This window comes from Pseudomonadota bacterium (genome assembly GCA_036141575.1).
GTDB lineage: Bacteria > Pseudomonadota > Alphaproteobacteria > UBA2136 > JAPKEQ01 > JAPKEQ01.
In genome coordinates this window covers 57,672-115,342 of the sequence record JAYZXF010000002.1, presented here as the reverse complement: position 1 = coordinate 115,342, position 57,671 = coordinate 57,672, and the positions used below count along the sequence as shown (strand labels likewise).

The following is a 57,671-nucleotide window of genomic DNA, read 5'->3' as shown; positions in this document are numbered from 1 at the left end:
CATTCATATCACTGGTGTCGATATAGACCACTTTGTCGTCCATGTCAAGTAAAGCCTTGATTCTAGACTCATCTACACTGTCACGTTTATGGACCTCCGCAAGGCAATTTTCAAGGGTTTCATCAAAACCTTTACTCGCCAGTTCCTTTTGCCTGCGCTCTGCGCGCACTTTAGGGCTGGCATCAAGGCACAGCTTCACCTCTGCATGTGGGCAAATCACTGAGCCAATATCACGGCCATCCATAATCACACCAATGCGCTCACTCCAAAGCTCTGCAAAGCTTACCTGAAACATTTTAAGCGCCGCACGCACCGTTGGGTAGTCCGCAATCATCGCAACAATCTCATTCACCGCTGGACGACGAATATCACGGCTCACGTTCTCATCGTTAATGAAGGTTGCAAACTCATTGTTACCAATATGCTTAAAGTCAAACGCTTCCATGCCCTGCTCAGCCATACGCACACAGTCAGGCTCATGGTAAGGGTCTAGCTTATTTTCAAGCACAAGATGCGCCACAGTACGGTATAGCGTGCCCGTATCGAGGTATTTCATGCGGTAGAGCCTCGCAAGTTCTTTTGCAAGAGTTCCTTTTCCTGTGCCTGCTAGGCCATCAATTGAAACAATCATACCTGTCCTGTGTCCTTTTGTTCTTGTGCGAGACGTTCTGCCTCTCTCTCGGCGAGACTTTTAAAACGTGTCGGTGTAAAGCAGAGTAACGTGGTTATCACAAAGAAAGCAAGCCCCAGAAGCGCGCTTATAATACCAAATGAAACGCCGCTGAGTAGGGCCACAATACCAAGTGCGGCGTGGGCCCCAATTACATAGGCCATCCACTCTGGGTAAACCGCGTCTCTGGCACGCATCATAAACAGAGGTACCAGAAGGGTAAACACCACACTCTTTAAAAACTTATCCCATGGAAACGGCGCATCTTCAGCACTCATACCCTGTAACATATCCATTAGCCCCATTGGGTTACTACTCATAGAGCTCGCGAGCTTATCCGCCATATCCATGGCACCATAAAAGCTCATAAACAAAAACGGCAACAAAGCGAGAGAAATACTCATATTGAAGACTTTACGTCCCACCCGTGAAAACGGCGAGAGATACCAATTTAGAAATGCGTTCACATCATCCATGCGGCTAGCATACGTGAGAAAAGCATTTTTAACTACTGTTTCTTACGTTGTTGCCGTTTTGAAAGCTGGTAAGTAGCAATAGTATCTAATATATGCGTTAAACAAATACAAAATAGTAATGGCATTAAAAACACTAAAAAAACCATTATCATTCCTACAGGCACATTTCGTCTCCCATACTCAAAAGACATATCAAACATTATTACCAAACAAATTGCAGTATTTGCTATTGAGAAGATTTTAATAAAAATCTTAAAAGGGATATTCATATCTTTGAACTTTTTGCCAGAAGCTCTCACAACAGCCATCCGTTTATCATGCCTCACCCTAACACGAAAAAATGAACCTAAAATGCCTATACACAGCAGCACTAAAAACACAAATACTATTACGCTTTCTGAGCCTTCCAATTTTGTCTTCATCAAAACATAAATAGATTCTAATAACATGTTACTACCTCTCAATACAGGCAACCTAACATAAAAAAGGAGGCTTTTGCCTCCTTTTCTTGATCGTTTAAACCTGCCTGAAGGACGGTTGATTGTCCATTTCAGATTCAGGGCAGTATGCCACACGCATGCTGAGAATTCTAAGAGGCGCAAGCGCCCTATTGTGGCGCCCAGCAAGCATCACATTACTTTTAAATGCGCCAACACCTTCCTTGGTAAACAAGGTCAGGTGCAAAGGCGGATTTCCAAGCTGCTGTACTTCACTGGTGCGTTTCACAAAACGCAAAATGCGATCCGGCACTTTCACCTCATAAGCTTGCACGCCAATGCTATCAGACCATGTGTCTTCCACAATCTGGGCAACAAATTCCATACCAAGGGCGCGTTCCCACAGTGGGGTTAAGGGCCCCATACCTAGGGTAATGTGGTGACAGCGCTCTTTGATATTTCCTCCATGCAAACGGCAGGAGGCAGGGAACAGCTCTGTCGGCACAGCCCACAAGATTCCATTATTTTGAGCCATGCTCTTCTCCATTTGGGGAAACGTTTAAGTTTAGAATACCCTATATATAGCGCATTCCTCTGAATTTACAAGAGATAAGAAAAGGAGGCCGCAGCCCCCTTCTCTTCAATAGACAGATGCCTTACGCCGCCATCTGTGTTCCCTGTCTGGTAATCAGAGCGTCACGCTCTGGGCCAACACTCACGTAATCAATGCTGACGCCCATCAGTTCTTCAATACGCAGAACATAGTCCTGAGCCGCCTTTGGTAGCTCGTCCCATGTACGCATCGTGCTGACATCTTCGCTCCACCCTTGCATGGTTTCATACACGGGTGTCGCCACGTCTAGCTCTGCCCCCATTGGGAACTGCTCTGTCTCTTTGCCGTTCACCATATAGGCCGTACAAATTTTCAGCTCTTTTTCCCCACTCAGGTTATCAAGCTTTGTCAGTGCAAGAGAGGTTGCCCCTTGGATTTTACATCCGTAACGGCTGGCAACGGCGTCAAATGGGCCAATACGTCTCGGACGACCTGTTGTTGCTCCAAACTCACCAGATTTCACACGGAAGGCATCGGCTTCTTCACCAAACCACTCTGTCACAAATGGCCCTGCCCCTACACATGTAGAGAAGGCTTTCATCACCCCAACGGTTTCAGTGATAGGATGCCCCAGCAACCCGCCCCCAATTGGTGCATGGGCAGCCAGTGTGCTTGATGACGTTGTCATTGGGTAAATGCCGTAATAGATATCACGCAGCGCCCCAAGCTGAGCTTCAAACAGAATGGTTTTGCCTTCTGCCGCCATGCCATCTAGCAGTGTGTTTGTATCTGTTACATGAGGCATAAGCGGTGCGCTCCACTTTTCAAGCCATGTCATCATGTCTTCTACATCTACCGCATTCTTTTTACCGTACACGCCTTCAGCCATCACGTTTTTCCACTCAAGAATGTGAGAGAGCCTTTTTCTCAAAGAATCCATATCTCTCAGCTCACCCATAAGCAGACCTTTTTTCAAGTAACGGTCTCCATAAGCAGGGGCAATCCCTTGGCGTGTTGAGCCATAGGCTTTTTTACCTAAACGCTCCTCTTCCCATACGTCTTCCCACTGCTGGTAAGGCAGAACAATCATGGCACGCTCACTAATACGCAGGTTATCTAGTGGAATATTCGCCTCTTTCAGTTCCTGCATTTCAGCCACAAGCGCTTCAAGGTTAATGACTGTACCTGGCCCAAGAATATTGAGTGTCTTCGGGTTAAAGATACCTGATGGAATAAGGTGAAGTTTAAACTCCCCAAGCGGGTTCACCACAGTATGGCCGGCATTGTTACCACCTTGGTAACGCACAACAGCATCTGCGGTTTCCGCAAACAGATCAATCATACGCCCCTTTCCTTCATCACCCCAGTTAATACCCACAACAGCACGAACGCTCATAGCGCTTCTCCTTCTACGTTTGGTTGGTTTATGGTTCTAGAAAATGTTTGTGTCCCTTGATCTTTGATGTTGTTGAACACCTTAGGCACAAGCAGAACTCCTATTAGAGATGCCGATGGCGGCTTTTGTTCTTTCAAACAACGCCTCCACATGACGGCTATGCTTTGTATCATCAAAGCATGGTTCTAAATCTTTTTCAGTGAGATTAAGATCTGTATCTGCAAGTAGCTTCTCTTTAAGCGTACCGCCAGAGTTCCACACAGACATCGCATGGGCTTGGACCGCTCTATACGCATCCTCACGGCTCATGCCTTTTTCCTGCGCCAGCATCAGCATCACAGATTGTGCATTATGCAAACCGCCAAGTAGCTCTACGTTCTTTTGCATATGCTCTGGATGAACAACCAAGTTCTCCATCACACCGTTTAAACGCATCAGAGCAAAATCAAGCGTACAAAAGGCATCTGGCCACACAAAACGCTCAACGCTTGAATGGCTCATATCTCTTTCGTGCCACAGGCAGGCGCTTTCCATCATTGGCACAGCGTAGCTTCTCACCATACGGGCAAGACCAGAAAGGTTTTCACTGAGGATTGGGTTTTTCTTATGCGGCATCGCAGACGAGCCTTTTTGCCCTTTGGCGAACCCTTCTTCAACTTCTCTCACTTCGCTTCTTTGCAAGTGACGAATCTCTGTTGAAAGACGCTCAACCCCACCAGCAACAAGAGCCAGCACAGAGGCCACTTCTGCGTGACGGTCTCTTGGAATAATTTGTGTGGCCACAGGTTCAGCAGTAAGGCCCAAAGCTTTTGCAGCTTTTGCTTCAACGTCTAATGGCATATGCGCAGCCGTACCCATTGCACCGGAGAACGTACAAACGCTTACCGTGTCATAAGCTTGCATAGCACGCTCTTTGTGACGGGCAAACTCACTGGCAAAGCCTAGAAGCTTCAAACCAAATGTTGTTGGCTCACCATGCACACCGTGGCTTCTGCCCATACACAGAGTGGTTTTAAATTCTTCTGCACGGCTCATCAACGTAGAAATAAGCGTATCTAAATCGCTAGCAATATGAAGCAGCGCTTCTCTCAATGTGAGACTCAGCGCACTATCAATGACATCTGATGATGTTAGACCGTAGTGTAGAGACTTCCCTGCATCACCCAACTGTTCTGAAATATGTGTTGTGAAAGCAATAAAGTCATGACGAACTTCCGCTTCAATTTCCTCAATACGTTCAGGGTTAATGGCACTGTGTGCGCTAATAGCTTTTGCATCTGTTTCTGGAATCAAACCCAAATCAGCCTGTGCAGTTGCAACAGCTTGTTCTACTTTTAACCACGTTTTGTATTTGTGAGAAAGAGACCAAAGAGCGGTCATTTCAGGAAGTGCGTAACGGCTTATCATGGCAATCCTTTCTGCCTTGTTCATCCGTTTATAATTTTATACAGGTTTTCATACCCTGCATCAAGCATTTAAATTTTTATACAATTGATATCTGTCAAATCCCCTCCCTCAAACACCTGATATATTGCCCTTATGATGACAAAAGAGACATTAGATTTACTCACACAAAGGTTGCCTCGTTACACGAGTTACCCTACGGCGCCGCACTTTAAAGCCATCGATAAGCAAGGCCTCCTTGAAACATGGCAAAGCAAGCTGGATGACACACAGCCTATTTCTCTTTATCTCCATATTCCATTCTGTGCAGAGATGTGCTGGTACTGTGGTTGCCACACAAAAATCACAAAGAAGTATGAACCTATTGAAGGTTATGTCTCTGCTCTTATTTCAGAAATTGAACAAACGGCACTGCGCCTAAACACGAAGCGCACTGTGAGCCATATTCATTTTGGTGGAGGGTCTCCAACCCTACTAGAGCCAACCGAGTTTGAGCGCATCATGGATGCGCTCAAAGCCGCTTTCACCTTCCTCGACAATGCTGAGATTGCCATTGAAATGGACCCTCGCACCTTAACGGAAGAGAAGATTAAATCTTACGCAGAAAAAGGCGTTAATCGTGCAAGCCTCGGTGTGCAAGACATCCATGACCACATTATGGAAGCTGTTGGTCGTCCGCAAACATTGCAAAAAACACAAGATGCCTGCCGCATGCTGAGAGCGCATGGCATCACCGATATTAACTTTGATGTGATGTATGGCTTCCCACATCAAACAGCAAAAACCATTCAAGACACCATGAACACGCTGGCGGATTTAAGCCCAAGCCGCATTGCCTTCTTTGGGTATGCTCATGTGCCTTGGATGAAAAAACATATGCGCCTGATTCCAGAAGAATCACTCCCTGATACAGAAGCCCGCATGATCCTAATGAACACAGGTCGTGACACACTCATGGAGCGTGGCTACACCGCTGTCGGGATTGACCACTACGCAAAACCTGAAGATGAAATGGTTAAGGCTCTCAACGCCGGTACACTTAAACGAAACTTCCAAGGCTACACCACAGACGTGGCTGATACTCTCATTGGATTTGGCGCTTCATCGATTTCAAAATACCCACAGGGCTTCATGCAAAACCAACCCAACATAGGCCTCTATAAAAACACTGTTGGCTCTGTTGAACCTACTGCTGTGAAGTACTGTCCAACAGGTGCAGACGACCATGCCCGTAGCGATATCATTGAAGCGCTTATGTGCAATTTTGAGTCTTACATTCCTGAAGCTTATGAAGCAGAAAAAGAAGCCATTATGAATAAGCTTGGTGGCGATATTCTGGAATGGGATAGCATGACACGTACGCTCTGTATTCTAAAAGATGGTTACTTATGGGCCCGTGTTGTGGCCAGCGCATTTGATGCGTATCTAGCGCCATCACCAGAAGAGAAACACTCGAAAGCTATTTAAATTTCTACTTTACAGTTCTGCAAATTGCTTTTGCCTGCGATCCCCTGCTCATGTACCCATAAGTACACTGCACTGCGGTTCTCGCTAAAACACAATTTTCGATGGCTGTGATGCGAAATTATTTGTTTTGATTTTCTTCTACATCATCATCTAAAAGAATGCGCTGAGACGCACCATCAAGGTCATCATACTGGCCGCTTTTCAATGCCCATGAAAATGCAAGTAGAGCAATAAAGCCCAACAGAAGTGCAATCGGAATCAAATACAATAAAACGTCCATAACCTTACCTTAACCTAAGTGCATTCAGTGTCACAACTAAAGAAGATGCCGACATAGAAAGTGCTGCAATAAGTGGTGTAATAAATCCTGCAAAAGCTATAGGCACAGCAACCACATTATAAACAATAGAGAGGCCTATATTTTGACGAATCAACTTTTGTGAACCACCCGCAATACGCAATGTTTCTGAAACAGCAGCAATGCCTTCTGATACATACACGCCATCTGCCTGGGTACGTGCCAGATCACTTGCTGTTGCTGGTGCAAGTGAGGCATGGGCATGGCTCAAAATTGCGGCATCATTTAACCCATCACCCACCATAAGCACGTGCGCCCCCTCTTCCTGATAACGCTTCAGTACGTCTACTTTATCTGTTGGCGTTTGTTGGCTATGCACATCATCAAGACCCAGCTCTCCCGCAACCTTTTCTGCTGGTTCCACACCGTCTCCAGTTACAAGAGCAAGCTTGTAACCTTTCTCTTTCAGGGCTTCAACCTGCTCTTTCACATCAGGGAGCAACCCTTCACTAAACTTTAATTGGAACGGCACATCATCCCCAACCTTAGCCCACATACCTGAGGCTGGTGCCACCGAACCAACAAAACCGGCTTGACCAAGTTTAACGGCCGTGCCATTCACTCGGCCCTCAACACCTTGCCCTGCGGTTTCACTTACACTCTCCACCTCTAATACATCACCACTAAAGGCACGTACAACGGCATTTGAAAGCGGATGACGCGAATGAGAAGCCACCGAGGCAAGCATGCTCAAAACACCATCAGAAAGCTCTGTGTGAAGCGTTGGCATAGTCAGCGTCCCTGTCTTATCAAACAGGATCGTATCAACATGTGAAAGACGCTCAAGCGCATCCCCCTGCTTCATGAAGATTCCTTTCTTCATGAGTCGCCCAATAGCACGCACATGCACCACAGGAACACTTAAACCAAGAGCACATGGGCACGTAATAATCAGAACTGTTACACCAATGAGAAGAGCGTCCTGCCAAATAGCACCAACACCCATCCAAAATACAAAAGCAAGCAGAGCTAAAAAGTGAACAACGGGCGTATAAGCACGAGAGACCTTATCTGCGAGGCGCGTATAACGAGAGCGCACCGTCGAGCTACTTGAAACCAGTTCCGCCATATGATGAAGCACCCCTTCATCATGGGCATGACTAATTTTGTATGTCACGCTATCACCAAGGTTTAGCATCCCACCATAAACCTTTTCACCAGCCTTAAAGAGTTGTGGCAAGCTCTCCCCTGTCACCACAGAGGTATCGACTTGCATAGCATCACATAGGAGCTCACCATCCAACGGGAAACGCTCTCCCATAGGCACGCGTACAGTGGCGCCTTTTTCCACCTGAGTAAGTGGCACTGATTTCACTTTGCCTTTCTCCAAAACACGCGCAAAGCCATCGAGCAGACCTTGCAAACTTCTCGCACTTTCGCTGGCAGAAGATTTCGTTTTCATATCGAGTACACGGCCAACAAGCAGGAAGAACATCAGCATAACCGCACTATCAAAATACACATGCTCTCCATGCGTCAGTGTTTCAAAGAAACTCATAGCAACCGTCAGCACAAGACCAACTGTAATCGGGATATCCATATTGGTACGTCCATGGGATATAGCACTCCACGCACTCTGATAAAATGGACGGCCTGAAAACAGCAGTGTTGGTACCGCAATCAGCGCACTCACCCAATGCAGGAATGTACGCATAGATTCACCCATGGTTTCCGCATCTGTAATCCATAAGCCAACTGAGATGAGCATGACATTCCCCATGGCAAACCCTGCCACACCCATGCAAAGGATTAGGAACTTGAGCTCTTTATTTTCATTCTCTTGAATAACCGGACGAATTCTGTACCCCTCTGCTTCAAGGGCCTGCACGGCCTCTTCCGCAAAGCTGAGGTCACCTTGCCATTTGAGATTTAGAATAGATGTAGTGACATTGAGCCTTGCTTCTGCCTTTTCATCCAGTGCCAGCACAGCAGATTCCACCGTCGAAATACATCCAACACAGTGGATGCCTTCAACATAAACTTTGAGAGAGTGTGTCCCTGATGCGTCGCTCCCAGCAAGCGCTGCGTACCCTTCTAGTGAAGAGAGAGTTCCTCGTTCAGGTGATACGTTGTCTGTGCTTCGTTGTTCCATGTCAGTTCCAAAATCATATGCCAGTTACCTTTTGGCAAAAGCTCTGTTGATACGTATGTGCGCTCACTTACAGCTTGCAAGTTTAGGCGCATATCCTGACCATCTTGCACAGGATGCTTCAAGTGCGCAACCACAGAACGAAAATCTTCTTCGTCCTTCAGGTGGATGTTAAGTTTACCACCTTCATAACTGATGCGATCTACTGGAGACTCTTTTGCATCTTCTGCAGCTTTTTTCAGTGTTTCATTAAAAGCGAGGCCTTTCTCATACGCATTTTCTGTCACCACACCACGGTGTGACCCCGCCGCAAGATAAATAAACAAAGCATCTACACTGGCAAATGTTGCAAAAAACGCAATCAAGCTAAACAGGACAATGCGCCCCATGCGTTTTGATTCTTCTTTTTGTGTGCGCTGTTTGGTCATAAATTTAGTCTCTCTGTGTTACGAAGATACTCTCATAGCTATCTTCAATGTCACTTGCATAATCTTCAAGTTTTAATGTTACAGGACGTCTTGGCCCAGCATCCACATCTGCTTTAATCAGGATATGATAGCTGCCAACTGAGTCAGCTGGCACAAATAGTTTCTCAGCTTTTACATCACCGGCAGATTTCACAATCACTTCAGCGCCCTCAATCCCATGAACCGTCAGTGCATATGTTTTATCTTCATGGGTTTTATTGAGAATCTTCACATCGTAGCCGTTTCTGAAACTGCCATCAGAGAGTTTTACAAACAGTGGATTTCTATCATGCAGAACCGACATATCAAGTGGTGCACGGCTCAGTAAAGCAAGAAGCATTAAACTTCCTACTACAGTAAGAATACATGTGTAATAAATTGTACGAGGACGCATGATATGCAGCTTGCTAGGCTCTTTACCGACACGCAGTTCATCCATACGATTTTCTGTATCGTAACGAATCAGCCCCTGCGGGAGATCAAGCTTATCCATAATGTTGTTACAAGCATCTACACATAAGCCACACGCAATACATTCCATCTGTAAACCGTCACGAATATCAATACCCATTGGGCAAACTTGTACGCAAGCGGTGCAATCTACACAATGACCACGCCCTTCCCATGTATCACCTTTTTTATGCTTGCCACGCTCCTCACCGCGGGTTTCATCGTAGGCAATAATCAGCGTATCTTTATCAAACATTGCAGATTGGAATCGCGCATATGGGCACATAAACGTACACACCTGCTCACGGGCAAAACCAGCCATGAGGTAAGTCGAGAATGTGAGTCCAAACATAAAGCCAAGTACTGTTGGTGAGACATCAAATTTAAAGAAGCTCATCACCAGTGTTGGGGCGTCATTAAAGTAGAGTACAAATGAACCTGCAGTCCACCAAGCAATAGCGAGCCAGATAAGATGCGTAATCGCAAGCTTATACGTCTTTTCAAATGTCCAAGGCCCTTCACGAAGTCTCTTACGCTTCACACGGTCACCCTGCACAATACGCTCTACCCAAACAAACAAGTCTGTCCATACGGTTTGAAAACAAAAGTACCCACACCACACACGACCAAACAAGCTCGTCACAAAGAACAGCGCAATAGCTGCTAGAATCAAAATCCCTGTAAGGATATAAACTTCTTGAGGCCAGATCTCAATCCAGAACCAATAAGCACGGGCGCGCTCAAGGTCAATCAGAACCGCTTGATCAGGGGCATTTGGCCCCCGATCCCAGCGAATAAACGGCGTGAGATAATAAATCCCCAGCGTGATAATCATAATGATCCATTTCAGGTTCCTAAATTTACCCGTCACACGTTTTGGGTAAATGCGTTCTTGTTTTTCAAAGAACTGAATTTGATTATCAACGCTCATTTAGGATGTACTTTCTTACTCACCACCACCAAGTTCGTGCACGTACACACTAATCTGACGGAGTGTGTTTTCATCGAGGCGATGCTGCCAAGCTGGCATCACACCCGCACGTGCATAATACACAGTTTCATAAATGCTGTGCTTGTCACCACCGTAAAGCCAGATCGCATCGGCAAGGTTCGGCGCCCCCATTTCAGGGATCCCTTTCCCATCTTCACCATGGCAAGCTGCACAATTTTCCATAAAGATCGTCATGCCCGCTTCATCAGCGTGAATGCTCTTATCAGAAAGTGACATCACATACTTTACAACACTCTTGATTTCATCACGTGTCAGAACACCATCTTTACCATATGCAGGCATCATGCTTACACGTGTATCTTCGTCTTCATCCCAACGAATACCATGCTTGAGAGTTGTGTAGATATCTTCAATCGTCCCCCCCCAAATCCAGTCATCATCCTGAAGGTTTGGATAGCCTTCTGCACCTGCTGCACCTGTACCATGGCACGTTGCACAGTTATCCATAAAGGCTGTACGTCCACCCGCAGAAGCAAACTTGTAAAGCGCTTCATCTGCAAGAATCTCTTCAAATGATGCGTTTTCAAAACGCTCAAGGTACACCGCTTGGCGCTTCTCAATTTCGTTTTGAGATGCTTTTAGCTCTTTATACTGCGTATAGCCAGATGTTCCTTCTGTCGCACCTGATAGCGTTGGCCATGCAGGGTACGCCACAAAGTAAAACAGTGACCATACAATGGTTGCGAACCACACCCATAGCCACCAGCGAGGAAGAGGGTTGTTCAGTTCTTTCAGGCCGTCCCACTCGTGGCCCGTTGTTTCAATGCCAGATACCTGATCGACATCTTTTTTGTTATTTACTTTTTTCGGCTGAGTTTTATTTTTTGTCATCACCGTTCTCCTTGAGTGGAATTTCACTATAGGTTTTAAATCGCTTAGAGCTTCCAGGTAGGAACACCCACACAATCAATCCGCAAAAGAAGCCGAAGAAAAAGACCAGCCCTATAATTGTTGCGTTTTCAGTTAGAAAGTCCATGCTCTCTTACTCCTCAATCATGTGTAGGTTTTTAGCTGCTTTGAAGTCCACCATCGTACCTAGTACTTGTAGGTAAGCCACAAGAGCATCCATTTCTGTCACCGTATGTTCTTGGCCGTCAAAGTCGCGTGCGTTTACTTTTTCACCGTAACGCGCAACCAGACCAGAAATATCCATACGCTCTTCACCTGTTGCTTGTGCAATCGCATCCTTTTCAGCGTTTACAATCATCTCTTCTGTGTAAGGCACACCAATGCGGCTCAGCGCTTTGAGGTGCTTATCTAGGTCAGAGATTTTTGCTGCACGCTTCATGAGGAAGCTGTATGACGGCATGATGGACTCAGGCACAACACTTGTTGGCTTGATCATGTGCGCCACATGCCACTCATCAGAGTACTTACCGCCAACACGGGCAAGGTCAGGGCCAGTACGCTTACTTCCCCACTGGAATGGGTGGTCGTACATGCTCTCTGCTGCCAGTGAGTAGTGGCCGTAACGTGTCACTTCATCACGCAGTGGACGAATGTGCTGAGAGTGACAGTTATAGCACCCCTCACGCAGGTAGATGTTGTAACCCGCTAGCTCAAGAGGCGTGTAAGGACGCATCCCCTCTACTGGCTCAATCACTGTTTCTTTTCTGAATAGTGGAATAATTTCCACGATGCCACCAATCAGTACTGCCACGATGATAAAGATCAACAGAAGGACTGAGTTTTTTTCTAACGTTTCGTGTTTTTTCATTAAGCTCATTTTTTATGTCCTCCTTACGCTGCTGCCAGCACTTTGCCGTTCAGCATCGCTTCACGTGGGTTACCTTCTTTGTCCACTTCTCCGGCACGCACATCACCTTTAATTGTACGGTAGATGTTGTAGCACATGATCAGAGCACCAACGAGGAACAGTAGACCACCAAGCGCGCGGATAACATAGAATGGATGCATCGCAACAACGGTCTCAACAAATGAGTATGTGAGGAAGCCCATTTCATCGTAAGAGCGCCACATAAGGCCTTGCATGATACCAGACACCCACATCGCTGCAATGTAAAGTACGATACCAAACGTACCAAGCCATAGGTGCACACTCACCAGTTTCAGTGAGTACATTTCTTTACGGTTCCATAGCAGTGGTACAAGCATGTATAGAGCACCAAAGCTAATAAAGCCGTTCCAACCTAGGGCACCAGAGTGTACGTGACCAACAGTCCAGTCTGTGTAGTGAGACAATGCGTTCACAACACGTACAGACAGAAGCGGCCCTTCAAATGTGCTCATACCGTAGAACGCCAACGACACGATCATAAACTGAAGAACCGGGTCTTTACGAAGCTTATCCCAAGCTCCAGAAAGGGTCATCATACCGTTAATCATACCACCCCAACTTGGCATCCAAAGCATCACAGAGAATGTCATCCCGAGTGTTTGTGCCCAGTCTGGTAGAGCAGTGTAATGCAGGTGGTGTGGACCTGCCCAAATGTAGATAAAAATAAGAGACCAAAAGTGCACGATAGAGAGTCTGTATGAGTACACAGGACGCTCCGCACGCTTTGGAATGAAGTAGTACATCATACCGAGGAAACCAGCTGTTAGGAAGAACCCAACCGCGTTATGACCGTACCACCACTGAATCATCGCACTCTGTACACCGCTTGGTACGCTGTAACTTTTCAGACCGCGAATATCCACAGGAATACTAATGTTGTTACCAAGGTGAAGCACAGCCACCGTAATAATAAACGCAAGGAAGAACCAGTTCGCCACATAAAGATGAGGCTCTTTACGCTTGATGATTGTCATCATAAAGACAAGCAAGTAAGCCACCCAAACAATTGTCAACCACAGGTCAGCGTACCACTCAGGTTCCGCGTATTCCTTTGCTTGCGTTACCCCAGTAAGGTAACCAAAAGCAGCCATCACAATAAAGAGCTGGTAGCCCCAGAACGTGAAGAACGACAGCTTATCACTCCATAGTCTCACACGACAGGTTCGCTGGACAATGTAGTAGCTGGTTGCAAATAGAGCGTTACCACCAAAGGCAAATACTACACCCGATGTATGAATCGGACGGAGGCGACCAAAGGTTAGGTAAGGTTCAATGTTAAGAATTGGAAAAGCAAGCTGCAGAGCGATCACCACGCCGACCAGCATCCCCACAACAGCCCAAAAGCATGTTGCAAGAGTAAAGAGCTTCACCAAATCCATATTGTAGTCTGGATGAGTTTGTGCGTTCATTCTTTTATCCTTATTCACATTTTCTAAGCAAAGCTTAGGATCATCTTACCGCTCATCAGGATCAGCCAGAGGCCTGTCCATGTATAAGCAGTTTGTTTCATTACGCGGGCTGCTTTTGGTGAGAGTTTGCTCACCTTACCAGCACCGAGCGCAACAAGCATAAGGGCTGGCATTGTGCCCATCCCAAATGCAAACATAGCAAGCATGCTATGTGTAAAACTATCTGTTGTTGCAGCAGCCATAACCGCCGCAAATACCATTCCGCAAGGAATAAACCCAAGCATAACACCGTAAATGTAAAGCTTAAGCATGTTTGGTTTTTCACCCATAGATTGCGCAAAGCCTTGTGGCATAACAGCCTGCACACCTCGGCTTAAAAAGGCTGCCCAAGGGAAAGCCACCATAAGTTTTGGAAAGGCTGAAAGCAAAAAGAGTAGACCCGACATCATGAGAAGTGGCGCCACGATAAACACTTTTAGCGGCACAAGCACAGAGGCCATACTCACCACACCGTAAAACACAGCCGCAATAAACATGTATGTGGTTACACGACCCAAGTGGTATGGAATAAGAAGTGCGCCTGACGCTTTTTCAAATTTGCCAGCTTGTGACATCACAAACGGCCCACACATCAGCGTGCAGTGCCCAATGCTCCCTGCAAGACCAATGACAAAAAGCCCAGAAATCAGGCCATAAGAGAGGGGAATGTTATGAAAACATCCCATAATTTGTGTCAGTACTGTTTCTAAAAGGGTCACGTCCTTTGTCCTTTCACGCACGCATTATGCGCGCGAAGACGTTTTCCTCTCTTTGACTTTTGTCAAAATTTAGGTACATTTACACACAAGAGATTTAAAGGGTGTTATTAACGTGACAACATTGGCAGGACACGCCATCGAACACAGTATCGAAACCAACATGCTTACAAAGCATGGTAGTCCTGATTTTCTAAAAAAGCTCTACAAGCAAGCCCAAACCATCCAAGTCCATAAAAACCACATGTTCTTCCTACGTGAAGATAAAGCTGAAAGCTTTTATATTGTGCTACATGGCTGGGTTAAACTGTTCCGTGAATCTATTGATGGCAACCAAGCTGTTATTGATGTTCTCACAGCAGGGCATACCTTTGGTGAAAATGCTTTGTTTGAAAACATGGCTTACCCTTATAGCGCAGAGGCTGTTGAAACCGCTCAGCTCATTAAGCTTCCTCTACAGCTCCTTAAAGATGAAATTGAGGACAACCCTAAAATGGCCATGGCGATGCTTAAAACCATGTCAAAATACCGCACTCAACAAGACATGGAGCTCGAGCACCGCACATTACAAAATGCGCCACAGCGCATTGGTTGCTTCCTGCTAAAACTATTGCCTCACCCAGATAGCAAAGACCCACAGGACATTAACCTGCCTTACGATAAGACGCTTGTCTCTTCTCGCCTTGGCATGCAGCCAGAAACATTTTCACGCGCACTTGGAAAACTCAAAAAAGAAGCTGACCTTGAAGTGAAAGGGAGCCATATTACCATCACCAATGTAGATAAACTTGCAGAATTCTGCTGCAGCGCGTGTTCAACCATCTTCCCTTGCGGAGACTAATACGCCTGAGAGCCTGTGAGCCAGCTCATATCAAGCAGCGTTAAATTTTCTTGAAATTTTTCTGGGTTGTTTTGAATATTTTCCAAATGACTCTTTTCCACATTCCAGATGGCTTCACTTTTCCTAAAGGCCATCTCGCAAATATCAAGCACACCTTCTTTATAGCAAACACACCACGGTGACACCGCTTCTTCTCCCTTCAGCCAAATACGTGCGCAACGCTTAGGATTTCTTGCTTCTACTGCATCAAAAATTTGCTGGTACGGAAATTCATGCCGGTGCTTTTCAAGAGAAACCGTCCCTACAGAAGCGTAGGTTTTTAAGAGTTCATATACGGTTGAGTCATAAGCCATGCAAACTATACTAACCAGCCCCTTAGAGGCATGACTTGATTTTCATCAAGCCAAAGGAAAAAAATATTGTTACATTAGCATCATGAAGGTTTTTGCATTCCTAAAAAGCGCCAAGTTTTTCACTATTCTTGCACCATGCTTTATGGTGTATTTAGTCCTTGGTACGCTGGCTCAAAAATACATGGGGCTACATGAAGCCACAGAAAACTATTTCTACAGCTGGACACTCTGGATGCATGGCATTCCTCTTCCAGGTTTTCTCACCCTTGCTGTTCTCCTTCTTCTCAATTTAACCCTTTTTAGCATCACACAAAACTGGCAGAAAAAAACATATGGTCTGATGTTTATGCATGTGGGTGTTATTGGTCTTGTTCTCAGCATGATCTTCACACCTGTGTGGAGTACAGAAGGTTATATATCTTTTAAAGTTGGTGAAACTGTCGATACCCTCACCAGCTATTTTGAAAAGGAATTCATTGTTGAACATAACGGAGAAACATGGACATTTAACCATGACACTCTAACAGAGGCGACACGCCTACAAGATACAAACTGGCCCTTTGAAGTTCAGATTGTTGAACACTGCAAAAACTGTAAAATCTCAGCCCGTAAAGAGGGGCCTGTTCCCTTCCTTGGCATGGGCGCTAACATGCAGCTTTCTCCAAAAACGTTAGAGCTCAAAGCAGAAGAAAACCTATCAGGCCTCAGCTTTATTGTTTCTGAAAATGGAGCAGCATCTGGCTTCACACTCATTGATGCAGCGCCAATTCCTGCCAGCACAGAAACAGCCTTCTTTACACTTAACAAAACGCAAACCAACTTGCCATTTAGTGTCACACTCAATCAGTTTAAAAAGACAAATTACAGCGGCACAGACATGGCCAAAGCATACATGTCTGATGTTACTGTTATGAATCATGATGGCGACAAACGCACTGCAATTGAAATGAACAGTCCTCTTTCTGTTGGCGATTACACGCTCTACCAATCTTCAGTGATTAACAGCAGTTCAGATACCCCTGTTTCAGTCCTTGCAGTGGTGCATAACCCACTTAAAGAAGCCCCATATGTTGCGACAGGTCTCATCGCTTTTGGTCTGCTTGCACATGCCCTCCAAAAAGGGAGACGTCGTAAATGATGCGCCTTCTTCTTATATGCTTCCTATTCTTTTCTAGCAGCGCATGGAGCCTAGAGGTTCCAACTGCATGGAAATATATTCCTGTCGTTCATGAAGGGCGCACCTTACACCTCAAAACATTTGCAGGACTCTTAACAGAAGAACATAACATTGTTGTTCCCCATGCTTCAGATTGGCTCTTTGAAACCATCTTTTCTCCGGAAAGCTCTCTCAATATGCCTGCAATCTCCATTACAAATGCTGAAGCTGTATCCTTCCTAGGTTTAGAAGCACGTGCAAATAATCTCTATAGCGCCAAGGAGCTTCCTACTCATTTCCTTGCTGCAAAAGAGCGCATTGAGCAGCTAGAAGACGGCGACCTCAAAACAGAGATTCAAAACATTCAAAGAACCCTGAACCTCTACTACGACCTTTCTGAAAGCTTTACCCCTTTCTTTGCTTTTGCCAACTTATCATGGAACGATATTCCAGAAGTTTTTCATCCAAGAGATATCAATACATCTCCGAGCTTTTCAGACCTCCTGCGCCACCGCGCAGATATTAAACAAACGGCTCTAGACGCTGTCGCGGCCTATGGGACTGACTTTACTACCTATCCGCAGTATCTACAAAAAGTTGCCTACCTCTCTTTCGCCATGGACTCTCTGGCAGGCCAAGGCCGAAGCTCAAGGTCTCTTCGCATCGTACCAGACCTAAATGGTGACCTGATTTCACCATGGCAGAGTATTTTAAATGCTGAAGGAACACCCGCACGCCGCACGTATTTTGAAACCCTTTCTGACGCTGTTACAGCTTACGCACAAGAGGATCAAAACAAGCTCAACAGCAGCATTCAAAAACTTGCAGCTGGCGGCACAAGCCCTAAGCTCCATGCTGAATCTCTCTACCATGCAGCAAAGCCTTTAACCTTGCTTATTGCCTTGAGCATTCTTGGTATTATTCTGAGCACAGCAAGCTTGCTGAGATGCGGGGCAATTCTAAACATGCTTTCACACACAGCACTTTGGGGCATGACCAGCTTACTCACATTCACACTCCTTGCCCGCATGTATATTTTAGGCCGTCCACCTGTCGGCACACTGTTTGAGTCGATTCTCTTTGTCGCATGTGTCTGCCTTGGTTTTGCCCTCTATAAAGGCTGGCAGAACAATAAACAGGTTCAACTCACCGCTTTTGTGAGCAGTTTCCTTCTGTTTATTTTAGCAAGCGCCATGGCTGAAACCAGCGCAGCAATGCCTCTGCTTACTGCTGTGCTCAACACACAATTCTGGTTAACGGTGCATGTGCTCTGCATCACTACGGGTTATGCTGTGAGCTTGCTTACAGCTCTCGCTGCACATGGCGCCCTTCTCACAAATAACATTACACTGGTCCGTGTCCGCACCCTTGCGGTTTGGGCCGTGTTTTTCACACTTGTTGGCACTCTGCTTGGCGGTGTTTGGGCCGATCAATCTTGGGGACGTTTCTGGGGGTGGGACCCGAAAGAAAATGGTGCCCTCCTGCTTGTGCTTTGGCTCGCATGGTGCTTGCACTTGCCATACAGCATTCAGATTTCTAAAAAGGCACAGCAAGTTTGCTTTGCTGCAACCACCATTATTGTGGCGCTGTCATGGTTTGGCGTAAACTTGCTTGGGGTTGGTTTGCATAGTTATGGCTTTACCGAAGGAATCGCTGTAGGGCTTATTAGTTTCGTTGCTGTGCAAATATGCCTCCTTGCTTACCTCTACTACAGAAAGACATCTCATGAAGCTTAAACTCATCCTCATCACATGTATTGCTGTTGGTAGCCTCTTTATGTGGGCCCGTTCTCTTGAAGTGGCACCTAAGAACACACCACCTGCCCCTAACTTTGCCATTACAGAAGAGCTCACTCTCTATAACCTTCCTAAAAAAGAAACATGGATTCATTTTTGGGCCAGCTGGTGCCCACCTTGCGTGGTAGAGATGCCAAAACTGCTTGAGCATTTTAAGGGTGATGACACACGTACTCTGGTTCTCGTTTCCCTTGATAAGAAGCAAGAGGCTTTAGAGCACTTTTTGAATAAGCAAAACAGGGACGTGCTCGCACAAGGCAATGTTCTCAGCATGTGGGATCAGCATGGCGATGTGGCCGAAGATTATCAATCTTTCCAGTACCCAGAAACTTACGTTCTAGATAAAAACTTTGAGCTCGTGCGTAAAATTAAAGGTGATAGCCAGAATTAATCTGATTTTAGAAGATCAGGGCGACGTTCTTTCGTGCGCTTAAGCGATTGCTCACTGCGCCATTTCTCAATATTTGCATGGTGGCCACTTCTGAGCACCTCTGGGACATCCCTACCTTCCCATGACTCAGGACGTGTGTAATGCGGGTACTCAAGCAGGCCATTTTCAAATGACTCTTCGCTCAGCGTATCATGGTTACCCAATACACCCGGAATGTGACGTAGCACTGCATCAACAACAACATGCACAGCCACTTCACCACCACTGAGAACATAATCCCCAATTGAAAGCTCAAAGTCTACTAGAGAATCTAGAACACGTTGGTCAATACCTTCATAATGGCCACACAGCAGAATCACACCATCTAGTTTTGCCATCTCATGGCTTTTAGCAGCCGTAAACTTCTCACCAGCGGCACTCATGTAAATCACAGGAGCTGTAGGGTTGGCTTCTTTCGCTTTACGAATCGCTTCTGCCACCACATCAGCACGCATAACCATGCCTGCGCCGCCACCATATGGCGTATCATCAACACTTTTGTGCTTACCTGTACCAAACTGGCGAATATCAACAATATCCAGTTCCCATAAATCACTCTTCATTGCGCGGCCCATAATAGACTGGCCAAGCATACCTGGAAACATATCAGGAAAGAGTGTGACAACTGTTACTTTGAAAGTCATCGTGCAAGATCCAGAAACTCTTTGGCGCTATCAGAAACAATAGCCACCTTCTCGTCTCGCTCTACACCGAGGAACATCTCTTCAACAAGTGGAATACAGAACAGGTCGCCATCCGGGCTCACCACGTCTAGAACACCATGTGCGTTGTTATCAAAGATATCTTTAATTTGCCCAAGGTTGACCCCTGACTCTGTCTCAACAGAAAAACCAATCAGCTCAGCATAGTAAGCATTGTCATCTTCTTTAAGGTCAGGAAGAGCATCTTCAGAAACATATAGATTTTTACCCCTGAGGGTTTCAGCCATATTACGGTCGGCAACACCGTCCACTTTAGCAATCACATCTGCTTTTTTGTTGCCCCTTACAGAAGACAGCAAAAAAGGTGCTCCAGTTTCATCAACCAGAGCACCATAAGACGCAATATCAAGCGGATTTAGCGTAAGAGAACGAATGCGGATTTCTCCGCGGATGCCATGAGCGCCTAGCACAAAGCCAAGGTGCACATAGCCCTCTTTACGTTTAGGCTTCAGCTGCCTCGCCTTCAGCTGGAGCTTCTGCTTCTGCAGCTTCAGCAGCAGCCGCATCAGCAGCAGCTTTTTCTTCAGCTTCTTTAGCAGCCTTTTCAGCAGCTAGACGGCCTTGAACAGCCTTAATACGACCGTCAACACGTTTTTGAAGTTTTTCACGTACTTTGTCAGAACCTAGCTTCTGCTCAAGTACAAATTTAGTTACGCGGCTAGATGGCTGTGCGCCAGTGTTTAGCCAGTGTGTTACGCGCTCAGCGTCCCACTTAAGTGCAGTTGTTTTGTCTTTTGACATTGGGTCAAAGTAACCTAGCTTCTCAATGAAGCGGCCATCACGTGGCATACGGTGATCAGCAACTACGATAGAGTAGAAAGGTTGCTTTTTGCGGCCACCACGGCTCATACGAATTTTTACAGTCATTACGTCTTTTCCTTATTTACTAATAGGTGTTTAAATCACACTTGTGCGCCGTGTCTTACCACGACAGTTTCAATATTGCAACAAAAAAGCTCATTTTTTGTGCATCCTACTCTACTACCCTGACCTGCAAATGCCTGTTATTTAAACTTCCACTGCTCATGTATAAAGACATACACTGCGCTGTGGTTTTAAATAACAAACCATTTTCGCCACAGGCTAGCGAGTAGCCTAATATCCAAACAGGCTTTAATGTAAGTTTAAAAGCGCTGTTTTCAAGCCCTATAACAAGATTTATTAAATAAATTTAAGGCTTATATTAATAAATAATTTAAGTGGGATGAAAAAAGGCATTTTAAGGCGCGTAGTGTACTGAAACGTACATAAGCAACGCAAAATGTCTTTTATCGCCCAAAGAAACTATTTACCGAAAGGGTTACCACCACCGTTTTGCATCTGCTGCATCATGGCACCTAGGCCACCCATCTTCTGCATCTGCTTCATCATCTTTTGCATCTTCTCAAAGTTTTTAAGAAGCTTATTCACGTCACTCACTTGTAGGCCTGCCCCTTTTGCAACACGTGCACGACGGCGTGCATTCATCACTTGTGGGTTTTTGCGCTCAAGTGGCGTCATCGAATCAATAATCGCCATTTGGTGAATTACAATCTTGTCATCTAGTTTACTAGAATCTAGACCTTTCATCATTTTACCAACGCCCGGCATCATCTTAAGAAGGCCTTTCATAGAACCCATGCGGCGCATCATTTTCATCTGCTTTTTCAGATCGTTAAGGTCAAACTGGCCACTAAACATCTTTTCTTGAAGACTCATCATGTCTTCTTCTTCACCCGCGACAGCGTCTTGCATCTTTTCTACAAGAGCAACCACGTCACCCATACCAAGAATGCGGTTGGCAATACGATCTGGATCAAACTCTTCGAGAGCATCCAGGCCTTCACCCGCACCAAGGAAGAGGATTGGCTGGCCTGTGACTTCACGCATAGAGAATGCTGCACCACCACGGCCATCACCATCAATACGCGTAAGGGTAATACCTGTTACGCCAATAGATTCATGGAAAGCTTCAGCCACCTTAGCAGCCACTTGACCACTCAAGGCATCTGCTACAAGAATTTTTTCTGCTGGCTGAGCAATATCAACCACGTTTTTAAGCTCACTCATCAGCGTATCGTCGAGCTCAAGACGACCCGCTGTATCAAGAATCACAACATCATGTCCGCCAGCCCCAGCTTCTTTCAATGCACGTTTTGTAATTTGTTCTGGCGTTTCATCTTCAATAGAAAGGCTATCCACACCTGTACGCTCAGCAAGTGTTTGCAACTGTTCACGTGCAGCAGGGCGGTAAATATCAAGAGAAGCAAGGAAAACGCTTTTCCCTTCTTTCTCTTTCAGGCGTTTCGCAATTTTACCAGCTGTTGTTGTTTTACCAGAACCTTGCAAACCCATCATAACGATCACAGATGGCTTACCACCCGTAAGTTCAAGCGCACGACCCTCACCCAGCACATCAACAATGGCATCATGAACAAGCTTAATCACCTGTTCACCAGGTTTTACAGATTTCAGAAGCTTTTCACCAACTGCGTTTTCTTTCACTTGGTTAATCAGACGTTTAACGACAGGGAGCGCCACATCGGCTTCAAGAAGCGCCAAACGCACTTCACGCATCGCTGTATCTACGTCAGATTCTGTTAGCAAACCACGGCTGTTGAGTTTATCAAAAACACTTTGTAAGCGGCCTGAAAGCTGGTCAAACATTTATATTTCCTTTCATATCTAGGGGAGAACCTATCCGAAAATTGATTTAAGAGCAAAAAGTTTGTGTGCCTTGCAGGTTATGTCTGTGCCTTATACATAAACATCCTGCCAACTAATAATTGCTTTACCTATATCTTGCAAAGGCACGGCTACGCTGTGCCTACCTTAGTTTGTGCCTTTGCGCTCAAAACACCTGAACGTTTTGGCTCCGCTTCGCTACACACTCTAACAGGCTACCAACTCAATGTTTTCTCATACTTCGCGAGCGTAAGTGAGCCGGCGCTTAAGGGCGCCGAGCGGTGGGGCGGAGCGTAGACCTACAAAAAAGCGTAAGCGCCGCGCCCCACCAAGATACAAATAAAGCAGTTCAGGGTATGTAACCTCTGGCAATAAAACTTCTAAATTAGTTTACAGCATAAAAAAAAGAAGTAAGCTATGCTTATGCGTAAATACATTTTTCTACTCGCACTTTTGTGCCTCACAAGCACCCTGAATGCTCAGGGCATCCCGTCTCTCGCTCCTGTGGAAACACCAAACTTTAGCTCTGGTGTCCTACCAGACCCAACGTTTCCTAAGTCTCTTGAAAAAGAAGGCGACCTAAACAGCGCTCTTCTTGAATGGAAGCGTATTGCACATACAGCCACACTAGACGGTGATGTAGAGCGTGCTAGATTCAACATCGCACGCCTGAGTTACGTACTCGGTGATATGGAATCTTCTGCCATCTTCTTTGAAGAGTTCGGTAAAACATACCCTAAAAGCCCATTTATTCCTGATGCGCTTTACTACATGAGCCGCATTTGGGACAAACTCGACCCGCCACAAGGTGGTAAGGTCTTCCGTGCGCGCCTTCTTGCTGATCACGTAGATAGTCCATACACAGAAAAAGCTTACTACCATTACCTTTGGAGCCGCGCTCTTGAAGGTGATGACCTTGCTATTATTGAACACCTGCCTTCTATTCCATCAGCACGCGGCATTGAACTCGCTGAACGTTTAAAAGCGTACCCTGTTGAAAAGAACGAACATGTTTGGATGGCAACAGGCCTTGCAGCGATTCCAGGCATGGGACACGCTTACCTGAAAGATAAATACAGCGCAGCCACAGCCTGTATTGTTGGCCTCATCCTCCTTTCAGCAATGTTCTACTCACTTAAATACCGACTTTGGTCATTTACATTGTTCTTTGCCCTTATTGGCCTCACGTTCTACGCGGGTACAATTTTCTCAGCACATAGCCTTGCACTCAGAGGTCTGCTTGAAATGCGTATTGACGCAATGAGAAGCTGGCAAACACTCCACCCTGACTATGATTGGGTATCTGAGCTTAAAGTTTCAGAAGCGACAACCGTGCAAGACCTACCTCTTTACCTCTACCGCAACAGCATTGGTAAAGTCGATGGTAGCCGCGCAAACGGTTCTCCAGTTAACAGCCTCTATGCACGCCGAGCTGTTGAAAAGCACGGCATTATGGTGGGCTCACTCTTTACAGTTGACCGCCTCGTGCGTGACTGGCGTGAAAGTGTCTTTCCTGCTGGAACAACATTCTCTGAAAACCGCTGGCGCTATGTAGACCCTCTTGCCCGTAATGACTTCTGGTACAAGGGCTAATTTCTTATGAACAAAGGCTTCACGCTTATTGAAGTGCTCATTGCATTTGTGATTGTTGCCATTGGCCTCACTACTGTTCTGGCAAGTAGCGGGCAGTTTACACGTGGCAGTGCACATATTAAGTCTAAGATTGCAGCAAACATTAGCGCACAGAACTATCTTGATGAGCTGCGCATTGAAAAGCTTGCTGGTAAACCTTTGGTGCTCAACAGTACAGGTGGCACATTTAAACAAGGCGGGTATGAGCTTCCTTATAGTGTAGATGTCACGCCTGCTGCGCTTCCTGAGTTGAAAAATATTACAGTTCGGGTTAAAACCCCTGATGGCGAGAGTACGCTCACCACACTGAACGCCTACATGATGACAAACAATTAAGGATTTCCTATGAGTTGGTTTAAGCGCCTGAGAGAAGGCCTCAAAAAGACAACAGCATCCCTTGGCAGCGCTATTGGCGACGTATTTAGTGGCGGTAAACTTGATGCTGAAACTCTAGAAAACCTTGAAGATATTCTCATTCAATCAGACCTCGGCCTTGAAGCCTCAGGTAAAGTGATTGAAACCCTCAAAGAAAAAGCTAAAGGCCTCGCTGAAAAGGATGATCCTGAAGCCCTTAAAAAGCTCCTTGCTGATACTCTTTCAGAAATTTTAACGCCACGTGCTGAAGCACTGGAAATTACAGATAAAAAGCCATTTGTTCTTGTTATGAATGGTGTAAACGGTAGCGGTAAAACAACGACAATTGGTAAGCTTTCTAGCCAGTACAAAGCGGAAGGGAAGAAAGTTCTTCTTGCGGCAGCTGATACGTTTAGAGCCGGCGCCGTAGCCCAGCTTCAAGTGTGGGCAGACCGTGCAGGTGTTCCTATTGTTACGCCAGAAAAAGAAGGCGTAGACCCAGCAACCATTGCTTATAAAGCCCATGAAAAAGCCATTGCAGAAGGCTACGACATTCTAATTATTGATACAGCAGGTCGCCTGCAAAACCGTCATGACCTGATGGAACAACTAGCAAAACTTTTCCGCACTATCAAAAAGCAAGATGAAAGCGCGCCACATGCAAGCCTTCTTGTTCTTGATGCCACTGTTGGGCAAAACGCATTCTCTCAAGTCGATGCCTTTAAAGAGACAGCTGAAATTACAGGTCTTGTGATGACTAAGCTCGATAGCAGTGCCAAAGGCGGCGTGATGATTGGTCTTGCTGATAAATATGCCCTACCAATCCATTACATTGGTGTGGGTGAAGGCATAGAAGACCTGCAGCCATTTGACGCAACTGAGTTTTGTAACCTACTGGTTGGCATCAATGAGTAATCTCGAATACGTTGACCCAACAAATACAGCAGATAAAAACCTTTGGGTAAAAGCCGAACACCTCGGCCGCTACCTTTGGGCGAAAGATCTTCTTGTTGAGCATAACGCCACAGAGCACCACCTCGACCTTGGTTGCGCCACAGGTTACGGACTAGATATCCTCAAAGACATTCCAGAAAGCCACCTTGGCCTAGATTATGATGAAACAGCAGTTGCTTCTGCTCTAGATAAAGGCGTTAACGCCCAAACATTTAATCTGGATAAAAACCGCCTCACAGACCTGAGCCAAACCTTTTCAAGCGTGACTGCTTTTGAAGTGATGGAACACTTTAATGATGCAGAAACAGTGGTCTCAGATGTATTCGCAAGCCTGAAGCAAGGTGGCCTTTTCCTCAGCTCTGTACCAAGCGAAAAATTTGAGAAAGTCGATGAAAACGGCAAACCTGCCAACATCCACCATGACCGTATTTTTAAAGATGGTGAATATGAAAGTATTCTTAAAGGTGCAGGCTTTAAAGTACTTGGTGTTTTTGGCCAACCACAAACAGCCACTCTGCCAACATTTGAAAAGTCTCTGACCAAATCAGGCAAGATCAAAAGCAGGCTCTCACGTAACCCTGCCCTGCAAGAAATGGACGCTCTCACAGCACTTACCTATCTCCTAGCATACCCTGAAGAAGGCACTGAAGCCCTCGATAAAAGCTACACTCACATTTACCTTGCTCAGAAGTAAGCTGCATTTCTGCTTTGACAAAGGCCGTTTCAGGCTGTAGTTTCCGTATACACATTATCTTATACGTTTTCCCTTACATATGGAGGCTGGATGTACTTTGACTCATCCTTCAAACCTGAACGCCTGCTGGTTTATGTCGTCGCATCAGACACAGGACTCGCGCCCAACGTAACAGGCGGAAGCTGCACGCTTTCTGTCTGCAAACCGCAAATTCGCAAACATGCAAGGCCTGAACGTGACTGGCTTGTGGGCATGTCTACCAGCAAACACGGCATGGACCGCCTCATCTACGCAAGCTCTGTAGATGAGAAGATTGACTATGCCAACTACTGGGGCATTCCACGCTTCTACGCCAAAAGGCCCAATGCCAATAATCCGTACGGTGATAACTTCAACCTGCTGGACCTTGGTGGTGGCTACCAAACCTACAAGCAAGGCATACACTATGGCCGCGAAGAAAAGATTCGCCGTAATCATAGCGTTCCTGCCACTCTTGTTGGGCATCGCTTTTGGTACTTTGGTGCAGAGGCACCGCAACTGCCACACCAGTTCCATGACACCCGTATTGTGCAAGGTGCAAGGCGTGGCCATAAGGTAATTGATGACCCGCAGCTGATTAATGCCTTTTACACATGGATTACAGAAACCTACCCCACAGGAGTACATGGTCTTCCACGAGATCTCTAAACGATGAAAAGGCGCCCCGTAGGGCGCCTTTTGCGTTTTCGCTTAGCGATGCTGCTGCATTGCCTTTACTGGCAACTTGCTTGGGGCTGAGTTTTTTACCAGCTCCATCAGCAGTTTGGTTTGCTTCTTTTGTTCCTGACGGTCTTCACGCGCCAGAGACACAAGATCCTTCAGGTAGGTCAGCATTCCAATGCGCTTCATGTCTTCCAGAGTGTCGACCCAGATGCCGAACTCAGAGTACATATCGGCTTCCATATCTTCAAGCAGACCCCACATGTTTGCAACCAGAGGCAGCGTATAACGCTTCTCATGTGCAGAGTAAGCAGGGTAAAGCTCTTGGAACTTGCCAGGTACGTTGACAGGTTTCTTGCGTGATAGCGCATTGGCCCAAACGACCTTGCCATCATATTCTGCGCTCACATCTTTCAGCTCTTTCTTCAAAGCTTTCAAATGTTTCTTCACAGGACGTTTTTTCAGTCCCAAGAATCCACCTTTGATTGCTTTCTTCTGAGCTTCAAGCTCCTCAATCTGATCTTCCAAGTCCGCCACTTTCGTGTCGAACTCTTCGATCATCAGCGTAAGTTCCCGCAACACAACTGTGCGCTTGGTAACTGCCTTGCGCAAGCGCTTATCAGCGCCAGCCAAGTGCTGTAGAGCATAGGCGCGTGCCATGTCCCGCTTTTCCACATCAGGGATGAGGTCAATTGCAGTAAACAGCTCTTCGCAAGACTTCAGAAGCCTTACAGCCAACTTTGCACGCGCACCACCTTCACTCCGAAAGCTTTGGAACACAGCAATTTTGGCTTGAATTCCCACATCCTTATCAGGGACGTGAGTATGACGGCCACGCAGACGCGACACCAAGGTAAAGGCGATCTTTTGGAAGATACCTGCACCAGCTGCTTTGAGAAGGATTCCCAGCACAACACGTGCAGAGCCACCCATAGCAACCAGACCCCAGAAGATCGGCATAATAACACCAGCAATGATGCTTGCGCCGGTTACACCATCCAGCCAGGTTACGGAGTTCTCAGCTTCACGGTTAATCCATGGCACAACATCGTTGATCCACCACTGGTAGTCCAACGTTTTGAACACCAGTTCAGACCAAGCCGCGTTGTTCCACACATGCTCGTTACGCCATTCAGCGTTGAGCCATGTGGCTTGCCAGAACTCCCACTTAAGGATGGTCTGAGCAAAGCTTTTTCCTTCCTCCATGACTTCGCCAGTTGCCAGCAACGGGCCAACAAACATAACGAAAATCACGGCAACCATGGCCAAGACCACAAAGATCCAGTTTGCCCACCGCAGCACATTCATCAAGAAACCTTCTGGTGACTTGAAACGCAGGTAAACCCACATGGCTGTGATGGTTGTCCAGCCGATTGCCATCAACCATAGCATGGGTTGCCATTGGCTAATGTCAATCACGAAGGGTGAGAGAGAGATGCTGAGTGTTGCGATGTTGATCGCGGCACTGTATAGCAGGTTCGCCATGCCAAACAGCAACAAGCTGCCGAAAAACATGATGAAGAAGGTTTTGACAATGGTCCAGAAGGTCCATTTGCCCCATCCCCATACGGATTTAAGGAAACCCATGGGTTTCTCCTTTCCAGAAAAAAGTACGAAAGTTGAACTGCATTGCATGATGCAACACAGCGGTTATGTGTGAAGGTATGGTGATAAAGAATATAAAATTCAAGGGTTCAAACACAAAAAAGCGCGGAAAAATCCGCGCTTTTTCATTGGGAGGCTTTAGGCTGCTTCTGAAACTTGGATTTTTTCCAAAGTTTGCTCAAGGTCAGCCAGAATGTCATCAATATGCTCAATACCGATACATAGGCGCACATACCCGTCTGTAATACCTGCTTTTACGCGGTCTTCCGCAGGGATTTGGCTATGCGTTGTGCTTGCAGGGTGGATCGCCATAGAGCGTGTATCACCAATGTTGGCCACGTGGTAAAACATCTTAAGGCCTGTTACAAAATCTTGGCCAGCTTTTGTGCCACCTTTAATGTCCACACCAACCATTGGGCCGTACATGCCGCCCATGAGTTCAGTCGCCCACTTCTCAGTATCGCCACCGTTAATTGTTGGATAGTTTACAAAGTTTACTTTCGGATGGTTACTCAAGTATTCAGCGACTGCTTTTGCATTTGCGCAGTGCTTTTCCATACGCAGAGAGAGTGTTTCTAGGCCCTGAGAAAGTAGGAATGCATTCATAGGTGCAAGGCAACCACCAAAGTCACGGATCATTGTGGCACGAAGCTTAAGAATGTAAGCCATTTCGCCAAATTTTTCGATCCACTTCATACCGTGTAGTGACGGGTCAGGACGACTGATCATAGGGAAACGATCAGCATGCTTAGCCCAGTCAAACTTACCACTATCTACAATGATACCACCAATTGTTGTACCGTGGCCGCAAATGTATTTTGTCGCACTGTAAACAGCAATGTGTGCACCATGTTCAAACGGGCGGCAAAGTGCCGGCGTTGCACATGTGTTATCAATGGCTAGAGGCACACCCACTTCATTTGCAATTTTAGCGACTTCATGAATTGGGAAAACATTCAGTTTCGGGTTTGGAAGAGTTTCACCCCAGTAAAGGCGTGTGTTCTCATCTGTTGCACGGCGGAAGTTCTCAGGGTCGCTGTGGTCCACAAAGCGTGCTTCAATACCGTAGTCTTTAAGAATATTTTTAAACAGGTTACTCACACCACCGTACAGGTTTGGTGACGTTACAAAATTATCACCTGCCTTACAGATGTTCATCACCGTGTAGGCTGCTGCTGTCATACCAGATGACACAGCAACAGCGCCGACACCGCCGTCAAGCTCTGTCATACGTGCTTCAAACTGGTCAACTGTCGGATTACCAACACGCGTGTAAATCTGACCCATTTCTTCAAGCATGAAGCGGTCAGCAGCGCTTTCTGTAGAAGGGAATTGAAACCCTGATGTCTGGTGAATAGGGGTAATAACACTCCCGTGACTTGGGTCGCATTTTAGTCCGCTATGAATGGCTTTTGTTTCAAATTTCATTGTTATTATCCTTTTCCCTATTCAATTGATGCAGATAGTGTACTGATTTTTAAACTTTGGTAAACCATAAAACACTTGCGGAGAATGTTAAGTTTCTTTAAGTTTGGCGAGATTTATCGATCTTTATTTCTTCACTTTTTCTGGAGTTTACACACATGTGGAAAGCTTTAGCCCTAAGCGCAGCCGCTTTGGTTGCCACCCCTGCCCTTGCGCAGGAACAGCTCTTTGCTGAAAATATTCAGCAAATTGAATCTTCTGAACTGGATGCCTTACAAGATGCAATTGGCAAAACCGCAGCCATTACCACCATCAGCCCTGTTGATGAAGCCGGCCGCGTTCTTCGTGCCACTGGTAGCGGCTCTGCGTTCTTTATGAATGTGGAAGGCCAAAACTACCTCTGGACCAACAATCACGTTGTACAAGGTGCCACTTATGTGCGCTATCAACTGTGCAACCAAAGTGGTGCAGAATATCAGGTTCCTATGTCTGATTTTTGGCGTGACAGCAATCGCGACTTTGCCAGTCTGACACTTCCCCGCAGCCTTTCAGGTTTGCCGAGCTTCAAGCCCGCCAACCTGGACCTTCTGCGCGAAGGACAAGAGGTTTACCTGATTGGTAGCCCGCTTGGTTTTGCATGTAGTGTTTCAAAAGGTGTTCTCAGCTACAACGGTCGGCATTTGCCTCGCCAAGGTCTCTCCAGCATGTATGGTGACTTCCAAACAGACGCTGCACTGAACCCGGGTAACTCTGGCGGTATTGCTCTTGTGATGCAAGACGGCGAACTGAAAGCCATTGGCATGAACACGTTCATCATCTCGCCAACCCGTGCGAATATTGGCCTCGGCTTCATCCAGCCTCTGGATATGCTGCAAACCTCTCATAGCTATATGCGTGAAAACGCTGGACGTACCTTTATCAGCTCAATTGATGCGAATTTTGCAGACCTCAGCTATGAATACTGGGTCCGCCTTGGTGCATTCAATGGCAGTTTCCGTGCGTTTGCAGAAAACGGAAACCGCGGCGCGGTTATTCGCTCAATGGAACGTGATGGTGTGGCAGCCCTTACAGGCTTGCGCGTTGGTGATATTATTATTGGCGTCAACGGTTTTGATGCTGAAAATAGCCTGATGGTTGGTTATGAAATTGCCAATACTCTGCCCAGTGATGAAATCACACTTCGCATTATACGCCATGGCCACGTACTGGAGTTCACTCTTGAACCCAGCTACGACAATGCCTCTTTGCAAATTGAAGATAGCAGCACTGTGCCCACTTACTACTGGGGAAGCACAGGTGTGGAAAGCATCCTGCCTGCAGCCAACGTACTTGAAGAGTACCTGGGCGCTGAGCGTTACATTGCCCTCACCCCAGAGGAGCGCGCAGAGATTGCCGAGCGCTGGGATATTGGCAATGGCATTGTGATTAACCAAATCGCAAACAGAAGCCCTGTCCATGAATCTGGCATCAACACCTTCACCATTGTGGAGGCCGTTGAAGTAAACGGTGTCTGGGTTGCTATCCATAACCTTGATGAGTTTAACGCCATGATGGATCTCCAAATTGGAAAACCTGTTCCTGTTCTGGTCCGTCACCTGCCTTCTGAAGTTCATAGCCATATGAACCCTCATGCAGAAGTTGTGATGGTGACACCACGCTACGCTGAAAAATAATCGAACTAAAAACCCCCGCACTTGCGGGGGTTTTTCTTATCGAATTACTTTAAAATACATTCACGATGAGTGAAAATGAATAGATTGTTATGTGTCATGTACTTAGTAGTACATAAGTATAACAAGCTAACATTTGCAGCCATTGTAAAGTATTTTCCCTTTAGTAATGAACCGACATTGTGTCGCGCGGGTTCACACGTGTTGCTGGCGCAAATTTAGTCAGGTCTACACCCTCAACAGCAGATTCATACTCTTCAATGTTTGGCGTACGACCAAGGATCGCAGAAAGTACTACAACAGGTGTTGAAGCAAGGAGAGATTCACCTTTCTTCTCAGTAGAATCTTCTACCACACGACCTTGGAAAAGGCGCGTTGATGTGGCAAGAACCGTATCCCCTTTTTCAGCTTTCTCTTGGTTACCCATGCAAAGGTTACAGCCAGGGCGCTCAAGGTACAGAATATTCTCATATTCAGTACGCGCTGTTTGCTTCGGTGCATTATCATCAAACTCAAAGCCAGCATACTTTTGGAGAATATCCCAGTCGCCTTCTTCTTTCAGTTCATCAATAATGTTGTACGTTGGAGCTGTCACAACAAGCGGTGCTTTAAACTCCACTTTGCCTTCTTTTTTCTCAACGTTTCTCAGCATCTGGGCCACGATTTTCAAGTCTCCTTTGTGAACCATGCAAGACCCAACAAATCCAAGATCAACCTTTTTCTCACCTTTGTAGTATGAGATTGGACGAATCGTATCGTGCGTGTAACGCTTAGAAACATCGTCGTTGTTTACATCAGGGTCTGCAATCATTGGCTCTCTAATCTCGTCAAGATCAACCACCACCTCAGCAAAGTATTTGGCATTGCTATCAGGTGTAAGAGCTGGTTTTTCACCAGAACGGATTTCAGCAATACGCTTGTCTGCTTTTGCAATCAGACCAGCAAGCACGCCTTTATCGTTATCCATGCCTTTATCAATCATGATCTGCATGCGGTGTTTAGCAATTTCAAGTGAGCCAATCAGCGTTTCATCTTCAGAAATGCAGATAGACGCCTTAGCTTTCATCTCCGCTGTCCAGTCTGTAAATGTAAATGCTTGGTCAGCCAAAAGCGTACCAATGTGTACTTCAATCACACGACCTTGGAAGACGTTATCACCAAATTGTTTCAGCATTTGAGACTGCGTGGCATGTACGACGTCACGGAAGTCCATATAAGGCTTCATCTCACCTTTAAAGGTTACTTTTACAGATTCAGGAATTGGCATTGTTGCTTCACCTGTTGCCAGAGCAAGCGCCACAGTTCCAGAGTCAGCACCAAAGGCGACCCCCTTAGACATACGCGTGTGTGAGTCACCACCAATAATCACGTCCCAGTCATCAACTGTAATGTCGTTTAGAACCTTGTGAATCACGTCTGTCATTGCAGGGTAAACATCTTTTGGATCACGACCAGTGATGAGCCCAAACTTATGCATAAACTTCATCAGTCTTGGCGTGTTTTCTTGAGCTTTAAAGTCCCATACAGATGCTGTGTGACAGCCAGATTGGTAAGCCCCATCCACTGTTGGAGAAATCACCGTTGCAGCCATTGCTTCAAGTTCCTGAGAGGTCATCAGACCTGTTGTATCTTGAGAACCTACAATGTTCACTTTCACACGAATATCCGAGCCAGCATGCAGTATTTTACCACTCGCAACACCAACAGCATTTTTGTTGAAGATCTTTTCAACAGCTGTGAGGCCTTGGCCTTCATGAGAGACCTCTTTAGAAGGGGCAAAAACAGGCAGAACCGAAATACCAAGCGCTTCAGCGGCAAAACTTTGGAGCTTCTTACCAAATACAATTGCGTATGAGCCACCGGCTTTAATAAACTCAACCTTTTGCGGCGTGAGAGCAGATGAAATATCAGCAAGCTCTTTATCACCGTCATAGAGCTTCTTGCTCTTTGTGTTAATGGTCAGAACTGTACCTGTTTTAACTGAGTATGCCTCTTCAAGTACGGCGTTGCCTTCAGCATCCTTTACTGTTTTACCCTCAGCATCTTTTTTCTTCACCCAGTTTTTTAGGTCAATCCCGATACCGCCTGTTACGCCTACAGTTGTAAGGAAGATTGGTGAAATACCATTTGTTCCCGCAACGATTGGTGCAATGTTTACAAATGGTACATATGGGCTAGCTTGCTTACCTGTCCAAAGGGCGACATTATTCACGCCCGACATACGAGAAGAACCAACACCCATAGTCCCTTTTTCAGCAATCAGCATCACACGCTTATCAGGGTGTTGCGCTTTAAGTTCTTGAATTTCTTTTTGAGCTTTTTCAGAAATGAAGCACTGACCATGCAACTCTCTATCCGCACGTGAGTGGGCTTGGTTACCCGGAGAAAGAAGGTCTGTTGAAATATCCCCTACACCTGCAATGTAAGTAACCACTTCAATTTTCTCATCTACATCAGGAAGCTTGGTAAAGAACTCTGCCTTCGCGTAGCTTTCAAGAATTTCATGCGCAATGGCATTTCCTGCTTTATAGGCATCATTCAGGCGCTCTGTATCTGCATCATATAAAAAGACTTGTGTTTTAAGCACCTCTGCAGCTGACTTTGCCGTTGCAGCATGATCACCAAGAGCCAAGTCAATCAACACCTCTACAGAAGGGCCACCTTTCATGTGAGAGAGAAGCTCAAATGCAAATTCAGGCGTAATTTCTGGAAGTATTTCGTTCCCCAGAATAATCTCTTTTAGGAATTTTGCTTTTTCGCCCGCTGCACTTGTTGTACCCGGCAGCGTGTTGTAGATGAAAAACTTGAGAGAGTCTTCACGGTAAGCGTTACCTTTATCTTTAATCTGAGCAATGAGCTCACTCACAAGCGCACCGTCATCAATTGGCTTTGGATGTAAGCCCTGCCCTTTTCTTGTTTCAATTTCGCTTAGATAATCAGTATATAGGCTCATCGTCTCTCTCGCTTCTTATTGGACTTATGAATAAGTCGTTGATCTCAAATCTCGCGGTCATTATATCCTGCTTTTTTCAATTTCCCAAGCAGAACACCATGAAACCGATTTGCAAATAACTTTAAAGCATTGCGATTTTGAGATGAGATGTGCTGTTTTGGTTTTGCGCTAAGTGCTTAGGCACTTTAACAAAGGTAAAACAGTACAGGTCGCTCAAATAATTTATTTTCGAATCGGTTTCCTTGCGGTTTTTTCATAAAAGGCGCACACTTATGGCGCATAACAAAAAGGAGAAAGAAAATGCCTGAATTTGCAGACCTTATGAACAGCTTTGAGCCAAGTGGAATTGTTGAAATTAACAACACTGCCACGGCCATGAAAGCAGACGGCATTGACGTGGTAAACCTTTCAATCGGGGTGCCAAATTTTTCTCCACCATCACATGCTTACGATGCAGGTAAGGCCGCGATTGATAGCGACATCGGCCTTAAGTACCTCAACAGTAAAGGCCAGCCTACCCTTCTTGAAGCCTTTAGGGGACGCCTCAAAGAAGACGGCTTCTCTTATGATATGAGTGAGATCTGCATCACAATGGGCGGTAAAGGAGCTTTGTACCTTCTATTCCGCGCACTCCTCGATGAAGGTGATGAAGTGGTTTACGGTGCGCCATACTGGTCATCTTACCGCGGTATGATCAAGTTCTGTGGTGGCACGCCAACAGCTCTTACATGTGGTAGTGAGCAGCACTACAAGCTCACACCAGAGCAGCTAGATGCCGCGATTACAGAAAAGACAAAGATCTTCCTATTTAACAACCCATCAAACCCAACAGGCATGGTGTACACAGAAGACCAAGTGAAGGCTCTTGCTGAAGTAATGAAAAAACACCCGCATGTCTGGATTCTGTCTGATGATATCTATGACAAACTGATTTACGATGGTGAAAAATTCCATCACCTGCTGCACTTTGCACCAGAACTAAAAAATCGCCTATTCATCATGCAATCTGTTTCTAAAAACTATGGCCTACCGGGCCTTCGCATTGGTGGTATTGCAGGGCCTGAAAAAGTTCTCAAACTTCTGCCAAAGATTGTTGGCCAAACGTACATGAACATTCCAAACATTAGCCAGCAGATTGCGGCAAGTGTCTTTTCTGGTGACCATAGCTTCCTAACTGAAGTGAAAGATAACTTTGTGAAGCGCCGTGATATTGCGCTAAGCGCCATGGAAGAGTGCGGCCTAACATGTCCAAAACCATCAGGCGCATTTTACGTATTCCCTGATGCCAATGTTTACATGGGCACAAGCTACAAAGGTAAACCTGTTAACAATGGTTATGACCTTTGCAAACTCCTCCTAGAAGAGGCGCATGTGGCCACTGTACCAGGTGAAGAGTTTGGTGCCGACGGGTGCTTCCGTATCTCTTACGCTTGCCCAGAAGCAGAGCTACAAAAAGGTATGGACCGCCTAGTCAGCTTCTTTAAAGAACTGAAACAAAGTCAGGTTGCCTAACAAGCTAGGCTTGCCTTGTTTTGGCTCACGTTGAAGCCTTTAACATGGACCAATGCAAACTGATACAAACACAGGATTTAAAAAAGTAAAGAAATGAAAATATTTGCAGCTCAGCTTAACCCAACAGTTGGTGACCTTAAAGGTAATGCCTTGAAGATTTCTAACGCTTATGCACGCGGCGTGAAGCTGGGCGCAGATATTGTGATTTTCCCAGAGATGATTCTCACAGGGTACCTTCCTCAAGACCTTCTCTTTAGTGAAGACTTTCTAGGAGCCTTAGATGCTGAGGTTGATAAACTTGTTTCTGCAACAACAGCAGAAACAGCCCTCATCCTTTCAGTGCCTCGCCGTGTCGATAACCATAAAACACACGCCACAGGCCTTGTTGATAAACCACTCACCTTTAACAGCGCCCTATTTTGTGCAGGCGGTAAAGTACTCTCTACTCATGGTAAAGAGCATCTGTTTAACTACAGTGTTGCCGACGAAAAACGTGTCTTTGCTTTCCATACAGAACATACACCGCAGGAGTGGAAAGGCGTGAGTATTGGTATTCCAATCTGCCGCGATGTTTGGTATAGCGATGTTTGTGAAAAACTAAAAAACAAAGGCGCAGATATTCTTCTCTCACCAAATGGTTCACCATACTTTTCTGGTAAACATGAAGGCCGTGTGGAGCTCATGCAAGAGCGTGTAAAAGAAACAGGCTGCCCTGCTCTCTATTTGAACCTTGTTGGCGGACAAGATGATTACATTTTTGATGGGCGCTCGTTTGCCTGCTCAGTTGATATAGATACACCAACAGCGCAATTCAGCCCATGGGTGGAAGAAGAGCAACTTCTAGAGCTCAAAGGCAACCAAATCACAGGTAAACTCTCTCCTCTTCCAGAGAGTAAATGGCAAGATATTTACCATGCTACAGTGATGGGACTGAGAGATTACTGCCATAAAAATGGCTTCACGAAAGCCGTGCTAGGCCTTAGTGGCGGTGTGGATAGCGCACTGGTTGCCATCCTTGCCTCTGAAGCACTCGGCAAAGAGAACGTAACAGGTATCCTCATGCCAAGTGATTACTCAACATCACACAGTGTGGATGATGCAAACGCCCTTGCAGCCAATTTGGGTATCCATACACACATGCTGCCAATCAAACAGCTCAAAGACGCCTTTGATAGCACGTGGCAGGAAACCTTCTCACAGGCCCCATCAGGCCTCACAGAGCAAAACTTACAAGCCCGATTGCGTGGTAGTCTGGTCATGGCCTTTACTAATGCTAGGGCCAGCACACTCGCCCTGACAACAGGTAACAAGAGTGAAGTGGCTGTTGGGTACTGTACGCTGTACGGTGATATGAACGGTGCTTATAACCCAATTAAAGACCTCTACAAAACAGAGGTGTTTGATCTGTGTGCATGGATTAACCGTGATGCTGAAATTATCCCAGATAACATTCTCAGCAAACCGCCAAGCGCTGAACTGGCTCCTGATCAGAAAGATAGCGACAGCCTACCTGATTACCCAGTACTCGATGCCATTCTAAAACTTGCTATTGAGAGAAATATTTGGAGCGCAGAAACCATTGCAAAGGAGACAGGTGTAAATCTACAAATGGCGAAAGATGTTTTGCGCCTGATTCGTATGAATGAGTACAAACGTTACCAAGCTGCCCCAGGCCCAAAACTGAGCAAAGTGGCCTTCGGTGTAGATAGGCGCTATCCACTCACCAACAGATTTTCAATCCAATAAAAAAGCCCCCGCTTGGGGGCTTTTTGTTTAGAGATTAGAGCTTCGTTCCAGCTCTTCAACAATTTCAGGCCAAGTGGTTTGAGCTGTACCAATTTTAGAAACAACAACACCACCAGCAGCATTGGCAAGTTCAGCCGCTTCTGCAAGCTGAAGACCAGCAGCAACACCTGCAGACATTGTTGCAATAACCGTATCACCTGCACCAGACACATCACGTACTTCACGTACAAATGACTTAAGGTGCTTTACAGTTACTCCATCAAAGAGTGTCATACCGTCACCAGCACGTGTTAGAAGCACAGATGGAAGTTTACATTGGTCAAGTAACTTACCTGCCATCACTTCTGCTTCAGCGTCCGTCTCAGGCGCTTTTTCACCTGTCAGCTCAGAAGACTCTTTTAGGTTTGGCGTAATCAAAGAGAGCCCTTCGTATGAAATACCCGGACGTGGCTTAGGATCTGCAAGAATATAACCGTCAGCCCAAAGCTCTTTCACAAACTCAAGCATGTCTTGGTCAATCACACCTTTACCGTAATCAGAAACAATAATCACATCAGCCTGCGTACGAATTTCACCCAGCTTTTCTTTAAGCGCATCACGCTCTTGTGGTGAAAGACCTTCTTTCACTTCATCATCCACACGCACCACATGTTGGCCTGCTGCCACCACGCGCATTTTGTATGTTGTTGGACGGTTTGTATAAAGCATAGAGTCCAGAGAGATCTCATTCTGGCCGCACATCGTTTTCACAGTTTCTGCCGCACTATCCATACCGAGAATACCAACTGGCAGAGGGTTCACACCGAGAGACTTAAGGTTAAACACCACGTTTCCTGCACCACCAAGTGTTTGTTGACGGTCTTTGACAGTTACAACAGGCACAGGCGCTTCAGGAGAAATACGCTCAGCTGCGCCAAACACAAATTCATCCAACATAAAGTCACCAAGTACCGCAACAACCTGCCCTTTAAAAGGGTTTTGATCTACAGAAAACACGTCTGCTTCCTTCTTATTTAAACTTTGTTTATGTGTCGCCATCATATAGAGAGCTTTTTAACCTGTCAAGAAATGTATACATTCGTCATTTTAAATAAAATTAAGTCATATCAAACAGCTTGAAATTCTGTTTAGTTAAAAACGAAAATACCTTATTGGCAAGGAGCGTAGGCGATGTGTACTTAAATGTACATGAGCCGAGCACCGCAACCAATAAGGTATTTGCAGTAATAAATAAACAGAATTAGATCAGCGGCTTTTCAGCTACGAGAAGCTTCGCTTCTAGAATCGCTTGTTTCTTTTCTGCATTTTGGATATCAAGCATGTCTGCTTTGTTGGCGTACAGCTTAGAAACCTCAGAGCGAGCTTCCTTCAGTTCTGCTTCCACAGCTTTGTAGTCAATATCAGCTTTAGCTTGAGCGCCTTCAGCAAGCACAGTTACGTGATCGCCTGCAACGTCTGCAAAACCATGAGCCACTGCAAAGTCGTGTGTTTCGCCTGATTTCGTGCGGACATGAATTTTACCTGGCTTCAAAGTTGAAATCAGTGGTGCGTGATTTTCAAGCACACCAAACTCACCTTCGCTACCTGGTACAACAACAAGCTCAGCATCAAATGATGCAAGCTGTTTTACCGGAGTCACTAGGTCAAATTTCATGGGTTGTCCTTTTCTTTAAAGTTAAGCGGCAAAGCCGCTTGCCGTTAGGCAAGCGTCTTCGCTTTTTCAATCGCTTCTTCAATTGTACCTACCATGTAGAACGCGTTCTCTGGCATGTCATCGTGCTGACCTTCAATGATTTCTTTGAAGGCACGGATTGTGTCAGCAAGTTTCACGTACTTACCAGCCATACCCGTAAACTGCTCAGCAACGTGGAACGGCTGAGATAGGAAACGTTGGATACGACGTGCACGTGCAACCACAAGCTTATCTTCTTCAGAAAGCTCATCCATACCAAGAATCGCGATGATATCTTGTAGAGATTTGTACTTCTGTAGAGTTTCTTGTACTGCTGTCGCTACACCGTAGTGCTCTTCACCAATCACTTGTGGGTCAAGTACACGAGACGTAGAGTCTAGTGGGTCTACCGCTGGGTAAATACCAAGCTCGGCAATAGAACGGTTCAATACTGTTGTTGCATCAAGGTGCGAGAACGTTGTTGCTGGTGCAGGGTCAGTCAAGTCATCCGCAGGTACGTAAACGGCCTGTACAGATGTAATCGAACCTTTCTTAGTCGATGTAATACGCTCCTGCATGGCACCCATGTCAGTCGATAGCGTCGGCTGGTAACCTACCGCCGATGGGATACGACCAAGAAGGGCTGATACCTCAGAACCTGCCTGCGTGAAACGGAAGATGTTATCAACGAAGAACAGTACGTCCTGACCTTCTTCATCACGGAAGTATTCCGCTTGAGTTAGGGCAGAAAGTGCAACACGAGCACGTGCTCCTGGAGGTTCGTTCATCTGACCGTAAACAAGTACAGCTTTAGAATCTTCTGGCTTCTCAATGTTGATTACGCCTGATTCGATCATCTCGTGGTAAAGGTCGTTACCTTCACGTGTACGCTCACCAACACCACCAAATACTGAGTAACCACCGTGCCCTTTGGCAATGTTGTTAATCAATTCCATAATCAGTACTGTTTTACCTACACCGGCACCACCGAATAGACCAATTTTACCACCCTTAGCATATGGCTCAAGAAGGTCAATTACCTTAATACCTGTTTCAAGAATTTCTACTTCAGTAGACTGGTCTGCGAAAGCTGGTGCTTCTTTGTGAATCACAGATGATTTCTTAGCAGTCAGAGGACCACGCTCATCAATTGGCTCACCAACTACGTCAAGAATACGACCTAGGTTTTCTGGGCCAACTTTAACTGTAATTGCAGCGCCTGTATCTACAGCTTCTTGGCCACGTACTAGACCTTCAGTTGCTTGCATAGAAATGGTACGAACGCTGTTCTCACCAAGGTGCTGTGCAACTTCAAGAGTAATTGTTTCGCCGTCTTCACCTTTAACGTGAAGGGCGTTCATCATTGCTGGCACGCTTTCATCAAACGCCACGTCGACCACAGGGCCAATAACGCGGGTAATCTTACCAGTGTTTGCTTTTGCCATTGGATATTATCTCCTTGTTCTAAATATCTTATTTAACCGCTTCTGCGCCACTTACGATTTCGATCATTTCTGTCGTAATCATAGCCTGACGAGTACGGTTGTAATTCAATGTTAAACGATTAATCATTTCGCCTGCGTTACGCGTTGCGCTGTCCATTGCAGTCATACGAGAAGCATGCTCACTCGCTGTTGTTTCAAGCATGCCACGGAAGACTTGCATTGCAACGTTACGAGGGACAAGATCGCTTAGGATCTTATCTTCGCTTGGTTCGTATTCTACAGAAGCGCTTGCACCCACGTCACCTTCAACCTCTTCTGCCTTAAATGGCAGAAGCTGCATAGGTGTAGGAACTTGGCTCATCATGCTTACGAATGTGTTGTACATCACAACAACTTCTTCGCACTCGCCCTTCTCAAACGCGTCCACAAGAGTTGAAGCAAACGCTTCAGCTTCATGGTACTCAGGCTGCTTGCTAATGAGATCATCATGACTTGCAAAAATGTCGTCTGGGTAAACCGTACGAATCTGGTCACGTACTTTACGACCAACAGTCACGTATTGAACAGTGATGCCTTGCTTTTTAAGGCTAGCACCAAGTTCAACGGCCTTCTTAGCAAGACCAGTGTTAAAGCCACCACAAAGACCACGTTGAGAACCAAATACAACAATACGTACAGTACGTACAGTGTCGTGGCCACGTAGTAGAAGTGGAGCACTTGAATTTCCAGCAAGGTTCGTCGCTAGACCGTTCAGCACGGATGCCATTTTTTCGGCATATGGACGTGCCTCTTCACAAGCCTGACGAGCCCTCACCACCTTGGCAGCCGAGACCATTTTCATGGTCTTGGTAATCTGCCTTGTGTTTTTAACAGACGAAATACGTCCGCGGAGGTCTTTAAGCGACGGCATCGAGGTCAGCAACCTTTACTTTAGTTACAGTTTCATCATCTGAGTCAGAGAAAGAGTTCTTCGCGCTCTCAATCACTTCCTTCACACGCTCTTCAAGCTTCTCATCAAGCTTACCTTGAGACGTAATGTCGTCTAGCAGGCTCTTGTAGCTTGAGCGTGCAAGCTCAACAAGGTGTGCTTCAAATGCAGTGACATCGTCTGTCGCAAGGTCATCTAGGAAACCTTTTGTACCAGCGTAGATGCTCACAACCTGCTCAGCAGCGCTCATAGGGCTGTACTGCTTCTGCTTTAGAAGCTCAGTTAGGCGCTCACCACGTGATAGAAGCTGCTGCGTAGAGGCATCAAGGTCTGATGCAAACTGCGAGAAGGCTGCCATTTCACGGTACTGGGCAAGGTCTAGACGAAGTGTACCAGCAACTTGTTTCATTGCTTTCACCTGTGCAGAACCACCAACACGAGATACCGAGAGACCTACGTTAATCGCTGGACGTACACCAGAGAAGAACAGGTCGCTCTCTAGGAAAATCTGACCATCCGTAATCGAAATTACGTTTGTTGGAATGTAGGCAGATACGTCACCCGCTTGCGTTTCAATGATTGGAAGGGCTGTTAGCGAGCCACCACCCATTTCATCAGAAAGCTTACATGCACGCTCTAGAAGACGAGAGTGTAGGTAGAATACGTCACCTGGGTACGCTTCACGTCCTGGAGGACGACGCAGTAGAAGTGACATCTGACGGTAAGCTACCGCTTGCTTAGAAAGATCATCGTAAATAATCAGGCAGTGCATACCGTTGTCACGGTAGTACTCACCAATCGCACAACCTGTGTATGGTGCCATAAACTGCATTGGCGCAGGATCAGAAGCTGTTGCAGCAACAACAGTTGTGTACTCCATTGCACCGCTTTCTTGCAGTGTTTTAACAACCTGCGCAACAGTTGAACGCTTTTGACCAACCGCTACGTACACACAGTAAACTGGTGCATCAGTTTTGTGCGTATCTTTTTGGTTAATGATGGCATCGATCGCGACTGCTGTTTTACCAGTTTGACGGTCACCAATGATCAGCTCACGCTGGCCACGACCTACTGGTACAAGTGCGTCAATCGCCTTAAGACCTGTTTGCATTGGCTCGTGTACAGATTTACGAGCAATAATACCAGGAGCAATCACTTCCACACGGGCAGTTTCTTTAGCGCCTAGAGGGCCTTTGTCATCAATTGGGTTACCTAGAGCGTCTACAACGCGGCCGCAAAGTTCTTTACCAACTGGTACGTCAACAATACGGTCTGTACGTTTTACAGTGTCGCCTTCTTTAATAGAAGAGTCATCACCGAAGATAACCACACCAACGTGGTCTTCGTCTAGGTTAAGAGCCATACCTGTAGCGCCTGAAGCGAATTCTACAAGCTCACCAGCTTTTACGTTATCTAGGCCATATACGCGTGCTACACCGTCACCTACGGCAAGTACTTGACCTACTTCAGCAGTCTTAGCTTTTTTACCAAAGCTCTCGACTTGCTCCTTAATCACTTTACTGATTTCATCTGCTTTGATGTCGACCATATGTTTTGTCGTCCTCTCTTTGCTCTATTAAATTATTTATTGCTCATGTTCTTAGAAAAACTGCTAAGAGCACCTTTGAGCGAATTATCATACTGTTTAGATCCGACTGTCAGAGTTACCCCTGCAATAATTGAAGGATCCACAATCTCTTCAAGCCTAATGTCTTTGGCATCCTTGTACTCGTCTTTCACAAACTTAGTCAGCGCGTCTTTTTGGCCTTTCGTCAAAGTTTCAGCACTACGAACTTCTGCAACAATGCGACCTTCAGACTCACTGAGCATTGCAAGGCCAAGCTTCAGCGTTGTCTCAACAAATGCGCTGCGGCCTTTTTCGCCCATTACTGAAAGGAAGTTTGTTACAAGTTCCGTTGCCTTCACGCTCTTTGCCAAAGCCTGAAGTGTTTTTGTTTTTTCATCAGAGCTCTGTGAGCTGTCTGATAGAAATGCAGATACATCACCTGCTCGTGAAAGAGCCGTAGATACGGCTTGAACTGACTCAACGTCTTTTTTAGAAGCTCCAGAAAGTAGCTCAACAAGAGCTTTTGCATAACGCTTTTCTGGGCCATGTGTAAGAATTTGCATATTTTTTATACCATCAATCTTGTTTACGCGCGTTAAAAGATTCGTGGCATTAGTACCACGGGGGTAAGCTGTTTTGCAAGTCTTTTTGACAAAAAAAACCGCCCCTAAAACCCTAAGATAAAGCCCAGCCTAAAACAACTATTGAAAGCGTACTATCCTTGTGCCATATTACGCCCCATGAAATACAAAACAGAGCCAACTTATACACACGGAACATCTCATAAAACTGGGATTCTTCTTGTAAACCTCGGAACACCCACTTCACTCGATTACAAAACAATGAGGAAATACCTAAATCAGTTCCTCATGGACCCACGTGTTGTGGAACTGAATCCTGTAAAATGGTGGCTCATTTTAAATGGTATTCTTCTCAATTTTATTCCGCAACGTAGCGCTAAAAATTACGCTAAAATTTGGGACAAAGAAAAAGATGATAGCCCACTGCGTGTGACCTCTGTTGCACAACGTGACGCTCTCCAAGAGATGTTTGATAAACGTCATGTTGCCGTTGAAATTGGCATGCGCTACGACCAGCCTTCTATTGAGAGCGCCCTAGAGAAATTGAAAGAGCAATTTTGCGACCGTATTCTTGTGGTGCCTCTATACCCACAGTACGCCGGCGCAACTACAGCTTCAGTATGTGACGAAGTATTCCGCGTTATGCAAAAAACACGCTGGATGCCAGCTCTGCGTATCGCTCCGCCATATCATGACCACCCGGTTTACATTGAAGCACTTGCAAATTCTGTAAAAGAACACACCAAAGATAAAGAATTTGATGTACTCCTCACAAGCTACCACGGTATCCCTGAACGTTACTTTAAAGGCGGTGACCCGTACCATTGCCACTGCCAGAAGACAACACGTCTTCTACGTGAAAAACTTGGCCTCACACCAGACCAAACCAAAGTGAGCTTCCAATCTCAGTTCGGTAAAGAGCAGTGGATTGAGCCTTCTACAGAAGACACTTTAGAAACCCTCCCTAAACAGGGCATTAAAAAGCTTGCCGTTATTACCCCTGGCTTTAGCGTGGACTGTGTAGAAACACTTGAAGAAATTGCTGTAGAAGGTAAAGAAACATTTATGGAGCACGGCGGTGAAGAATATACCTTTATCCCATGCCTCAACGATAGCAAAGACGGGATGAAGCTGATTAAAGCGATTTGTGACAATGAGCTGCTTGGGTGGACCTAACATGAAAAAAGTTGATGATAAGTTCACCCAACAAACAAAAGAAATGCAATCTTCAGAAGATGACTGGAAATTACTTTTCTGGATTATTGTTTTAATTCTATGGATAATACTGCTCAGCAATGGAACTCTTGAGAAATATTCCGATTGGGTAGCTTCGAAAATATTTACGGAGTGCGCCATAAAAAATGACTTTTCCGCAACATGTAAACACTGGCTTAAATTTCTCGAACCTGATTCGCAAAGCTAAAAACATTGAATGCCTATTATTTAGGCATTTTCACAACACCCTTTCCGGCGATATGAAATTATATTTTTTTATCCCTTGAAGTTCCCCCTCAAACCTTCCATACTTTTATTAGTTGATACAGAAAGGAGACGTAGACATACGCACTATTGGTATCCTAGGAGGTTCCTTTAACCCACCGCACACGGGACACCTCACTATGGCGGAACAAGCGTACAAACGCTTAGGATTCAGTGAAGTCTGGTTTCTTGTCTCTCCTCAAAATCCTCTCAAAGAAAAAAATGACATAGCACCGTTTAATGTGCGCTTTAAACTCTGTGAAGACCTCGCAGAAGAGCGCCCATGGCTAAAAGTGAGTGATTTTGAGCAAAATACTGCCACCAACTATACGCTTGATACACTGAGAGCCCTTAAAACATCTTACCCAGATTGTACATTTGTTTGGCTTATGGGTTCTGATAACCTTTCCAGCATCCATACATGGCAAGGCTGGAACGAAATTTTCCTTGAGTTTCCTATTGTTGTCCTATATAGAGAGCATTTTTCATCACTTGCAGGCCTAGAGAGCCCTGCAGCTGAAAAATACAAAGAATTTCGCGTAGAGGAGCACTCTCCTCTAGCGGATGCGCCCCAGTGGCGCGTGCTGTTTGTACCTCCACATGAAGGCCAAGCAACACACATTAGGGAAGAGCTATCTTCTGGCGAAGAACCGTCTCATATGACAAAACGTCAGAAAAATACGCTCAAAAAACACCCTGATTTATGGGATAGCTAGTGTTCCCTCCCATAAATAGGTAGGAAAGGAGTAAGGACCATAGACCTTAAAACACAGAAAGAGATGAAACTTCATCTTGGTAAAACGGGCCAAAACGCGGCACTTGTTGCCCTTGAAGCCCTTGAAGACATGAAAGCTGAGGACATCACCCTCATCCCACTTCCAGAATCTGCAATTGCTGAGGCATTTATCGTAGCCACAGGGAATTCCGACCGTCACGTCGGCTCTCTCGCTCGCGCCGCATCAGACGAACTCAGAAAAGCTGGATATGAGATCCTAGGCATTGAAGGCAGCCCTGCTAACTCTTGGGTTGTAGTTGACGCCGGTGATATTATCGTTCATATCTTCCAAGAAGAAGCTCGTGAACTCTATAATTTGGAAAAAATGTGGGGTCATGACTTTGAAAGTGATGATGACACAGCAGTATATGGTGAGATTGATATCCCCGCTTCTGCGTAGATAAACCCAATTTATAGGTAAAAGATGAAAGCCACAATCCTGGCGACAGGTAAATGTCGTGACAAACACCTGCTCGCTCTGGAAGCGGAGTACATCAAACGGCTAAAGCCGTACATGCCAACGAGCATAACAGAGCTCCCGCATGGTAAAAACTCTGGTGGCGAAGCATTAAAACTCGAAGAAAGCAAAGTTCAGCTTTCTAAAATTCCTGCATCAGCAAAAGTCATTGCGCTCGATGAGCGCGGTAAACTGCTCTCTACGCAAGAATTCTCTAAAAAACTCTCAGACTATCAAGACCATGGCACAAGTGAAGTGTATTTTATTATTGGCGGATCAGACGGCCTTCACCAAGATGTAAGAGACCGTGCCGATCTTGTACTTTCCCTGTCCAAACTCACATTTCCCCACCAAATGGTGCGCCCGATCATTACAGAGCAAATTTATCGTGCCATGACTGTTGTTGCAGGCCATCCATACCACCGCCAGTAAAACTGGAGGTTTCCTTGCCCCCTCATCCCATAAATACGTAGGGTAAAAATTGCTAAAACAGCAAAAAGGGGCGCAATACGCCCCTTTTCACATCGATTCAAAGAAGAATTACTCCTCTTCCTTAACTTCCGTAAAACCATGATCTGCCGTAGTGGTTTGTGCTTTTGTTTTGCTGACAATATAGCCAGCAAGAACAATAGCCACACCACTTACAGCAGCAGCATAGGCCGTCAAACCAATATGAGCAAACATGTTGCCCGGGCAAAGCACACCAAGGCTAATCGCCAGTGCAGACGCACCGTAGATAGCCCACTGGTCGGCTGCAGCAGGCTCACCGCTGCGGCTGCGGAATTCAAAGATACCGAAGATCAAGCCCAGCACACCACCAGCAATACTGACAAAGTCATCAGCAGGCAGCGGGTACCAAACAGTTGCAAGACCCATTGCCAAAGCAGCATAAACCATGACAGGGCGCCAATTGGCTACCAGCCAGTCATGCTTCTTTTCCACCATCATAAGAAACGGCTTCAAGAAGAGATAAGTTGGAACAGCCAACACAGACACAACCTTCATCAGTGTCGACAAAGGTTTCCCCTGAAGCACCACCACGCGGTAGCTGGCTACCATGGCAAACAATGTAGCCAAAGCCACACTGGCCCAGCCCAGCGTACTGAGTAGGAAACCATCCACCTCACCAAGGCAAAGGATGCTTGGCACAGCAAGAATGGCCATTGGCGCAAACAGGCGCCACTTATCAACCGGCGTCAGCGGGTCATGGCTCCCTTTGCCTGTGAAGGCAAACATGCCGAAAATCCCAGCCAGAATGATCGTCAGCACATTCATGGCTGAAACATCCAGGAAAATCATCGGAATCGAAATCAGCCATGCGACCCAGATTGGCACCGTGTTTTGGGAATCTTTTTGATCTTGGAAAAGATCGTGCCCCTTTTGGATCAGCGGCAAGAAGAAGCGGTCAAGTGCCGCATAAAGTCCGTTCATGAGAAACCTCCTGTAGAACGAGAAAATTGTCCGAAAAAGATCACTAGTACCCAGACTATTGGCACACCCCCTTAAAAAGTCAACCCCTGCCCTAATTCTTGCTTGTGAAAACACCCTGATTTGCACTATTTTAAATACCATGACAAAACGTAACTCACCTTTCCTCCTCTGTGTTCTTGATGGCGTCGGCCTCAGTAGCCGTACAGAAGGCAATGCAGTCGCTCTCGCACACACACCTGTGCTAGATGAGCTATTTCAGACATGCCCACACAGTACGCTCCTGACACATGGAGAGCATGTTGGCCTCCCTAAAGGCCAAATGGGGAATAGTGAAGTTGGCCACATGGCGATTGGTGCAGGGCGCGTTCTTTTACAGCCTCTTGCCCAAATTACACAAGATTTAAACACAGGTGACTTTGCAAGAAAGCCAGAATGGAACGCTTTCCTGTCTGATGCGAAAAGTGCAAAGACCGTCCATGTTGTTGGCCTGTGTTCTTACGGTGGCGTACATAGCCATATGGATCATATTAAAGGCATGCTCACTGAGCTTAATAAAACAGGTGGGAAGATTGTTCTGCACGCCATCACAGATGGTCGTGACAATGCGCCAAGATCTGCTATCAAAGAACTGCCTGAGTTAGAAACATTTATCAACACACTTGAAAATGTAACCCTTGCCACAATTTGCGGCCGCTACACAGCCATGGACCGTGATAAGCGCTGGGAACGTACAGGCGCTTATTACAACCTGATCACACAAGGTGAAGGCACAAAAGCAGGCTCTATTTCCGAAGCCATTGAACTTGGTTATGCAAACAACGATTCTGGAGATGAGTTCATTCAAGAAACACGCATCGAGGAACACCTTGTACAAAAAGGTGATGCACTCCTCTTTGCTAACTTCCGTGCAGATCGCATGCGTCAAATTGTTCGTTTGTTTATTGATCAAAAGCAAAACCCTGAAGCACCCAAACTTGCAGCAGTCGCAACGCTGACACCATACGATGAAAGCTTTGAAGAACTTGGCCCCACAAACTTCCACATTCTCTACCCACCAAGAACAGTGCCAAACACACTTGGAGAAGAAATCAGTAAAGCAGGCCTCACACAATTGCGCATTGCTGAAACAGAAAAGTACCCACATGTGAGTTACTTCTTCAGTGGTGGTCGTGAAGAGCTCTTTAAAGGCGAATCACGTAAGCTTGTGAACTCTCCAAAGGTTGCTACATACGACCTTCAACCAGAAATGAGCCTGCCAGAAGTAACAGACGTACTTCTCAGTGAAATTGAAAATAACACACCTGATTTCATCATGCTTAATATGGCAAACGGAGATATGGTCGGTCATACAGGCGACATTGAAGCTGCAACACAATCTATTGAAGCGGTTGATACTTCTCTTGGTAAACTCCTTAAGGCCATTCAAGATAAGGGCGGTGAAGCCCTCATTCTTGCAGATCATGGTAATGCAGAAGAAATGCTGACTGAAGATGGAAAAATTTCAACAAAACACTCTACAAACCCAGTACCATTCATTTACGTTGGCGCACAAAATATTCACCTCAAAGATGGAACCCTTGTGGATGTGGCCCCAACTGTTTTAAAACTTCTAAACCTCAACCAACCAAAGGAGATGACTGGCACATGTCTCGCATTTTAGCCCTCCTCCTTGTTTTGGTTTCAGTGCAAAGTTTTGCACTCACAGAAGCACAACTTAAAGAGCAAAAAGAACGCATCAAATCTCTCATGCAGGAAACTGTTATGGAAAAAGAGAACCTTGCCCGTGAAAAGGAAAGCCTGTTTTCACAAGAAACAGAAGCTCGTGAAAACTTTAAAACAAAGCTTCACACATTCCATAACACAACCAAGATGATGCTCAAGCTACGCCGCATGCCGAAAGAAGCGATGGCGGCACAAGGTATTCTTACCCTCAGCCACAAGCGCAACCGCCTGCTCAGTATGGGGCAAGACAACCTACAGGATGAACTCTCCTCTCTGACAGCCAGCCTTTCTGAATATTTAAAACTGAAAGAACTGATTGAACGTAAAGAAGTACTGCTCGATATTGTTCATAGTGATATTGCTGGCATGCAAACAGCCCTTGGTACAATTGAAGGCCATATTGATGGTTCAAAACCTATTTCTAAAAAACGCCTGCGTACACTTGAGGCAGATATTAAACGCCTCATCAAACAAAAGAACCTCAGCCGCTTCTTTGTAGAGCAAGCGAAAAAGCAAACGCTAGAAGTGTCTCCTGAGAGTAATAAAGCCATGCCAGTTAGCGGACGTATTACACGTAAGTTCCGTGAAGAAGATGCTCTAGGCCTGCACGCAGATGGTATTGATATCCAAACAAACTCAGGCGCTGAAGTGATGCCAACACAAAATGGTAAAGTGGTTTATAGCGGACCGTTTAAAGACTACGGTACTGTTGTTATTCTTGAGCATGGACTCGATGTTTACAGCGTTTACGGAAACCTAGAGACATCCTACGTAAAAGAAGGCGATGTTCTTACAGAAAAAACACCTGTAGGTATTCTTCCAAAACAAGGCAAGCCAAACCTGTATTTTGAAATTCGTAAAAAAGGCCGCTCTATTGACCCTGTTGCATGGCTGAAAAGTAGCACATGATCTAGTCTTTTAACGCTGTGCTCATGCTTGCGAAAAAACATGGTTTTTCTTGGCATTAACACGCGGCTGCGCCAATACGTGTCGCAGCATAGCCGTACAACTCTTAAGTTACACGGCTATACACACAAAACCTTTGCAGTTCGTGCATAAATCTTTTATCGTTATGCACAGATTATAAAAATAAAAAATTAGGTCATTCTCATGCGTTTACTTGCCACCATTGGTTTTGCATCCCTGCTTACACTTTCTGCACATGCAGTTGATAACAAAGAGCTCTATGAAAAGCTCGATATTATGACGCATGTCATTGACCGAATTAAAACAAGCTACGTGGATGAAATCTCAGACACAACTCTTGTAGAAGATGCCATTGAAGGCATGCTAACAGCCCTCGATCCACACTCTTCTTACCTCCCAGAAGACGCGATGAAATCTATGACTGAGCAAACTAAAGGTGAGTTTGGTGGTCTTGGTATTGAGGTCACAATGGACCGTGGTGTTGTTAAAGTGGTTTCGCCAATTGAAGGCACACCTGCCTATGAAGCTGGCGTTGAAGCTGGTGACCTCATCATCCAAATTGATGGTAAAGACGTACAAGGCCAAACTCTTTCAGAAGCTGTTGACCAAATGCGCGGTAAAGTCGGTAGCGACATTAAGCTTAAAGTTTTCCGTGAGTCTGAGCGTAAAGCGATGGACATCACAATCACACGTGACATCATCAAAATTATTCCTGTGAAGTCTCGCCTAGAACGTGATGGTGTTGGCTACCTACGTATCACAACGTTTAACGAGCATGTTGGTAAGCAAATTAAAAAACACCTAAATGACCTGAAAAAAGAGAACGAAGGCGAGCCACTACAAGGCCTTGTTCTTGACCTACGTAACAACCCTGGTGGACTTCTGTCACAAGCTGTTGCTGCCTCTGATGCGTTCCTAGAGCAAGGTGAAATTGTTTCAACACGTGGCCGCATTGAAAACCAAAACCAGCGTTATAACGCACGCTCTGGCGATGTTATGGAAGGCGCTCCAATTGTTGTTCTGATCAACGGCGGTAGCGCATCTGCTTCAGAGATTGTTGCAGGCGCCCTACAAGACCATAACCGTGCACTTGTTCTTGGAACAAAGTCTTTTGGTAAAGGGTCTGTACAAACAATTATGCAGCTCCCAGGTAACTCTGGTATGCGCCTCACAACGGCACTTTACTACACACCATCTGGCCGTTCTATCCAAGCCAAAGGTATTGAGCCAGACATCGAAGTGAAACCTCTAAAAGTTGAAGACGTTGATGTATCTGACCGCCCATCTGAAGCCTCTCTTAAAGGCCACATTGAGCTTGAGAAGATGCTGGAAGAAGCTGGTGAAAAACTATCTTCTAAAGATAAGAAAGACAAAAAAGACGAACGCCCTTACGACTACCAACTTGAACGTGCCATTGATATGGTGAAAGCACTGGAACTATGGTCGAAGAAGTCGTAAACCCTGCACCCAAACAACCGCACACCCTGAGACTTGTTATTGCAAGCACTCTGGGTGTGCTTCTCTTTGTAGCATGCGTTGCTTCTGCCTTTTACTTCGGACAAAAAGAACAAGCAACTGCACAGGCTGAGAACAACCCATCTGTACAAACGCTACAGAGGATCCCTTTCTACAGCCCTCCTCTTTCAAAAGAAACACTCTCACAAGTTTCGGCAACGGCACTGCCAAGCCTCAACACTTTAATTGAAGGCAACATGCTCCCGTTTGAACCTGCAAAGGAATCACAAGCGCGCTATGAAGCAAATATGGCTGATGTCAAAGTGCTAAACGGCCCTAAAATTGCCATTGTTATTGATGATATGGGCGTCAATGTTTCTGAAAGTCAACGCGTTCTAGATGAACTTCCGAAAGAAGTGACTCTTGCCTTCCTGCCATACGGTAATGGCAGCATGAAGCAAGCAGACTTTGCCCATAAGCGCGGCCAAGAAATTATGGTTCATATTCCAATGGAAGCACGTACCAATGCAGAAGGCTACACACCTAACCCAGGCGAAAATGCACTTTACGTAGAGCTACCAGAAGACGAACTCTACAAGAGAACTGTTGAGAACATTACCCCGTTCCTCTCAATTGCTGTTGGCGCGAATAACCACATGGGCTCTAAAATGACCTCTAGTGAAAAAGCCATGCGCCCTGCACTGCGTGCCATTTCAGATCACAAGCTCTTCTTCCTAGATAGTCTCACAACAGCTCAGAGTCGCGTCAAAGCTGCAGCAAAAGATCTTCCTCTTCCTCTGCTCACACGTGATGTCTTTCTTGATCACTACCAAGACAGTGTACGCATCAACCAAGCTCTTGCAGAAACGCTTAAGCAAGCACAACAAAACGGTTCAGCAATTGCGATTGGGCACCCATACCCAGAAACAACTGCTGCCATTGCAGCATGGGTAAAAACACTCCCGGCGGGCGTACAGCTTGTTCCAATCACAACTCTTTTAAAGGAGTAAGTCATGAATCAACCACACGACCTTATGGAAGCTTACAGACCAGGTGCTATTGTTGTCCTCATGGATGAGCGTGCCAATGTATTTGTTGCAGAGCGTTCTGATGTCGCAGATGCATGGCAACTACCACAAGGCGGCATTGATGAAGGTGAGGAACCTCTTGCAGGTGCCATTCGTGAACTGTTTGAAGAAACGGCCATTGAAGAGGCAGATATCACTCTTCTCACACAAACCCCATTTTGGACATGGTATGATTGGCCTGCTGAAAACAGACCTGATCGTGACCAACGCAAACCACAGTATGCCCACCTTAAAGGCGCTCGCCATCTTTGGTTCTTCTTCAAGTTTAATGGTAGTAAAGAGGACATTGATCTTTCAAAAGCCCAAGATAAAGAGTTCTCTAACTTTAAATGGGTCAAACCAGAATGGATTCAGGAAAACACTGTAGAGATGCGTAAGGCTGGCTACAAACAAGCGTTTGATTACTTCTTTACCAAAGGCGTTTTAGGCCTTTAGCCTACATTCTTTTCGGTAAAACAGATTTTATCACAAATTTAAATACCAAAATAAACCACGCCAGAGCAATAAGAGAGGTGTGAAAGATAAGAGCCATAGTTCCTGCAATTGTAGCACCACCAGTTAGCGTACCAATACCTGCACCAATCATAGCACCCAATTTTGTACACCATGACCAGTCACATATAGCGTTACCAGCAGCAGCACCTGCAGCTGTTGCTGCAAGCCCAATAATAATTATAGGCCAAGCAATCGCAGCCTCTCCTCCCCCTGCAAACAAGGCGAGCACCATTTTTATAATTTTAATTTCCTTACTAATAGAAGGAATAATTTGGTTGGAAATAATAGCCACAGGGAACGGAATTGCAATAATCGCCTGCACAATCGGGTTGGCAAAAAAGCTTAAGACGCGCGATAAAATACCACGCTTCACTTTATTTTTAGCAGCTTTTCCAGCTTTTTTAGCTGCACCTTTCGCAACTCTTCCAGCACCTTTCGCAGCAAAACCGCCCGCCTTACCAGCGGCTGCCCCTGCCTTTGCTGCAGCGCCTGCAATTGCTGTAATAGCCAAATGCCTATCCCTTTTTATATTTAAACCCTAGATACTTATAGGGTTCCACATAAATTAAACCGCTTGACGCCCCTGCAAGGCAAGAGAAATCGTCCCTTCATCAAGGTAGTCCACATCTGCACCCATTGGCATACCCCGTGCCAGAACAGTCAGATTTACCTCTGCATCTTTAAGGCGACCTTTAATAATATGTGCTGTCGTTTGGCCTGCAACGCTGGCACCAAGAGCCAAAATAACCTCAGAAACACCCTCAAAAGACGCACGAGACACAAGATTATCCATATTTAGATCGTTAGGGCCAACACCCTGCATTGCATCCACAACACCACCAAGAACATGATACATACCCGTAAAAGCACCACTGCGTTCAATCGCCCAAAGGTCATCTACCCCCTCAACCACACAGATACGGCTATTATCACGCGTCTGAGACGTGCAAATATGACAGGGATCATCTAAGGAGATATTTGCGCATGTTGTGCATGTTTTCACGTCCTGTGCCACAGCCTTCATCTTCCCTTCAAGGCTACTCATACACTCAGGATTTTGCAGCATATGCAGTGCCACACGCTGTGCACTACGCTTCCCAACACCTGGAAGGCTTGCAAGTTCTTTAATGAGCTGTTCTAAAGGCTGTGGAATCAAGGTAAGGTCTTTCTTTACATGCCAAACATGCCGAGGCCAGCACCACCAGTCATTTTGTTCATTTCTTCTTGAACATGTGACTGGATTTTACCGTGCACATCGTTAAATGCCACAACAAGCAGGTCTTCCAAAGTTTCTTTATCGTCCATTACGTCTGGAGAGATCACAACTTTTGTCACGTCAACTTTACCTGTCATAGAAACCTGTACAAGGCCGCCACCAGCTTCGCCAGTCATTTCTACTTTATCCAGCTCAGCTTGCAGCGCTTTCATATTCTTCTGCATTTGCTGTGCTTGCTTCATCATTTTACCGATATCTTTCATCATAAGATTTACCCTTTATTTCTTAGATTCATTTTAAACCTGAACCACATCCACAACTTCACTGTCTGGATAGAGCTCAATTAAACTTTTAACGTTGTCATCTTGAAGCGCTTGTCTGACACGCTCTTTACGTGCCTCTTCTCGCTCCTCAGCAAGTGTAAGTGCTCCTGCTTCTTTTGCATCTCTTTCAAGAGTCACCTCCCAAGCTTTACCCGTTTTCTCTGAGAGAATCTGGCGAACCTTATTTACAAGGTCCTCACCCTTAGCAAGTTTCTCATCACACTGCATGCGCAATGTGCCATCTTTGACCATAAGCGGTCTCACATGGTGCACAAGCTCACCTGCAACAACAGGTGCAGCCTGCTTCACAAGTTCTACAATATCTTCCCAGGCATCAGGTGTTTTTGGAAGTTGAGGTGTTTGCTCCTCAGCTGGTGGCGTCTCTTTAGGATGCGACTTTCCCGGCAGGTCTTCAGCTGACGCTGCCTCCGCTACCACAGGCGCCTCTGTGCCTGCCATACGTCCAAGGATCTTATCAATTGCTGGAAGTGGTGCAAGGTGCGCGACACGCACAAGTCCCATTTCAACAACCTCATGCACACGGCCAGCTTGGCTTGCTTCCACAAAAATGTTGTGCAGCATTTGATACGCGCGGCCCATACCTTCAAGAGAAAGCTTTGCAACCAAAGGAGACAAACGTGTTTTCTCAAGTTCACTCAGACCCGCAGAGTCTGCCAGTGTTGGCACAAGCTTCATGCGTGTCATTGTGTAGAGAGAGTCTTGTAGATCTTTTACAACCTGTAATGCATCGTAACCATCCATGTACATTGCTGCAAACCCTTCAAGAGCCTTTTCTGGCTGACCACTCAAAATATTTTCAAGAAGATCATAGACACGCTCCTTGCTGGCACCGCCAAGCATGGCGCGCACAGATTCTTCTGTAATCTTTTCACCGGCACTCAGTGCAATGGCTTGATCAAGAATAGATAGACCATCACGCGCTGACCCATCTGCAGCACGGGCAACCATGTGGATGGCATCCTTGTCAGCCTCTACACCCTCTTTCTCAAGAAGTGTCATAAAGTAATCTGCAAGCGTGCCTGATGTAATACGTTTCAGGTCAAAACGCTGACAACGAGACAGAACCGTAATTGGTACTTTGTTCACCTCAGTTGTCGCAAAAATAAATTTTACATTTGCTGGTGGTTCTTCCAGCGTCTTTAGAATGGCGTTGAACGCCTGTTTAGATAGCATGTGTACCTCATCAATGATGTACACTTTGTAGCGACCAGATACAGGCTGATAAGCGACACCTTCAAAGAGTTGCTGAATCTCATCTACACCACGGTGAGAGGCGGCATCAAACTCAAGCACGTCAGGGTGACGCCCTTCCATAATCAGCTTCACTTGTTCGTCGTTTTCTTCCCAACTGCTAGATGGACCATTTTCACAGTTTAGCGCCATCGCCATAATACGGGCAGTGGTTGTTTTACCTGTTCCACGAATACCGTTGAAAACAAAGGCGTGGTGGATACGTCCACTTGCAAGTGCGTTAGAGAGAGTTTGAACCAAAGCTTCCTGCCCAACCATGCTCGAAAAAGTATTCGGGCGGTACTTACGGGCAAGAACCAAATAATCGTTTTTGTGTGTAGAATCAGTCATAGCTCAAACTATAGCGTTTTTTGAGTTTTTTGCACAGGGGAAAGAGGTGTTTTAGAAACAAAAAAGCCCCCTTCTAGGGGCTTTTTATAAATCGATTTATTCTTAGGCTTTTTGCGCCACCATAAAGGAGCGTAACACATCCTCCATGCGACGTTCACGACCACGGCCAGGCTGCTGATAAAACTCCACCACATCCAATTCCAGGCGTACTCCCACATATGTTCTCTGAGCAGGAGAACGAAAAGAAACCGCGCGAATGGTTCGGCGCCTGCCCTCACTAAAAGCTCTGGCATACGTTGTCAGAACTGCAGCCATTTGACTTGTGTGTTGGTCATAACCTTGCTTATAGAAGTTAAAAATTTCAGGCTCAAGCCCCATGTTAATGAGTTTCTTAATGGGCTTGTTAGGCTTTACATCTACCCCGCACCAAAAATCACTCGGCACACTCTCCGTGAGTTGCTGTGGCATGTGACACTCCTTGTCATAGAAGAAAAAGATAAAAGATTCCGAAAGGAGTGCATGTATACAATACCTTTTTGAAAGGTGCAACCCCTTAGAAAC

The 57,671-nt window shown here is 45.8% G+C and carries 58 protein-coding genes (1 of these 58 only partly in view); 23 read left to right on the top strand and 35 right to left on the bottom strand.

Annotated elements, in window-relative coordinates; genetic code table 11:
* From cmk to purB, 6 genes are all read right to left on the bottom strand, one after another.
* A protein-coding gene (cmk, locus tag VX730_01640) for a (d)CMP kinase (GenBank protein ID MEC9291084.1) crosses the window boundary here: on the bottom strand, positions 1-631 show its 5' portion. It extends 65 nt beyond the left edge of the window; the window shows 631 of its 696 coding nt (coding positions 1-631); its start codon is at positions 629-631; its stop codon lies beyond the left edge, outside the window.
* Entirely contained in the window at positions 628-1,074 is a 447-nt protein-coding gene (locus VX730_01635) for a hypothetical protein (protein MEC9291083.1), read from the bottom strand. Before VX730_01635 ends, cmk begins: the two co-directional genes overlap by 4 nt.
* Positions 1,075-1,178: 104 nt before the next feature.
* The gene (locus VX730_01630) at positions 1,179-1,595 is read right to left on the bottom strand and encodes a hypothetical protein (GenBank protein ID MEC9291082.1); all 417 of its coding nucleotides are present in this window, start codon (positions 1,593-1,595) and stop codon (positions 1,179-1,181) included.
* A 67-nt stretch (positions 1,596-1,662) separates the two neighbouring features.
* Complete coding sequence (locus tag VX730_01625; GenBank protein ID MEC9291081.1) at positions 1,663-2,118, bottom strand: hypothetical protein; 456 nt, start codon at positions 2,116-2,118, stop codon at positions 1,663-1,665.
* A gap of 121 nt (positions 2,119-2,239) precedes the next feature.
* Positions 2,240-3,532 (bottom strand): adenylosuccinate synthase, encoded by a 1,293-nt coding sequence (locus VX730_01620; protein ID MEC9291080.1) that lies wholly within the window; start codon positions 3,530-3,532, stop codon positions 2,240-2,242.
* Between the two features lie 81 nt (positions 3,533-3,613).
* Positions 3,614-4,939 (bottom strand): adenylosuccinate lyase, encoded by a 1,326-nt coding sequence (gene purB / locus VX730_01615; protein MEC9291079.1) that lies wholly within the window; start codon positions 4,937-4,939, stop codon positions 3,614-3,616.
* 132 nt (positions 4,940-5,071) lie between these two features.
* On the opposite strand from purB, the gene hemN reads away from it, so the two are divergent.
* Entirely contained in the window at positions 5,072-6,403 is a 1,332-nt protein-coding gene (hemN, locus tag VX730_01610) for an oxygen-independent coproporphyrinogen III oxidase (protein MEC9291078.1), read from the top strand.
* A gap of 118 nt (positions 6,404-6,521) precedes the next feature.
* Here hemN and ccoS read toward each other — a convergent pair whose 3' ends face one another.
* Genes ccoS through VX730_01565 form a run of 9 tightly spaced genes read right to left on the bottom strand, consistent with a single transcriptional unit; the run spans position 6,522 to position 14,744 of the window.
* Positions 6,522-6,683 carry a cbb3-type cytochrome oxidase assembly protein CcoS gene (gene ccoS / locus VX730_01605; GenBank protein ID MEC9291077.1) on the bottom strand — a complete coding sequence of 54 codons (162 nt, stop codon included), beginning with the start codon at positions 6,681-6,683 and terminating at the stop codon, positions 6,522-6,524.
* Between the two features lie 4 nt (positions 6,684-6,687).
* Entirely contained in the window at positions 6,688-8,853 is a 2,166-nt protein-coding gene (locus VX730_01600; protein ID MEC9291076.1) for a heavy metal translocating P-type ATPase, read from the bottom strand.
* On the bottom strand, positions 8,796-9,278 hold the full coding sequence (locus VX730_01595; protein MEC9291075.1) for a FixH family protein: 483 nt from the start codon (positions 9,276-9,278) through the stop codon (positions 8,796-8,798). Before VX730_01595 ends, VX730_01600 begins: the two co-directional genes overlap by 58 nt.
* A gap of 4 nt (positions 9,279-9,282) precedes the next feature.
* On the bottom strand, positions 9,283-10,698 hold the full coding sequence (gene ccoG / locus VX730_01590; protein ID MEC9291074.1) for a cytochrome c oxidase accessory protein CcoG: 1,416 nt from the start codon (positions 10,696-10,698) through the stop codon (positions 9,283-9,285).
* A gap of 15 nt (positions 10,699-10,713) precedes the next feature.
* Positions 10,714-11,610 (bottom strand): cytochrome-c oxidase, cbb3-type subunit III, encoded by an 897-nt coding sequence (gene ccoP / locus VX730_01585; GenBank protein MEC9291073.1) that lies wholly within the window; start codon positions 11,608-11,610, stop codon positions 10,714-10,716.
* Positions 11,597-11,755, bottom strand: a complete 159-nt coding sequence (locus VX730_01580; protein MEC9291072.1) for a cbb3-type cytochrome c oxidase subunit 3 — start codon at positions 11,753-11,755, stop codon at positions 11,597-11,599. Before VX730_01580 ends, ccoP begins: the two co-directional genes overlap by 14 nt.
* A 6-nt stretch (positions 11,756-11,761) precedes the next feature.
* Positions 11,762-12,505, bottom strand: a complete 744-nt coding sequence (ccoO, locus tag VX730_01575; protein MEC9291071.1) for a cytochrome-c oxidase, cbb3-type subunit II — start codon at positions 12,503-12,505, stop codon at positions 11,762-11,764.
* 14 nt (positions 12,506-12,519) lie between these two features.
* Positions 12,520-13,986 (bottom strand): cytochrome-c oxidase, cbb3-type subunit I, encoded by a 1,467-nt coding sequence (gene ccoN, locus VX730_01570; GenBank protein ID MEC9291070.1) that lies wholly within the window; start codon positions 13,984-13,986, stop codon positions 12,520-12,522.
* Positions 13,987-14,009: 23 nt separating this feature from the next.
* Positions 14,010-14,744, bottom strand: coding sequence for a sulfite exporter TauE/SafE family protein (locus VX730_01565; GenBank protein MEC9291069.1), 735 nt, complete (start codon positions 14,742-14,744; stop codon positions 14,010-14,012).
* Positions 14,745-14,856: 112 nt separating this feature from the next.
* Here VX730_01565 and VX730_01560 point away from each other — a divergent pair, with 112 nt between their 5' ends.
* Entirely contained in the window at positions 14,857-15,582 is a 726-nt protein-coding gene (locus VX730_01560; GenBank protein MEC9291068.1) for a Crp/Fnr family transcriptional regulator, read from the top strand.
* On the opposite strand, the gene VX730_01555 is transcribed toward VX730_01560, so the two are convergent.
* Positions 15,579-15,935, bottom strand: a complete 357-nt coding sequence (locus tag VX730_01555) for a hypothetical protein (protein ID MEC9291067.1) — start codon at positions 15,933-15,935, stop codon at positions 15,579-15,581. The genes VX730_01560 and VX730_01555 overlap by 4 nt on opposite strands.
* A gap of 82 nt (positions 15,936-16,017) precedes the next feature.
* On the opposite strand from VX730_01555, the gene VX730_01550 reads away from it, so the two are divergent.
* From VX730_01550 to VX730_01540, 3 genes are read left to right on the top strand one after another with little or no spacing between them, the layout of a single operon-like run.
* A complete protein-coding gene (locus VX730_01550) occupies positions 16,018-17,073 on the top strand; it encodes a cytochrome c biogenesis protein ResB (protein MEC9291066.1) in 1,056 nt (351 codons plus the stop codon).
* Positions 17,070-18,827, top strand: coding sequence for a cytochrome c biogenesis protein CcsA (gene ccsA / locus VX730_01545; protein MEC9291065.1), 1,758 nt, complete (start codon positions 17,070-17,072; stop codon positions 18,825-18,827). The genes VX730_01550 and ccsA overlap by 4 nt, the downstream gene beginning before the upstream one ends.
* Complete coding sequence (locus tag VX730_01540; GenBank protein MEC9291064.1) at positions 18,817-19,278, top strand: TlpA disulfide reductase family protein; 462 nt, start codon at positions 18,817-18,819, stop codon at positions 19,276-19,278. Before ccsA ends, VX730_01540 begins: the two co-directional genes overlap by 11 nt.
* Here VX730_01540 and trmD read toward each other — a convergent pair.
* The 4 genes from trmD to ffh all read right to left on the bottom strand — a co-directional run bounded on the left by trmD (position 19,275) and on the right by ffh (position 22,685).
* A complete protein-coding gene (trmD, locus tag VX730_01535) occupies positions 19,275-19,961 on the bottom strand; it encodes a tRNA (guanosine(37)-N1)-methyltransferase TrmD (protein ID MEC9291063.1) in 687 nt (228 codons plus the stop codon). The genes VX730_01540 and trmD overlap by 4 nt on opposite strands.
* Positions 19,958-20,545, bottom strand: a complete 588-nt coding sequence (rimM, locus tag VX730_01530) for a ribosome maturation factor RimM (protein MEC9291062.1) — start codon at positions 20,543-20,545, stop codon at positions 19,958-19,960. Before rimM ends, trmD begins: the two co-directional genes overlap by 4 nt.
* Entirely contained in the window at positions 20,481-20,906 is a 426-nt protein-coding gene (gene rpsP / locus VX730_01525) for a 30S ribosomal protein S16 (protein MEC9291061.1), read from the bottom strand. Before rpsP ends, rimM begins: the two co-directional genes overlap by 65 nt.
* A 417-nt stretch (positions 20,907-21,323) precedes the next feature.
* On the bottom strand, positions 21,324-22,685 hold the full coding sequence (gene ffh / locus VX730_01520) for a signal recognition particle protein (GenBank protein ID MEC9291060.1): 1,362 nt from the start codon (positions 22,683-22,685) through the stop codon (positions 21,324-21,326).
* A gap of 441 nt (positions 22,686-23,126) precedes the next feature.
* On the opposite strand from ffh, the gene VX730_01515 reads away from it, so the two are divergent.
* The 5 genes from VX730_01515 to VX730_01495 all read left to right on the top strand — a co-directional run bounded on the left by VX730_01515 (position 23,127) and on the right by VX730_01495 (position 27,024).
* Positions 23,127-24,296 carry a hypothetical protein gene (locus tag VX730_01515; GenBank protein MEC9291059.1) on the top strand — a complete coding sequence of 390 codons (1,170 nt, stop codon included), beginning with the start codon at positions 23,127-23,129 and terminating at the stop codon, positions 24,294-24,296.
* 6 nt (positions 24,297-24,302) lie between these two features.
* Positions 24,303-24,671 carry a type II secretion system minor pseudopilin GspI gene (gene gspI, locus VX730_01510; protein MEC9291058.1) on the top strand — a complete coding sequence of 123 codons (369 nt, stop codon included), beginning with the start codon at positions 24,303-24,305 and terminating at the stop codon, positions 24,669-24,671.
* A 9-nt stretch (positions 24,672-24,680) separates the two neighbouring features.
* Positions 24,681-25,604: a signal recognition particle-docking protein FtsY gene (gene ftsY / locus VX730_01505; GenBank protein ID MEC9291057.1), complete on the top strand. Its 924-nt coding sequence runs from the start codon at positions 24,681-24,683 to the stop codon at positions 25,602-25,604.
* A complete protein-coding gene (locus tag VX730_01500; GenBank protein MEC9291056.1) occupies positions 25,597-26,337 on the top strand; it encodes a methyltransferase domain-containing protein in 741 nt (246 codons plus the stop codon). Before ftsY ends, VX730_01500 begins: the two co-directional genes overlap by 8 nt.
* Positions 26,338-26,427: 90 nt before the next feature.
* Positions 26,428-27,024, top strand: a complete 597-nt coding sequence (locus tag VX730_01495; GenBank protein MEC9291055.1) for a hypothetical protein — start codon at positions 26,428-26,430, stop codon at positions 27,022-27,024.
* 42 nt (positions 27,025-27,066) lie between these two features.
* Here VX730_01495 and VX730_01490 read toward each other — a convergent pair whose 3' ends face one another.
* Complete coding sequence (locus VX730_01490) at positions 27,067-28,623, bottom strand: hypothetical protein (protein ID MEC9291054.1); 1,557 nt, start codon at positions 28,621-28,623, stop codon at positions 27,067-27,069.
* Positions 28,624-28,779: 156 nt separating this feature from the next.
* Complete coding sequence (locus VX730_01485; protein MEC9291053.1) at positions 28,780-30,069, bottom strand: O-acetylhomoserine aminocarboxypropyltransferase/cysteine synthase family protein; 1,290 nt, start codon at positions 30,067-30,069, stop codon at positions 28,780-28,782.
* 155 nt (positions 30,070-30,224) lie between these two features.
* Here VX730_01485 and VX730_01480 point away from each other — a divergent pair, with 155 nt between their 5' ends.
* Positions 30,225-31,739, top strand: a complete 1,515-nt coding sequence (locus VX730_01480; GenBank protein ID MEC9291052.1) for a trypsin-like peptidase domain-containing protein — start codon at positions 30,225-30,227, stop codon at positions 31,737-31,739.
* A 160-nt stretch (positions 31,740-31,899) separates the two neighbouring features.
* Here the strand turns inward: VX730_01480 and VX730_01475 are convergent, their stop codons facing one another.
* Entirely contained in the window at positions 31,900-34,689 is a 2,790-nt protein-coding gene (locus VX730_01475) for a bifunctional aconitate hydratase 2/2-methylisocitrate dehydratase (protein ID MEC9291051.1), read from the bottom strand.
* Between the two features lie 300 nt (positions 34,690-34,989).
* Here VX730_01475 and VX730_01470 point away from each other — a divergent pair, with 300 nt between their 5' ends.
* Positions 34,990-36,201: a pyridoxal phosphate-dependent aminotransferase gene (locus VX730_01470; protein ID MEC9291050.1), complete on the top strand. Its 1,212-nt coding sequence runs from the start codon at positions 34,990-34,992 to the stop codon at positions 36,199-36,201.
* A gap of 93 nt (positions 36,202-36,294) precedes the next feature.
* Entirely contained in the window at positions 36,295-37,947 is a 1,653-nt protein-coding gene (locus tag VX730_01465; GenBank protein MEC9291049.1) for an NAD+ synthase, read from the top strand.
* A 27-nt stretch (positions 37,948-37,974) separates the two neighbouring features.
* Here VX730_01465 and VX730_01460 read toward each other — a convergent pair whose 3' ends face one another.
* The 6 genes from VX730_01460 to atpH all read right to left on the bottom strand — a co-directional run bounded on the left by VX730_01460 (position 37,975) and on the right by atpH (position 44,122).
* A complete protein-coding gene (locus tag VX730_01460) occupies positions 37,975-38,988 on the bottom strand; it encodes a PfkB family carbohydrate kinase (GenBank protein ID MEC9291048.1) in 1,014 nt (337 codons plus the stop codon).
* Between the two features lie 199 nt (positions 38,989-39,187).
* The gene (atpC, locus tag VX730_01455; protein ID MEC9291047.1) at positions 39,188-39,601 is read right to left on the bottom strand and encodes an ATP synthase F1 subunit epsilon; all 414 of its coding nucleotides are present in this window, start codon (positions 39,599-39,601) and stop codon (positions 39,188-39,190) included.
* Positions 39,602-39,645: 44 nt separating this feature from the next.
* Entirely contained in the window at positions 39,646-41,064 is a 1,419-nt protein-coding gene (atpD, locus tag VX730_01450; protein ID MEC9291046.1) for a F0F1 ATP synthase subunit beta, read from the bottom strand.
* A 28-nt stretch (positions 41,065-41,092) separates the two neighbouring features.
* On the bottom strand, positions 41,093-41,974 hold the full coding sequence (locus VX730_01445; GenBank protein MEC9291045.1) for a F0F1 ATP synthase subunit gamma: 882 nt from the start codon (positions 41,972-41,974) through the stop codon (positions 41,093-41,095).
* Positions 41,961-43,541, bottom strand: a complete 1,581-nt coding sequence (gene atpA, locus VX730_01440) for a F0F1 ATP synthase subunit alpha (protein MEC9291044.1) — start codon at positions 43,539-43,541, stop codon at positions 41,961-41,963. The genes VX730_01445 and atpA overlap by 14 nt, the downstream gene beginning before the upstream one ends.
* Before the next feature lie 32 nt (positions 43,542-43,573).
* Positions 43,574-44,122, bottom strand: a complete 549-nt coding sequence (atpH, locus tag VX730_01435) for an ATP synthase F1 subunit delta (protein ID MEC9291043.1) — start codon at positions 44,120-44,122, stop codon at positions 43,574-43,576.
* Between the two features lie 177 nt (positions 44,123-44,299).
* Between atpH and hemH the strand changes: the two genes are divergently transcribed.
* The 5 genes from hemH (at position 44,300) to VX730_01410 (ending at position 47,283) form a co-directional block, all read left to right on the top strand.
* Positions 44,300-45,316, top strand: coding sequence for a ferrochelatase (gene hemH, locus VX730_01430; GenBank protein ID MEC9291042.1), 1,017 nt, complete (start codon positions 44,300-44,302; stop codon positions 45,314-45,316).
* A gap of 1 nt (position 45,317) precedes the next feature.
* Positions 45,318-45,563, top strand: coding sequence for a hypothetical protein (locus VX730_01425; GenBank protein MEC9291041.1), 246 nt, complete (start codon positions 45,318-45,320; stop codon positions 45,561-45,563).
* 112 nt (positions 45,564-45,675) lie between these two features.
* Entirely contained in the window at positions 45,676-46,335 is a 660-nt protein-coding gene (gene nadD, locus VX730_01420) for a nicotinate (nicotinamide) nucleotide adenylyltransferase (GenBank protein MEC9291040.1), read from the top strand.
* Positions 46,336-46,398: 63 nt separating this feature from the next.
* Positions 46,399-46,794, top strand: coding sequence for a ribosome silencing factor (gene rsfS / locus VX730_01415; GenBank protein ID MEC9291039.1), 396 nt, complete (start codon positions 46,399-46,401; stop codon positions 46,792-46,794).
* Positions 46,795-46,818: 24 nt separating this feature from the next.
* Entirely contained in the window at positions 46,819-47,283 is a 465-nt protein-coding gene (locus VX730_01410) for a 23S rRNA (pseudouridine(1915)-N(3))-methyltransferase RlmH (protein MEC9291038.1), read from the top strand.
* A 108-nt stretch (positions 47,284-47,391) separates the two neighbouring features.
* On the opposite strand, the gene VX730_01405 is transcribed toward VX730_01410, so the two are convergent.
* Entirely contained in the window at positions 47,392-48,282 is an 891-nt protein-coding gene (locus tag VX730_01405; protein ID MEC9291037.1) for a hypothetical protein, read from the bottom strand.
* A 139-nt stretch (positions 48,283-48,421) separates the two neighbouring features.
* On the opposite strand from VX730_01405, the gene gpmI reads away from it, so the two are divergent.
* The 5 genes from gpmI to VX730_01380 all read left to right on the top strand — a co-directional run bounded on the left by gpmI (position 48,422) and on the right by VX730_01380 (position 53,909).
* Positions 48,422-49,942, top strand: a complete 1,521-nt coding sequence (gene gpmI, locus VX730_01400; protein MEC9291036.1) for a 2,3-bisphosphoglycerate-independent phosphoglycerate mutase — start codon at positions 48,422-48,424, stop codon at positions 49,940-49,942.
* Complete coding sequence (locus VX730_01395) at positions 49,927-50,913, top strand: peptidoglycan DD-metalloendopeptidase family protein (protein ID MEC9291035.1); 987 nt, start codon at positions 49,927-49,929, stop codon at positions 50,911-50,913. The genes gpmI and VX730_01395 overlap by 16 nt, the downstream gene beginning before the upstream one ends.
* A gap of 201 nt (positions 50,914-51,114) precedes the next feature.
* Entirely contained in the window at positions 51,115-52,389 is a 1,275-nt protein-coding gene (locus VX730_01390; protein ID MEC9291034.1) for a S41 family peptidase, read from the top strand.
* A complete protein-coding gene (locus VX730_01385; GenBank protein MEC9291033.1) occupies positions 52,371-53,396 on the top strand; it encodes a divergent polysaccharide deacetylase family protein in 1,026 nt (341 codons plus the stop codon). The genes VX730_01390 and VX730_01385 overlap by 19 nt, the downstream gene beginning before the upstream one ends.
* Positions 53,397-53,399: 3 nt before the next feature.
* Positions 53,400-53,909, top strand: a complete 510-nt coding sequence (locus VX730_01380; GenBank protein MEC9291032.1) for an NUDIX domain-containing protein — start codon at positions 53,400-53,402, stop codon at positions 53,907-53,909.
* A 1-nt stretch (position 53,910) separates the two neighbouring features.
* Here the strand turns inward: VX730_01380 and VX730_01375 are convergent, their stop codons facing one another.
* The 5 genes from VX730_01375 to VX730_01355 form a co-directional block, all read right to left on the bottom strand.
* On the bottom strand, positions 53,911-54,480 hold the full coding sequence (locus tag VX730_01375) for a hypothetical protein (GenBank protein ID MEC9291031.1): 570 nt from the start codon (positions 54,478-54,480) through the stop codon (positions 53,911-53,913).
* A 54-nt stretch (positions 54,481-54,534) separates the two neighbouring features.
* Positions 54,535-55,125: a recombination mediator RecR gene (gene recR / locus VX730_01370; GenBank protein ID MEC9291030.1), complete on the bottom strand. Its 591-nt coding sequence runs from the start codon at positions 55,123-55,125 to the stop codon at positions 54,535-54,537.
* Positions 55,126-55,139: 14 nt separating this feature from the next.
* Positions 55,140-55,448: a YbaB/EbfC family nucleoid-associated protein gene (locus VX730_01365; protein ID MEC9291029.1), complete on the bottom strand. Its 309-nt coding sequence runs from the start codon at positions 55,446-55,448 to the stop codon at positions 55,140-55,142.
* 33 nt (positions 55,449-55,481) lie between these two features.
* A complete protein-coding gene (dnaX, locus tag VX730_01360; GenBank protein ID MEC9291028.1) occupies positions 55,482-57,110 on the bottom strand; it encodes a DNA polymerase III subunit gamma/tau in 1,629 nt (542 codons plus the stop codon).
* Positions 57,111-57,212: 102 nt separating this feature from the next.
* Entirely contained in the window at positions 57,213-57,578 is a 366-nt protein-coding gene (locus tag VX730_01355; protein MEC9291027.1) for a hypothetical protein, read from the bottom strand.
* Positions 57,579-57,671 lie beyond the last annotated feature (93 nt).

Coding starts and splice junctions, on each gene's coding strand:
- VX730_01635 (MEC9291083.1), bottom strand. CDS start 1,074: ATGAGTATTTCTCTCGCTTTGTTGCCGTTTTTGTTTATGAGCTTTTAT.
- VX730_01630 (MEC9291082.1), bottom strand. CDS start 1,595: ATGTTATTAGAATCTATTTATGTTTTGATGAAGACAAAATTGGAAGGC.
- VX730_01625 (MEC9291081.1), bottom strand. CDS start 2,118: ATGGCTCAAAATAATGGAATCTTGTGGGCTGTGCCGACAGAGCTGTTC.
- VX730_01620 (MEC9291080.1), bottom strand. CDS start 3,532: ATGAGCGTTCGTGCTGTTGTGGGTATTAACTGGGGTGATGAAGGAAAG.
- purB (MEC9291079.1), bottom strand. CDS start 4,939: ATGATAAGCCGTTACGCACTTCCTGAAATGACCGCTCTTTGGTCTCTT.
- hemN (MEC9291078.1), top strand. CDS start 5,072: ATGATGACAAAAGAGACATTAGATTTACTCACACAAAGGTTGCCTCGT.
- ccoS (MEC9291077.1), bottom strand. CDS start 6,683: ATGGACGTTTTATTGTATTTGATTCCGATTGCACTTCTGTTGGGCTTT.
- VX730_01600 (MEC9291076.1), bottom strand. CDS start 8,853: ATGGAACAACGAAGCACAGACAACGTATCACCTGAACGAGGAACTCTC.
- VX730_01595 (MEC9291075.1), bottom strand. CDS start 9,278: ATGACCAAACAGCGCACACAAAAAGAAGAATCAAAACGCATGGGGCGC.
- ccoG (MEC9291074.1), bottom strand. CDS start 10,698: ATGAGCGTTGATAATCAAATTCAGTTCTTTGAAAAACAAGAACGCATT.
- ccoP (MEC9291073.1), bottom strand. CDS start 11,610: ATGACAAAAAATAAAACTCAGCCGAAAAAAGTAAATAACAAAAAAGAT.
- VX730_01580 (MEC9291072.1), bottom strand. CDS start 11,755: ATGGACTTTCTAACTGAAAACGCAACAATTATAGGGCTGGTCTTTTTC.
- ccoO (MEC9291071.1), bottom strand. CDS start 12,505: ATGAGCTTAATGAAAAAACACGAAACGTTAGAAAAAAACTCAGTCCTT.
- ccoN (MEC9291070.1), bottom strand. CDS start 13,986: ATGAACGCACAAACTCATCCAGACTACAATATGGATTTGGTGAAGCTC.
- VX730_01555 (MEC9291067.1), bottom strand. CDS start 15,935: ATGGCTTATGACTCAACCGTATATGAACTCTTAAAAACCTACGCTTCT.
- VX730_01550 (MEC9291066.1), top strand. CDS start 16,018: ATGAAGGTTTTTGCATTCCTAAAAAGCGCCAAGTTTTTCACTATTCTT.
- ccsA (MEC9291065.1), top strand. CDS start 17,070: ATGATGCGCCTTCTTCTTATATGCTTCCTATTCTTTTCTAGCAGCGCA.
- VX730_01540 (MEC9291064.1), top strand. CDS start 18,817: ATGAAGCTTAAACTCATCCTCATCACATGTATTGCTGTTGGTAGCCTC.
- trmD (MEC9291063.1), bottom strand. CDS start 19,961: ATGACTTTCAAAGTAACAGTTGTCACACTCTTTCCTGATATGTTTCCA.
- rimM (MEC9291062.1), bottom strand. CDS start 20,545: ATGCGGCTGCTGCTGAAGCTGCAGAAGCAGAAGCTCCAGCTGAAGGCG.
- rpsP (MEC9291061.1), bottom strand. CDS start 20,906: ATGACTGTAAAAATTCGTATGAGCCGTGGTGGCCGCAAAAAGCAACCT.
- ffh (MEC9291060.1), bottom strand. CDS start 22,685: ATGTTTGACCAGCTTTCAGGCCGCTTACAAAGTGTTTTTGATAAACTC.
- VX730_01515 (MEC9291059.1), top strand. CDS start 23,127: ATGCGTAAATACATTTTTCTACTCGCACTTTTGTGCCTCACAAGCACC.
- gspI (MEC9291058.1), top strand. CDS start 24,303: ATGAACAAAGGCTTCACGCTTATTGAAGTGCTCATTGCATTTGTGATT.
- ftsY (MEC9291057.1), top strand. CDS start 24,681: ATGAGTTGGTTTAAGCGCCTGAGAGAAGGCCTCAAAAAGACAACAGCA.
- VX730_01500 (MEC9291056.1), top strand. CDS start 25,597: ATGAGTAATCTCGAATACGTTGACCCAACAAATACAGCAGATAAAAAC.
- VX730_01495 (MEC9291055.1), top strand. CDS start 26,428: ATGTACTTTGACTCATCCTTCAAACCTGAACGCCTGCTGGTTTATGTC.
- VX730_01490 (MEC9291054.1), bottom strand. CDS start 28,623: ATGGGTTTCCTTAAATCCGTATGGGGATGGGGCAAATGGACCTTCTGG.
- VX730_01485 (MEC9291053.1), bottom strand. CDS start 30,069: ATGAAATTTGAAACAAAAGCCATTCATAGCGGACTAAAATGCGACCCA.
- VX730_01480 (MEC9291052.1), top strand. CDS start 30,225: ATGTGGAAAGCTTTAGCCCTAAGCGCAGCCGCTTTGGTTGCCACCCCT.
- VX730_01475 (MEC9291051.1), bottom strand. CDS start 34,689: ATGAGCCTATATACTGATTATCTAAGCGAAATTGAAACAAGAAAAGGG.
- VX730_01470 (MEC9291050.1), top strand. CDS start 34,990: ATGCCTGAATTTGCAGACCTTATGAACAGCTTTGAGCCAAGTGGAATT.
- VX730_01465 (MEC9291049.1), top strand. CDS start 36,295: ATGAAAATATTTGCAGCTCAGCTTAACCCAACAGTTGGTGACCTTAAA.
- VX730_01460 (MEC9291048.1), bottom strand. CDS start 38,988: ATGATGGCGACACATAAACAAAGTTTAAATAAGAAGGAAGCAGACGTG.
- atpC (MEC9291047.1), bottom strand. CDS start 39,601: ATGAAATTTGACCTAGTGACTCCGGTAAAACAGCTTGCATCATTTGAT.
- atpD (MEC9291046.1), bottom strand. CDS start 41,064: ATGGCAAAAGCAAACACTGGTAAGATTACCCGCGTTATTGGCCCTGTG.
- VX730_01445 (MEC9291045.1), bottom strand. CDS start 41,974: ATGCCGTCGCTTAAAGACCTCCGCGGACGTATTTCGTCTGTTAAAAAC.
- atpA (MEC9291044.1), bottom strand. CDS start 43,541: ATGGTCGACATCAAAGCAGATGAAATCAGTAAAGTGATTAAGGAGCAA.
- atpH (MEC9291043.1), bottom strand. CDS start 44,122: ATGCAAATTCTTACACATGGCCCAGAAAAGCGTTATGCAAAAGCTCTT.
- hemH (MEC9291042.1), top strand. CDS start 44,300: ATGAAATACAAAACAGAGCCAACTTATACACACGGAACATCTCATAAA.
- VX730_01425 (MEC9291041.1), top strand. CDS start 45,318: ATGAAAAAAGTTGATGATAAGTTCACCCAACAAACAAAAGAAATGCAA.
- rsfS (MEC9291039.1), top strand. CDS start 46,399: ATGAAACTTCATCTTGGTAAAACGGGCCAAAACGCGGCACTTGTTGCC.
- VX730_01410 (MEC9291038.1), top strand. CDS start 46,819: ATGAAAGCCACAATCCTGGCGACAGGTAAATGTCGTGACAAACACCTG.
- VX730_01405 (MEC9291037.1), bottom strand. CDS start 48,282: ATGAACGGACTTTATGCGGCACTTGACCGCTTCTTCTTGCCGCTGATC.
- gpmI (MEC9291036.1), top strand. CDS start 48,422: ATGACAAAACGTAACTCACCTTTCCTCCTCTGTGTTCTTGATGGCGTC.
- VX730_01395 (MEC9291035.1), top strand. CDS start 49,927: ATGTCTCGCATTTTAGCCCTCCTCCTTGTTTTGGTTTCAGTGCAAAGT.
- VX730_01390 (MEC9291034.1), top strand. CDS start 51,115: ATGCGTTTACTTGCCACCATTGGTTTTGCATCCCTGCTTACACTTTCT.
- VX730_01385 (MEC9291033.1), top strand. CDS start 52,371: ATGGTCGAAGAAGTCGTAAACCCTGCACCCAAACAACCGCACACCCTG.
- VX730_01380 (MEC9291032.1), top strand. CDS start 53,400: ATGAATCAACCACACGACCTTATGGAAGCTTACAGACCAGGTGCTATT.
- VX730_01365 (MEC9291029.1), bottom strand. CDS start 55,448: ATGAAAGATATCGGTAAAATGATGAAGCAAGCACAGCAAATGCAGAAG.
- dnaX (MEC9291028.1), bottom strand. CDS start 57,110: ATGACTGATTCTACACACAAAAACGATTATTTGGTTCTTGCCCGTAAG.
- VX730_01355 (MEC9291027.1), bottom strand. CDS start 57,578: ATGCCACAGCAACTCACGGAGAGTGTGCCGAGTGATTTTTGGTGCGGG.